The following is a 57671-nucleotide window of genomic DNA, read 5'->3' as shown; positions in this document are numbered from 1 at the left end:
GGGATCCACTTGGGGATTATAATCATCTAAATGATGGTTCAGTAATAAGATATCGGAAGTGGTATATCTGCGGATATCTGCAAAAAGTTGTTCTAACTCTCTATTCTTCTCACCATCATAAACATGAAAAATTGTCAAATCGGGATAAAAGGGATAAACATCATGAACCGAGGTACGAATGATTTGTTCGGCATTAAATCCACCAATCGCCCTGTTTTCCAAGGTAATATCTGCATATGGAAACTGCTCTTTCAGGTAAGCAGCTAATAATTCGGTAAAAACTTGACTACCGGTAATGGATTGTCCATAGATTAAAATTTTAACGGGCCACCTACGTTCGGGGCGACTTGTCGCCAAAAGTGTTACGGAGCGAAGGAGGCGCGCTCCAAACAAAAGTTCATTTTTGGCTGCAGCGGGCTCAGGCATCGATTGCATGGGTGGATACTCTTGTTCGTATATCTTTAGGGCTTTCTCTTCGGCGATGCGCTGAGAAAAGGGATTTTGCTGTGCGCTCATAATTTGAGCACCAAGGACCAGAAAAAGAATAATTAAACTTTTAATCATAATATTAATTTTAGCGCTGCCGTTCATTTTTTTAAGTATGGGAATAACAACTGTCTTTTCAATCATTTTTTTTAAGGGGCGCAATCAAGTTCTCAAAAGGCTGATCTGACTTAGCGTAAAGATCATTGCCCACCACGAGATAATCCATACCTGTAGACATAAAGCACCGATATGCATCGGATGGGGAAAAAACAATGGGTTCCCCTCGAACATTAAAACTAGTATTCAATAACATTGCACAACCCGTAATTTTGCAGAATGCCTCTATTAAACTGTGAAAACGTGGTGTCTTTTTCTTATTTACCACTTGTACCCTGGCAGAATAATCAATATGGGTTACGGCTTGAATCGTAGATCGGTTCAGATAAAGTCGTTTCTTCCAATCCATCGAATGGAAATTATCAGGAAATAAAAGACGATGTTGTGCTTTTACCGGAGCGGTCATTAGCATGTATGAATTATATATGGGCATTTCGAAATACTGATCAACCCTTTCCTTTAACACAGCGGGGGCAAATGGTCTAAAATTTTCCCTATATTTAATCTTGTTATTTATCATGTGTTGCGTTTCAGAATGGCGCGGATCGGCCAAAATAGACCGGTTCCCCAAGGCCCGAGGACCAAATTCCATTTCACCTTGAAACCATCCCACTATAGCACCTTGTGATAATTTTTCGGCTACTGTTGAGAATAGGCGGTCATCATCAAGGGTCTGCTTTATAGCATTTTTTCCAAAACTCACTACTTGTTGTTGTTTTGAAACCCCACCAATCAAACTTCCGTTCATACCATCGTCAAGATTGATCGTACGTTTCCCTCTGTATTTTAAATACCAAACTGCAAGTGCCGCACCCAAAGCGCCTCCAGCATCACCCGATGCAGGTTGGATCCAGATGTTTTCGAAAAGTCCCGAGGCTGCTATCTTTCCATTGGCAACGCAGTTTAGAGCCACACCGCCGGCCATTACCAAGTTATTGCATTGGGTAAGATGGCGAGCTGTTTTAGCTAATTTTAAAACAATTTCTTCAGTAACGAGCTGAACTGCCCGAGCCAAGTTCATGAATTCTTGCCTTAACTCGCTTTCTGGACTGCGCCTAGGTATTTTAAAAAGCGACTCCCATAATACATCATTGGTCATGGTTAGCCCAGTGGCAAAGTTGAAATAGCCCATATTGAGTGTAAAGGATCCATCGTCGGCAATATTTATAAGCGTTGACCTTATCTTATCAACCATCTGTTGCGTCTCTTCGCAATCCAATCCATAGGGAGCCAACCCCATCAACTTATATTCCCCACTATTTACCTTAAAACCGCAATAGTAGGTAAAGGCCGAATACAGTAATCCCAAGGAATGTGGAAAATGAAGCTCACAAAGTGTGGTAATATTTTGTTCTTCTCCTTTGGCAATGGCCGTGGTGCACCACTCACCGACTCCGTCTATTGTTAGAATCGCCGCCTTTAAAAACGGCGATGGATAAAATGCACTTGCCGCATGCGACAAATGATGTTCCGAGAAAAGTATCTCGGCACAAATACCAAGCTCCTCTAATTTCCTTTTAATATTGCGTTTGGTATGCAGTTTTTCTTTTATCCATAAAGGAACTGCCCGAAGGAAACTTCTAAACCCTTTTGGAGCAAAAGCATGGTAGGTCTCTATAAGTCTTTCAAACTTTAAAAATGGCTTTTCATAAAATACCACCGCTGTAACCTCTTCAGGTTCTATTTCTGAAGAAGACAAAAGATGACTTATTGCCGACGTAGGAAAGGAACTATCATGCTTAATGCGTGAAAACCGCTCTTCTTGAGCCGCACCCAAAATAGTGCCATTTGCCACCAGAGCAGCTGCACTATCATGATAAAAAGCCGATATGCCCAAAATAATTTCCATAGATTAGAATAACGAATAAATAAAGGGTGCCAACGCCGATCCTTGGGTGACTACGATTAGCGCACTTAATAATATTAATAAGACGATGGTCGGTATCAACCAGTATTTTTTGCGCTGCCCAAGAAACTGAATGAACTCTATAAAAAAATCGAACATGGTATAGTTTTATTCTAGTTTAGTACTGTTAAATAAAAAATACAATTATCAAAACCGCTCATCGGGTAGCTTGTAAAGCATAAAGGATTTAAAATTGTTTTTTGAAATCCGAACCTTCAAATCGTTTGACCCGCTGTATGAAAAAGGAATTCGCTCCCTTGTCTTTTGGCCGAAGTCTTAAGGAATCTTGTCCAAAAAGTCGCATTAAAAATGCGATTGGGGTAAGAACGAAAAAGAAAAGCACCGATAGCAATACAATGGATCCAACCTTTTCAAGCAGTCTCCCTAATTTTAACCATAGCCAGCTAAATGGGGTTAAAACAAAAGGGACTAAAATGGTTATGAGCAAAGAAAAAATAGCTATTTTTAAAAAATACGGACGGTGGGGCATCCACAGAGCGAACAGCAAAAGTGCTAAAGAGAGCACTAAACCAAAGTCAATATTTTTATTTCGCTGATTCATATCGCTGAGCTATATTAAAGTTGCCAATACTGTTGTACAATCGCGCAATCTGAAGTTTTACCTCGGAATTCTCAGGATCTTTTTCAAGCAGGTCCTTAGCAGTTATAAGCTGATTTACTACGTGGGACATAGGGCGAAAATCGGGTTTGGCCTCTATAGAAATTAGGTATTGCACATACTTCAATGTATCTTTTGGCCTGTCTAGCTTAAGGTAAAGAACAAGGAGTTGTCGCGCTGTTTTTTCATTGGTTGCCATTTGCCATTTCATAATACCATAGGTCACTCCTTTCTCATAAGCTTGTGTTTTTGTGCACAATTGAATTACCTTTTCGTATAATTCTTCATTATGCGGATATTCAAGAAGAAGGCTTTCACATATTTTGAGAGCTTTTTCGTATTCATTTGTCTTCAAATAGACGTTTAGAAGTTGAGTCATTCCTTTCTCCCAAGTCATTGTTTTAACAGAAATAGCACCGGCAATAGCCTCTTCAATTGGTTTTTCTCTTCCATCTTCCTCGGGAAGAGGCTCAAGAAATGGCCACCCCTCACGTAAAAGTAAATTGGAAATCTCTCCTGTCATGTAATCAACCTCGGTCAAGGGCATTTCAGAAATCTGGGGAAATGACTTTTGTCGAAGTGATGGGAATAAGGTGTTCTCTTCCGTAGCAAATTTTTCAAACAGGGTTTTTGCCATCAAATAGTGTCCATTTAAATTAGGGTGGAGATGTTCTAAAATTAGCTCCTTCCCAATACACTGTTGCGGGGATTGAGACCTAAAAACACTATCGTTATCGATAAAACTAACATTGGGAAACTCTTTGCTAATCTCCTCTATAACAATATTAATTTCTTCAGGAGACCTAAAACGGAGCGCATCAAGTTCTTTCGCTTTGCGAAAGTAGTATGCTGCATTATGGTTTTGTTGTTCAAAATAGGTCTTACCTAAAAGAAAAAAGGTCATCGCATAATTTGGGTACTGTTCCGTTAATTTCTCCAACCTTGAGGTATATAGTGTAGTATTACCATTCATATTAAAATCAGAGCTAGCTTTCTTCAGTGCCTTTGTAGCTTCTCCATCTGAATCAACAGAAATAAATGGTTTTTGGTCTTTTTCATTACATACCGAATTGACAAGATACACGCTAATACCTGCTTCAGCATATCTCTTTAGTGTGCTACGCAAATTTGTTTCAAATTGCTTGACTCCTTGTTTATATATAGAAGATTGAAGTGGTATTTCGTGGTTTTTTACCATTCGTTTCATTAGGGTTTCATGATAATCAATTTTAGTTTTATTGGCCGTAAAGGCAGAAATGGTATTTGCCAGCAACTGACCTATTTTTGTTTTACGCAACCATATTCCGGCCCTTCCCATGCTTACCCCTAGACCAAATTGACTCGTAGAACCTACGCCTAGGGCCCCATAGTATTCATTGTGGCCAGCATTAATTATCACGGCATCGGGTTTCTGTTCGATAATTTCGTCGACAAAATCATACAAAGCATATGAGTTAAGAGCCGTCATGGCCAGATTAATCAACTCGACCTGAATGGTTGGGTCCGACTGTCGAATTCCATACTTTAACATTCGAGGAAACGTACCATTGAAAAAATAAGGAAAACCAACGGCTGTAGATTCACCTTGCACAAATATTCGGGCTGTATTCGCGGGTTTCACTTTCGTAAACGACTCGATTTTTCCTTTGGTAGCATTCTTTTCTTGGATAAAGTAGCGCAGGGAAACTTTATCATTCAAATGTTGCAATGAACTATCTTGCTTATCAGTAACAAAGAGAGAGAGATCGTTTCCAAAATTGGCCAAATTAAGTACTAACTCCAATATAACAACTCCTATAATTGGTGTTATTAAAGCCATCACCTTGAAAGCGGTCTCCCTTCTCATTTTGTTTTACTACTCAATTAATAACCCGTACTTTGCTCGCAATTGCTATTAGATTCTATCTCCACCAATGGAATAGGCGCATAATAGGAATTAGGATTAACCGATATCTTTACACCCGGTGTAATAAGTGTATAGGTATACCATTTATTTACCACATCCTCCAGTGATTTCCAGCGGCAATAGTCAAACCAATTTTGCGCCCCCTCTGCACAAAATTCCTTAAACCGCTCTTCTTTAAGATCTTCAAAAAGTTCTTCCCCTGTTGATGTAATATCTTGAGATTGATCAAAAACATTATAAGCGCGACGACGAACTTTGTTTATATACTCGCGTGCAACATCTTCTTGGCCTACTTTCAAAGACGCCTCAGCATACATTAAATAGACGTCAGCCAAACGCATAAAATGTATATTAATACCGGTACTTACTTCCCAGTCGTATAAGTTCTTCTCAAGCGGTACATATTTTCTAATTGACCATCCTTTTATTGAGTTCCCCATATCGTCTTCATATCCCTTTGTGCCTGCATAAGGTAGCAGCAACTCCTTGCCATAAATGAATTGATCGGGTCTTACATTTGTACCAGCTTCAACCACATTGCCATCTACGGTTTTGGTTATGAGTGTAGCAGGTTCCATTGCAACAATTTTTAAACGGGGGTCGGTTCCGAAGCGTTCTATATTGCGGTCATGTAAAAATAAATTACACCATCCTGTTTCTTGGGTACCGGTAACAATATAATCCCCGTCCCCATCAGGTATGGGAATATCATTCTCATCAGTGTCTAAATGTCCAACAAAAGGAGCAATTTTCAGGCTATGCATAGTACCCTCCGAACCTCCCCAGACACCCCAAGAACCTGGGCGGTTCTTCACGCTTAATTCAAGAAGAGATTCGTCACTAAATTCAATTTGGTCTTCATTAAAGAGCTTGCTGTATTCTTCATAAGGCAGCAGAGACTTGGCACTATTGTCTATAACATTTTTTAAAATAGTGGCCGACTCTTGATAATTGCCATTACCTAATTGAAGTTGTCCGATAAAGGCTTGAGCTGTAAATTTGGTTGGCTTTGCCACAGCAGTACCAGATCTAGAAGTGGGCAGAATTTTTTCTGCCTCCTTATAATCTGAAAGTATTTGGGCATATACCTCATTAACAGTCGACCTTGGTAAATATTGCAACTCAGAGTTTGTGGCAACTTCTGTATGAATTATTACCCCTCGTTTTTCTCCATCCCCATTTGCCGGGTAACCTTCTCCAAAAAGCTGTACGAGTTGATGGTGCGCCCAACCTCTCCAAAACAACGCCTCAGCCCTGTATTCATTAATAGCGGCATTATCTTCAGCAGTAAATTCAGAGGCTTCCAAATTATCACATGCCCTAAGCAACACATTTGTTGAGCCAATAATCTTGTAAAATCCTTGCCAGGCTTCTGTTAAATATGCATTTTGAGGAGTCCACCTATGGCTGGCTGCTTCCTGCCAGTTTCGTTCTTGTTTCCATCCAAAATCAACCGAATGATCGGCTGGAAAAATCACTCCTGTCAGATAATCAAACCCATAAAGGTTATAGTCATTAATATTTGAATAGATATTTGCAGCAACCAACTCTAGCGAAGCTGGATCATTAGGAAATTCGACTAGCGTGGCCGAATCGTAATCGGTTGATTCTAAATACTCGTCAGAGCAGCTGCTCATAATTAGAATCGTAACAAAGATGTACAAAGCTACTTTTTTCATAATTGATTTTATTATTTTTTTTACAATTTCAAACTTATTCCCCCCATTACCGACTTGGTCGACGGAGTACGGCCAGGGCCAAAACTATTTCGTTCCAAGTAACCACCACCAAGTTCAGGGTCACCTTCAAACTTTGAAAATATCAACAGGTTTTCGAAGTTTACAAAAAACTTCAATTCACCAAGATTTAGTCGATCCAAGATTGGTTTTGGAAGCCCCCATCCTAAGTACAAGGTTTTTAATTTAAGAAAGGAACCATCTTCAATTAAATAGTCTGACTGAGTTGAAAAGTTTTGATTGGGATCACCAAAAACAACCCGGGGATTTTTTGAATCGGTATTGGAAGGACTCCAATAATCAAAAATCTTTGTAGTAGCATTATCTGACTGAAAAATATTGTGGTCGTTAATCTTTTGAGTATTGTAAATATCAGTATCATAATTACCTAACCACCCCATGTTCAATTCGAAATTTCGCCATGAGAGGCTGATATTCGATCCATAAATAAGCTTTGGCCATGGATTTCCGATAACATCCATATCTTCCTCAGGAGTAATCATATTGTCATTATTCAGATCAACATACTTAAAATCCCCAGGAGCAGTACCTTCAACCTGATAAAAATTACCTTCTCCTGCGGCTAAGTTAAGTGCATCTATTTCCTCTTGTGTCTGAAAAATTCCGGCTACCTGGTAGCCATACATTTGACCCATTGGCTTTCCGTTCTCTGTTCGGTACATTGAGCTGGCCATTGGATAGCCACTGCTGCCGTTTCTCCATATTATAGGGTTCAATTCATCGCTAAGTTTTACGACCACATTCTTGTTGGTTGAAGCGGTCAAGGCAACATCAAAATTCAGTTCTTTTATCTTGCTTTGATACTGAACCATAAAGTCGAATCCTTTGTTATTTATTTCGCCAATATTAGCTATAAATGGTGTTTGGGTCCAGGTGGTTCCCATATGTTGGGAGGCAGAAGGGGGAAGCGTTATAGGGTACAACATGTCAGTTGTATTTTTATCGTAATATTCAGCTGAAAAATTCAACTTATTATTAAAAAGTCCGGCTTCTAGACCAATATCCAACTGGGTCACTTCTTCCCATTTAATACTAGTATTCGGAAGCTTGTCATAACGATAGGGAGTAACGACATTAACACCATCAGGGGAATAAAAACTTTGGGTATTTGTCCAAGAAGACAGATAAAGAAAGTTGGGTACCGAGCTATTGCCTATGGCACCATAACCCGAACGTAATTTTAAATTGGAAATCCATGAGAGGTTGTCGGCAATGAAAGATTCTTTATGAATATTCCAGCCGGCAGATACCGATGGAAATACACCGAACCTATTATCAGGGCCGAACTGAGGATAACCGTCACGTCGTATTGTCCCTTGTACCATATATTTACTGTCATAGGAGTAATTCAGGCGAGCAAACTGCGAAAAGCTCCCATTATCATATCTAGAGCCCGAAGAGGGTTGTTGATCAGCTCCCAATCCAATAGACCACGCAGGATCAATACTAAAGTTAGTCGCTTCGGCCCGTGTGCTATTCCCTACACTTTTGGAGGCATCATATCCGATTAATGCCCCTATATTATGTTTATCGCCTAATGTTTTCTTATAATCTAGCGTATAAAACATCTTACCAAAATAATTTGCCCCATTAGAGCTTACCAATTTGGATTCAATAAATAAATCACCTGCGCTGGCATCTGGATTATAAGATTTAGAGCCATTGCCCCCTCCGGATCCTGTGAAATTAGCCTGAAACATTAACCCTGAAGCCACTTCGTAATCAAGAATCAAATTTAAATTTACCCCTACTGAATGAGACAAATTCTGTGTATTCATTACACTCATCAAGGGATTGAAAGCATTGGTTAAATTACCGACCGGTCTCATACCCCACCCACCATCTGGGTTGTTAGCATCATAGGGTTCCATTATTGGTGTAACACGGTAGGGAAGCCCACCTGTCGAACCGCCTTCACTTCTATTTAGGTTTGCATTTAGAATCTGAGTTATTTTTAGCTTATCATTGAATTGTGTGACACTTGCAATCCTGAACTTGAACTGTTCCTGTACAGGGGAAGCCACACCTATACCCCTATTATTTGAGTAGACCAATGATGATGACAATTTTGTTTTCTCGGTACCCCCTGATAGATTCAAATAATAATTCTGTTGCAGGGCACTTCTAAACAAAATATCATTCCAATCTGTACTGGGTAAACTAGCAGGGTTGTTCCAACCCGAAATTTCCATTTCCGTCTCACTTGGTTGAAAGCCCGAAGCCAATCGTATTTTAATATAATCTGGGGTTGACAAGTAATCAGGTAAGTATGTTGGTGTTGCCATCCCAATATTTTGCCTAAAATGCACCTGTAATTTACCGGCCCGCCCTTTTTTTGTTGTCACCAAGATAACGCCGCCAGCCCCGGCAGCACCATATATTGCAGTGGAAGAAGCATCCTTTAATACTTCAATAGATTCAATATCATCCATGTTAGGCACTACTCCTGCCGCCCCATCTACGATCCAGAGAGGATTCGACCCATTGATCGATGCGGCACCACGAATAATAATACTTCCGTTACTTACGTTCACTCCAGCAACCCTTCCTTGAAGAACTTCAGTAACACCAAGGTTCATGTCTTTAAATTCATCCGGTTTCAATGAGACTATTGATCCGGTAACATCCGATTTTTTCTGAGTACCGTATCCGACGATAACCACCTCATCCAGTCCTGCTGCACTCTCTTCGAGCTCAACGACTATTTGATTCCGCCCCTGTAAGGCCACTTCCTGAGTAGTAAAACCAATATAGGAAACAACCAATACGGCATTCTCATCGGAAACTTCAATGGAAAAATGACCATCAAAGTCGGTTTGAGTTCCATTCGACGTGCCTTTTTCAAGAATGTTAGCACCTGGCAACGGAGTACCGGTCAAGTCATTTACACTTCCCTTTATGACCAAATCTTGATTAGGTAATTTCGATGACTGCGTTGGAACGGCTTTAACCGTAGGTCTTCTTACTTTGCCCTCTCTTAATATAATTTGCCTGCCTCGAACTTTGTAATCGGTTTTTGTATTCTCAAACATTACGTTGAGTACAGTTTCGATTTTTTCGCCTTCCACTTTCAAGGATACTTGTCGCTCTAAGTCAACATGTTTTACCTTATAAATAAACCGAAATTCTGTAGCCGACTCAATATCATCAATAATGGCACTGACGCTGGCATTGTTGACATCCAATGTCACCTTCGTTTTTTGAGAATAGCTGTCATTGGCATGTAACCCCAACATGGTCGTAATCAATAACAACGTAGTAAGTTTCATTTTTAGGTTTAATTTCAACAAAGGTCGATAGTACCCCTGTTGATTAACTGGTTTTTTCATATTTTTGAAATGTTTAATGGTGGTTTGCAAATTGGTTGCGCGATCACTTTTTACCACCGGAAAATGCTCTAACATTTTCCGGTTTTGTTTTTAGCTCAAAACGAAGTGTCGGTGTATGTGTGTCTACCTAGATCCCGAGTTCTATTACATATCTATCTTATTTAACTGATTCAATCCTTTTTATCTATTCGATAATTACTTTATTGTTTTCAATACTGTATTTAATTTTATGGACATCATTAAAAAAGCTTAGTACTTTTTCAATTTCAACATCATTAAAACTGGCGTTAAATATCTCTGAACCCAATTCCTTATTTCGGTTTTCAATCTCAACGCTATAATGTCGTTCCAACTTTGCAAGAATGTTGTCAAAGCTTACATTTCTAAAGACCAAATGTCCCTGTCGCCAAGAAGTATAAAGTGCTGTTTTGACATTAGCTACGCTTATATTGTTAGAGGTATGTTCAAATAATCCCTTTTGACCTGGAACTAGACTGGTTGATTCATTTACCGGGTCATTATCTTGTTTCAGGTTCACTGCCCCCTCCACTAAAACAACTTCAATATCAACATCCTCAGTGTAGGCGGACACATTAAACTCTGTGCCCAGTACATTGACCTCCAGTTCGCCAACTTTCACAACAAAGGGGTTTGATTTATTTTTTTTTACATCAAAATAGGCCTCCCCAGTGAGGAATACTTGTCGCGTTCCCTCTTTTATAAAATTCATAGGGTATCGTAAAGAACTACCCGCGTTTAAATGAACCGAGGTGCCATCAGAAAGTACGAGTTCAAACCTTTTGCCGTTTGGAACGGTCAAAGTATTAAATACCAATTTATCAACACCCGCCACTGGAGTGTAACTTAACTGGTTTTGCTTTTGGGCTCCGATAAGGTTCCCGTTAACATCTTTTACCGCTTTAGTTTGGGAAACATCAATGGTTTGAACAGCGCCATTCTCAAGCTCCAAAGTGATTGATTTATCTTTAGATACAATAACTGTAGCATCTTGATGCGAAGAAAAATCTTTTTGAATCAAATAACCTATACCAAAAAACAATATAACGACCGCCGCATATTTTGTCCAATTGGGTATTAAGTTTTTAATTGGTCTTTCCCTCCTTTCTATTTGCCCAATAACTTTTGAATATGCAGCATCGACATCATTTTTTAACAATGCTAGGTTCAAATCATGATAGTCTTTTAAGTAAGACTCCAATGTTGACCGATTTTGAGGGTCTTCTACCCAATCCCGCAAGACAATGAGTTCATCATCAGAAATGGTCCCCATAAGTAGTTTCGAAATATATTTTTTCATTTATTGCTATTCTTTAAGGGATATTTTTATTTTTGAGAACATCCTCAATACACATTTCACAACCTATACTGTTAATTAATAAGAAACCCTTAAAAATAATTGAGATATTTTTTTGAATTATCATAACAACTAAAAAAAAGCACATAACTACGTAATAAATGAATGATAATGATATGGTCAAGGCATTAAAAAAAGGAGATAAAATTGCCTTTAAATACCTATTCAACACATACTACAACCGTTTAGTAGCTTATATAATAACATATAGTCACGATAAAGCACAATCGGAGGATATTGTTCAGCAGACGTTTATAAAACTTTGGGAAAACCGACAAAAACTAGATGACAGCAAATCACCTAAAGGTTATCTATATGCCATTGCCCATAATATTTATATTGATGCCATCAAGACATCAAAAAAGCATGAAAAAATAATGAACTTGGTTTGGGAAAGTGCATTACGAGATAGGATTGAGGAAGATTTCGAAACCCAAGAGATTCGTATTCAAAAAATGAAAAGGGTAGTGGAAAATCTTCCGCCAAAGTGTAAAAAAATCATTCACATGAATAAGGTACAAGGTATTAAATACCAAGAAATTGCAGACCAAATGGGAATCTCAATTAAAACGGTCGAATCACAAATGCGCATTGCATTCATAAAAATAAGAGAAGCCTTTAAAGAGGATAATGTGATTTTATTTTTTTTGTTCAGAGAGTTACGAAACAGCTGTAAAAAATAGTGAGCCCTTTTTTAAGAATTCTTAGGCCTAGAAGATTACACAATCAAAATATTGACAACCAATATATTAAATTCTGTAACACCCTGTTTTTGGCCCACTACCACTCCATTCCATTGCTCTCAACTCAGTAATGCGCTTTACAGCCAACGGTTTTGTAGCCAACCCTCATTTTTGACTTTCCACTTTACTATCCTAAATCAATAATTTATAACACTATAGGCAAGCACCCAATCAATTTTTTAAATTAAGTCGGTGATTTGAGTACAAATTCTACAGTTCGATCTTGGTTCCCCGATGAATCTATAATCTAGTACCTCTGTTCCCCTTGGCTACCAAAAATTTTATCAATTTTGTTATTCGAATATTAGTAACCAAAATATTGAGACACTTAAAGCCGAATTGAAAACGGTTATCGATCTTCAATTGACTGGAGAAAGTAATACTTGCTTGTCAATCTTTTAGAAGACCTAATGTTCAATATTGAAAACAACAAAATCATCTATAAAAACATTACTGGAAAAACGATGGCAATTGGCAGAAATAAAAATCCAAGCATCTTTTTGCGAACTAACTTGCTGTCTTGATTTTCCGGTGACGCTCAATCTTCTTAAATTTATACCAATCGGCATGATTGGGAATAACACTTTAAAGACTTACCACCACCCCATGCGGTTTCCAATTTTCTACAATAATTAGCTTTCTATTTTATCTATGGCTCCGCTATCCAAAACGAGATTTGAATCGTTGTGAATATTCTCCATTTCAAAATGCTCTACCTCTTGGTCTATATAAAGGTTTTCTGAAAGATTGAACAGATGAGCCTCCGTTTCATAAAAATGCATCATATAACCCGCGGTATTAACGAAAACTATATAGTCTCCCCGAGATGGTAGTCTTGGAAAAGTCAATTTTCTTTTGAGCAATACATCTTGTTCCAAGCAGTAAGCCCCTGTGAAATAGAGTTCCTCCATTTCCGATTCTTCGGATTCAGAACGAAAAATCACAAAGGGATCTAATAAAAAATCTGAACTGGAGCTCTTTAACTGGCTCATATTCATCTCAAGCCCTACCAACCAATTACCTTTTGCATCACGTTTTCTATGCGCTACTTCGCCAAGGGTCAAACCTACTTGACTAAGTAAAGAACGCCCTGGTTCTATGCGAAGTTGAATATTAGCCCTATTTATCAATTCTGCCACAGAGCTGCCTTTTATATTTTTATAGCTCAAAACTTGGCTCAAAAACTCAGCGCCGTTAACTTCATTGTAGTAGGGATAGGTTTTTAAACTGCCTTGAAGTTGCGCCTTTTGATTTAATGAAAACCCCAACCCATTATTATTAAAAGTTATAGGTTCGTTTATTCCAAGCACGGCCTCTTTTAGATTGTTTTGAAAACTTATCCACTCGTTTTTTGATTCTAGATAGTTCATCAAAATTCCTCCGCCGATATCCAAGAATTCAATGTTTTGACCAATCTGACGAAACTCTCCTACGATATCTAAACTTTGAATCGCCGCCTCACCGCGCTCTTCAATGGAATACCCATCCAAATGAAAATGAAACCCACACAGTCTTAAATTCTTGAAAGTGGTTTTATCGGAAAACCAGACTTTTAAATTGTATAAATCCCGTTCTGTATCAAAACCGAACCGACTGTACAATTTTCGTTTTCCAACCTGAAAACCACTTAATCGAAGACCAATAATTCCAGTGCGCTTTAAATCTCCAGCTACTTTGTTTGCCAACTGTAATTCGTCAAGATTATCGATAATAATGGGAATTTGATTTTCTATTGCCAGTTTCATCAACGCCTCATTTTTGATGGCGGCCGTTAATACTACATTTTCTTTTGTACCCCCTAATAAAATTGCCTGCTCCATCTCACGATAGCTGGCCGTATCTACCCCTATTCCATATTCAATGGCCGATTTGACAAGAATTCGGCTTTTATTCGCCTTTCGAGCAAAGTATATTTGACCATCCACCCCATAGTTTTGAAATACTTCTTGATACCTAGAAATGTTCTTATGAAATGAGGGAATATGATGCAGATTAATCGGCGAGCCGTACTTCTCGACCAATTTTTCCACCAATTCTGAATGCTCCATAAATCTGTGCATCCAAGGACTAGTGATGGGTGTTAATTGATTTTTTCCTGTCGATTTAAAATAAGCAGCGTTATCCATTTTGAATTTTGAGTTTTCCTGATTTAAGTATTGCGGCCTTACAATTTTCCATAACGTTCAAGGCCCATTGCGAGGCAAAATTGTTTCTCGTTCGCGAGAGTGTGTCGTTATCATACGTAATTCCTTCTGTCGGCGTACCATAAAGGGAAATATTGAAAATAGACCGTCCATCGTGGCCAATGGCCCTTCCTTGCCTATCGATTTCAGGACAACCGACTTCATAACTTGAATCATCGTAAATTGTGAATGGCCGTAATAATCCCCTTTCCCGCATATTTGTAAACAATAATGACCAGTCATCAATAGCGTTTAGGCTGGGAATCCTAGCATCTATCAGCACATTCAATCTTTGAAAATTCAACTGTTCTGTACAGATACCCCACCCTTCATCTAGCTTTTTAATTTGGGGATTCTGGGCAAAATCCATATTAATCACCCCTGCTTCAATAAGTGCCGTCATCTTTTTCATGTTTTCTAAGGGGGGACCATAAGAGATTCTATTTAAAACGGAGCGATACTGGGTGTCGAACAAGGCATGGGAATCTGCGGTCATTCCCCCAAAATTATAGATTGAATTAAAAATCGGGCTCAGTCTGCCCCAAGTCATCGCGGCCGCCATAAATGCACTTGACTCATCGTCTGCTTTGGCCTCTTTTAAAAGATAACGCCAATAAGCCAAATCGCCAAGCTCGGAAGAAGTCCCGCTCATGGGCCTAGCCCTGAGCAAATCTTGAAAATTAAACCTATAAGCCCAAGGGTATAGCTCGTGAAATATATCTATCTGCTCTTGTAAACTTCTTAAATTCTTATCGGGATAAAAGTTCAAATTATGCTTCTGGAATTTGATCCTATAATAACGATACTTCATTTCGGCGATGATCAATGGAAGTACGTGCCCTTTAAAACTGATTTTTTGATTTAAACCTGCTTGTGACATGATATTCTCATGGGTAAAATAAATCGGCGTATAGGGTTTTAATCCTTCATTTGCACTTCGGGGAATCATAGGAAGACCACTTCTTGAGTAGGGAAATATTTTTTGGGGTTCTTGACCTGAGGGTATATAAATTAAATTTCCATCTTTCAACGTCTCAAACCGTCCGCCCCTACCTTCCGTTAGCGCCAAAACGGTATCTATAAAAGTTAATCCTAACCCCTTAATTCCAACGTTCGATTGCTTTCCAATCGCCGCCAACTTTTTTTCAACTGGATAAACGAAAGGAATTAATTCGCTATCGATTTCATCAGAACTGCTACTCTTCTCATCGCTTGCCAACCTTCCCTTGAAGCTCGAATGCCCCGTAGTCAATAGAACTTCTTGAACTTTCAAACTCGTCAAACGTTTGGTATTAACAGCGATATATTTTAAAATTAGTCCGTTTTCACACGTTTCGATATCCATAACCTCAGCCTTATGCTTGAAAAGCTGAATCGACTCTTTTTTATATTTTTCCAATAAATTAAAGCAATCAATAAAGTACTCACCCACCGTTCTTCGTGATGCGAATCCATTTGCAGAACTATTAATGGAAATATCTCCGTGTTTTTTCAACCACCCTACAAAATCCAAGCAATCGGGAACCAAGGGTTGTGGATTTTCCTTTGACCAGACGGAAATATTTCGATTGGGATAATTCATTAACAAATACGTTGGTTGGTCGGGACGGTATGTTTCTCCCGCTCCGAAAAATCCGGTTTTTTCGAAAAGATGAATTTCTAATTTAAAATCATCATCAACCTGTTGTAAGCTTGCCAACAAACGTTCGAAAGCATACAACCCTTTGGGACCTAAGCCGATAATGGCTACCTTATACCGATTCATGTTGCCAACATTTTCGATCCAACTTCCTTTACTGCGCAGTTTAACCCATCGAATATTTGCTCTAATTCGATATTATCGTTTACCCATTCATCATTATAAACCGTATCTAAATAGCGTTCTCCCCTATCGGGAAGCAAGAGAACTGAAGTCGAATTTTCAGGCAAATGTTTTTCATAGTTCATATAAGCTGATATAATTCCGCCAGATGAACCTCCACAGAGTATAGCTTCTTCAGTCAGCAACCTTCTACATCCTTTTATACATTCATAATCAGATACATGAACCACATCATATACTTTAGATGTGTCTAGAAATTCTGAAGGCACGCCCGCTCCATGACCCGGAATTTTACGTTTACCCGCCTTATCCCCGAACAGCACACTGCCCACTGCATCTACAGCAATCAGTTTAGTTCTACAATTCTTTTTTTCAATATAATCGGCACATCCCATGAGGGTGCCACAGGTACTTGTGGCAATAAACAGATAATCTAAATCATGATTCAGAACGCCCATAATTTCGCTCATCGTCGTATGATGTGCCTTGGGATTGTTTGGATTTCCATATTGGTTAGACCATATGCTATTGGGTACAGTTGTCAATAACTCTTTCACCTTTTCTAACCTAGCCGCCAAAAATCCTCCTTTTGCACGAGGTTCTTTGACCATGACAATTTTAGCGCCATAAGCGGTCAACAACTTATGTGTTTGAGGATTCAAATTAGGGTCGACGACAACCATTAATTTTAGACCATAAAATAGGCAAGCTTGCGCCAAGCCAACAGCCATGTTGCCAGAACTTGACTCGATTATAGTACCGCCTCTTTTGATTATGTCATTCTTTAGAAGTTCTGAAATAATAAAATACGAAGTTCTATCTTTCATACTTCCAGCGGGATTAGAGCCCTCTAGTTTAGCAAGTACCCGTCTTTGACCATGGAATAACCTGTCAAGCCCAACTAAGGGTGTATTACCAATGGTATCCAATATATTTGTTGCAATACTTCTCATTTTTCTTGTTTTTAGCGACCATCTCAGTAAAAACCTAGCATTCTAGGCGATGTAATGGCCCGCTACGATATTAAAAAAAGAGTGCGTTAGACCTTAACTGCATACAGTCAAAGTTTAATGCAAAGCAAAATGTTTCTTGTAATTTTATATGTGGAAGGGATAATTTCCGAGACAATAAGGCTAAGGCAATAACGATAGATTCAGGCAATAATATTTGCCGAGATTTCTGTCTATGTTAAAAAAAGGAATGTGTACGCTTTGCTATTCCCTTAAGTTTTCTGTACTCGGCGAGAAACGTTTTAAGTAATCATAGATTTCGTATTGCGACCGCATCTTTTTTTCCTCAAAGTTCGAGAGAACATAATTATTGGTAGCCTCCTTTCCAACGATGCGTGCTTTCACGTTATCTTCAAATTGAATAGTCAAAAGCTCTTTTAATTCATGAAATATATCTTTATCCAAAATAGGTGTGATAACCTCAATACGTTTGTCAAGATTTCGCGTCATCCAATCGGCACTTCCCATAAAGATTTCTTCTTCCCCACTATTATGAAAAAGAAATACCCTGGCATGTTCTAAAAATCGATCTACGATGCTAAAGACCTCGATATTCTCACTCTGACCCTCAACCCCAGGAACAAGACAGCAAAAACCTCGAACCAATAGTCTAATTTTAACTCCTGCATTGCTTGCCCTATACAACCAATTGATCATCTGTTTATCTTCTAGGCTATTCATTTTTGCCATAATGCTAGCGGGCCTATTTCTTTGGGCATTGAAAATTTCCCTTTGAATCAACTTTTCGAAACTTTTTCTCGTATTAAATGGGGATATTAACAGACGCTTCAGTTTCGGTTTTAACATTTCTCTTTTTAGCACCCTAAATACCTTGGCCAAATCTTCTGTTATTTTTTTATCCGCCGTGAAAAGTCCGTGATCACAATATATTTTTGCTGTTTTCGAATTAAAGTTTCCCGTGCCGATATAGGCATAGCCTCTAGGAGTTTCACCTTCCAATCGTTCTATATGTAAAATCTTGGAATGTACCTTTACGTTCGGAAAACTATAAAAAACCTGAGCACCTTTATCTTCGAATCTCCGACCCCATGTGATATTGTTCGCTTCGTCAAATCTTGCTTTGGCTTCGACAAATATCGTCACCTTCTTTCCATTTTCAAGCGCTTCAAGCAATGCAGAAGTCAATCGTGATTTCTTGGCAATACGATACAAAGAAATATGAATGGACGCAACTTTAACATCTCTGGCAGCCTCGAATAACCAATCTTCGATATACCGGAAACTTTGATATGGAAAATGGAGCAATTGGTCTTTTTGGGCAATCAGATCAAAAATGCTATCGGTCTTTTCAAATTCGACATGCTTCAAAGGAGGGAAAGGTTCGAAATGCAATGACGCATCGTCTATAAGGCCCGCGAGGGAAAAAAAATCACTGAAATTATGACGATCGCCACCTTCGAACATATCGATTTTGCCCAAATCTAAAAGCGCTCTCAACCTGTTTCGCAATTCCTTTGGCATTCCCTGTTCGTAAAGTAGTCTTGTAGGTTGACCTATTTTTCGCTGCGAGAGCGACTGATGAATCAGTTCTACCCAATCACCTTCGTAATCATCGTCGAGATATAATTCTGCATCCTTCGAGATTTTGATATTAAAAAGGGATGAAATCTCCAGTTCCGGAAATATGCGCTGCGCGTTGAGTTTGAGAACATCCTCTAAATAGGTAAAAACATGGGTACCCTCTTCTGAGGGTATCTCAACGAACCTACCGATTTCAGTCGCTGGAACGTGAACGAACATCATTTTATCGGTAGTTTTATCAAAAGCCACAATATAAAGAGCTCCTTCTATAAATGAATCAGAAGTTAATTTTTTACTGTCTAAAATCGTTAGGTGAGTAGCGATCTGTTTTTCAAAAAGCAGGTTTAAATCTGTTTTTTGTTTGGTGGAAAATTCTTGAAGGGTCGGCAGAAAAATGTTGTTTTCATTTAATTCGAAAAGTATTTCATCCCTAAAAATCTGTCCGAACCGCTGCTGTTGTTGGTCGATTTGGACCATCAATGACTTTAAAATTTTATTCGGTTTCAACCCCAAAGGCTTTCGAATATTTTTCTTAACCTTTTTTATTAGCCGGAGTTTTGAAATCCTTACCTTAAAAAATTCATCTAAGTTCGATGAAAAAATAGCCAAAAATTTTAATCGTTCGATTATGGGGTTCCGTTTATCCGCTGCTTCCTGTAAAACCCTTTCGTTAAAACTGAGCCAATCTATTTCTCTATCCCTGTATGTAAAATTCTCTTCTTTAGTATAACCTTCCATGAGGCCAAAAATACCAATACTTATTTATTCAATATGAGGTTTTATTAACTCTATAAATAGTCAAATCCAACCCATATTTTTCAAAAGTATTCAACACTATCACCGCAAAAAACTGGTTTTCAATTGTTTAAAATAGAATTTAATAACATATGCTGCACAGTGGTTTGATTTAAACGGTAATATTATCCATCCTTCAGAAAATTTTATATAAAAGAATAGAATGCCGCATGTAAAATTTTATTGCGTCAATATCCATTGGAATCGGTGCATCTTTTGAAAAGATGATAATGTAATTTCAACAAATAATTAATAAATATCAAATTATGGGTAAGCATCACATATGCGATTAAATAATGAATAAACAGACTAAAAAATGACCTTTGGGAAGCTGCTAATATTACCCAAAAGCATCAATCTTATTAAAACCACAAAAGATGTATTCCGTTTGAATATTCATTCAAGCCCATTGGTACCAGTGGAAATCCAATTCGAGAATTACGCAATAACGATTGAAATAGAACTGATTTCATTTTAAGGTACGCTTTCAAACCCATTTTTTGTATTTGATGTAATAAACACTAAAATGCAAAAACTAAGTGCTTCGGAAATCATCGAGAATATAAAAAAGGAAACAGCATTTGAAGCCGTTTCGGAAGATTACTCCTTTACCATTAAAATAGAAAAATTTGTTCCTTACATCTGTGGGGCGGTACATGACGGCCACCAATTCAGAAAATCGTTATGGGACAATTGTCTACACACCGAATACGAACGCTGGTACGAGGAGGACCCCAGTACAAAAGAAATGATACGAACACATCCGATAGTTATCGCCGGTTGCGATAGCAGGTTCGAATACGATTTGAACCGTGACCCCAGTAATGCAATTTATGAAGATGCCTGGGGCAAAAAACTTTGGAAAGCTCCTTTATCTGAACAAGAACGTGAACAAAGTTTGAAGAAACATCGTACATTTTACAAAGTGGTACACACTTTATTACAGCAAATCGAGAAAATTCATGGAAAAGCGATTGTTTTCGATATGCACAGCTATAATTGGAAACGATGGGACAGAAAAGTCCCCACATGGAATTTAGGCACCAGCAATATCGATAATACGCGTTTTGGAACCTTGATTGAGTCATGGAGAAAAAAACTGGGAAAAATGCATTTGCCCAACGGTATAGCATCCACTTCCAAAATCAATAACACCTTTCAGGGGAACGGATACTTTTTGAAATACATTACTAAAAACTTCAGGAACACTTTGGTATTGGCCACGGAAATTGCAAAAATATATTGTGATGAAGAAAGTGGAACTATTTTTCCTGAAGTTGTGCGCTCGGTGGAGCAACAAATGAAAAGGCTTATACCTATACAAGTACGAGAATTTATGCAACCGAATTCATGATTGAAAAAAAACTTATCCGTAGTGTATGCAAAAAACTTTCCGAAGAAAAATCGGTCACACAAGCTTTGCCCAAAGACGGGATAATGTATATCGAAAAACTTTTGCCCTATGTTTGTGTGTATCGCCATAGCAAAGTAGACCCCTATTTTTCGGGGTTATTGAAAACCCAGGCCTCGTACCTAATTGTTAACGAAACAGTGGATATTTCACAGCTATTGGAAGAAATCTCAAAAACCATCGCCAATAAGTTGAATGCTTTTTTGATATTGGAGCTATGGCCTGTTCATACAAATCACCATTCAAAATTTGAAATATTCTGTCCGGAAAACAAGGCTCCGGCCACCGTTGCCGCACTAAAGGAAGGGTTCGAAACTATTCGTGAAATCTATTCGAAAACGTCGGTATCGGTAGTCAACAGATTCCATAGACATCCCGAACATTTGAAGCCGCTTTTGGAAATCGATGATTCGAAGCAATCTGGTGGATTATTGATTGGAATTGCAGTTCCCGCAATCTACCAAAACACAGAAGAAAATGAGGTTTATTCGCTTTTCTATAGAAAATTCTATACCCGATTTTCAGAAACTATAAAACGTGCGGCCTATGAGTTTATACGTGTGCAGACCTCCAATCCGTACGCCCACTATCTAATGTTGGGCAAGACCCATGTCGATGAAGTCACCTTAAAAACAGATAGGGAACTGGCTAAAATAAGTGGAGGTATGTCATTTCTATTGCGCGTTACCCCGGTAAACAGTACTTCAGAATGGAACAAATTCAAAAAAAACAATTTTACGAAAACACCATCCTTCAATTATAGATTGATTGCCCTCGACCCTGAAAAGAAAAAACGAAGATTATTTGACCTGCCCATAGATCAAATACACGACCCGACAATTTCATTTATACTCCGCGACAAACGATTGGAAATCGAAAAACAGCTAACGATGCTTGAAGAACGTGGCACCGATAATTTTAGGTACATCGGAGAAAGCTTATACGGGAAAATCGAGGAGAATGTCATAGAAGCCGCAGAGTCAATTTTAAGAAAATATCCTGAAGGGGCCGGTTACAACGAAATGAGACGGTTCAATTGCTATGAGTTCGCCGAACGAGCAGAAGATGAAATCAATTACTATCAAAAACAGTTTCCCGAAACAAAACTGTCATTAGAAATCCGTAAAGATGTCGCTGGCATTATGGTCTCAAAAGGTAAATTATTGATTAGCAACCAGTTCTCATTAGATGAGAATCGCTGTGATGCCTTAATCCAGCATGAAATTGCCACTCATATCTTAACCTATTGTAATGGTAAGCGACAACCATTGCAACAAATGTATGCAGGATTTTCAGGCTATGACCAATTGCAGGAAGGCTTAGCCGTATTGGCCGAATATCTCGTCGACGGCCTCACCATAAATCGCATGCGCACGCTCGCCGGGCGTGTAATTGCCACGAATTCTATGGTCAAGGGGGCTGAGTTCATCGAAACTTTCAATTTGCTGCGATCGGGTTATAATTTTCCCGAATATAGTTCCTATTACATTACAATGCGTGTTTATCGTGGAGGTGGCCTTGTAAAAGATGCCGTATATCTGGCCGGACTTTTGAATGTAATGCACTATCTCGAAGACGGTGGCAAGTTGGAAACGCTTTACACTGGAAAGTTCAATACCAACCATGTAGAATTGATTGAAGAATTGCTGCATCGCAAAATCCTTCAAGAACCTATCACTCCCCGATTTTTAGAGCGGCGTTCAGTACAGGAACGATTGCAAAAATTGAGAAACGGGCTAAGGGTCACTGAGCTCTTGGAATAGCCTTGTTTAGCAAAAGGGTTAAAGATTGATCGATACGGATTCATTATAATAAGTAACTTTCAACCAACCCTAAAGGAGTCCTAATAATATTTAACATACTGAGAATGAAAATAGCTTTTATCATCAACGATCACGAGACCGAAAAACCAAATTATACCACTCCAGCCTTAGGTTTCGCGGCATATAAAAGAGAACACGAGGTGTATTTTATTGGAATAGGCGAATTGGCCTATGCTTCAGACGGTCATTTCTCTGCGCGTTGTAAAACCATCAAAGAAGCAAACTTTAAAAGTCAAGAAACCTTTTTCAAGGCGGTACAAAAAGAAAAATTCACCAAAATAACCTCTGAGGAATTGGATGTGCTTTTTCTTCGAAATGATCCTTCCGATGAAATCAACGCTCGAGATTGGGCACAGAACGCAGCATTTATATTTGGGGGCATCGCCATGAATGATAATGTGTTGGTAGTCAATCATCCGAGTAGTTTGGCGGGAGCGGTCAATAAAATGTATTTTCAGCACTTTCCCGAAATTCTACGGCCTAAAACGATTATTTCGAGGGATAAAAAGGAAATAGGGGAATTTTTCAAGGAGCAAAAGCAAAAAATGATTTTAAAGCCCTTGCAAGGTTCGGGAGGTATGAATGTTTTTATGATGGATAAAAAGAACGAACACAATTTATCACAGACCATTGATGCCATTTGTAGAGATGGTTATGTAATCGCTCAAGAGTATCTTCCGGAAGCAAAAAACGGTGATACCCGGCTATTTTTAATGAACGGCGAACCTTTACAGAACAATGGTCAATATGCCATTATGCAACGTGTAAATAAGTCAGGCGACATTCGTAGTAACATCCATGCCGGCGGACGACCTGAAAAAGCGAAAATGACCGATCAAATTCTGGAACTGTCGGAAATTGTTCGTCCAAAGTTGGTTCAAGATGGCATGTTTCTCGTGGGCATCGATATTGTCGGTGACAAACTAATGGAAATCAATGTATTTAGTCCTGGTGGATTAAACGTTATGGGACAAATGTATGAAGTAGATTTTGCAACCGAGGTCATAGAATCAATTGAACGAAAAGTAAACTATAAAAATTTATACGGCAATTATTTGTTCAATAGTCGATTGGCAACCTTGTAAAAGGTACTCGAACATTGCAATCAGGAATTGTTCGCAATCATCGAAAATTACTTTATAGACTCCCTCATTTTCTTTCAAAAGAATTTACCAATTTAATCATCGCTTTTGAAATTTTTGCAGACAACTATGGTTAAACAAGCCTCCCATAATTATATGTACCCACATTACAGTCTATTTACCTGAAGGTTAAGCTTGAAGTTATTAAAGAAGAGGATTAAGAATGCAGCCTGTTCGAAAAATGACTGGGACGCAACTCAAGTATTGCAATTATCATGAAGCCAACGCCGATAAATGAGGCGCCCGCTGATTCAGGAAATTCTGGGTACGGAATTATTCCAAATTGTCTTTCTTCCGCTCTTTCTTTTTTTCGGCACGCCGTTCTTGGCGGGCTTCCTTTCGTATTTGTTTTTTGTCGACCTTATCGGCACCAGCCTCAGCATCCTTAAAATCAATATCATCATCAACTATTCCTTGAAACGCCTTTATCCAGGCATTTTGAAATATGTTTGTAATTGTCGGCCAAATTTTGGTGCCGACATTGTTCAAATCGCCTTCTATCGGAACTTTGGTTGCCAAAGTATTATTTTTTTGATTTTTAAGAACAAACTTGAAAAATCCCACAAAACCTTCCCATAGTGTTTCCAAAAAGCCGTCTTCTTTGCCCAAAAGCTTTCCATTTTTTAAGATGGGTTTGATAGAGCCTTTAAGAAAGCCATCGGCAATGGCAACCTCTCCAAATACTTCGAAAGTGCCACTTTCAAAATCGATTTCGGCGTAATGTTTGGTGAAATCGTTCAATGCCGTAGCATTCGCACCCTCCAATGAAAACGCTATATCCATATCGGGAATCTGTTTCACCAAGTTCATTTTACCATCAAGTTTCATATTGCCCTCCCCTATAGATACCGCCCTTGCATGCACTTCAGAAGGTAAGGTTCTATTCTTTTGGATTACATTGCGTAGGTTGATGGCTTTCAAATGAATATTTTTCAAGTTCAAATCAATATTCGGATTCGCCTGCAACTGTACGAATGCCGCCGTACCATCAATAATTTCTAACCGGTTTATATCGATAGGCACCAAGTCTGTCAATGCCTTGGACCAATCTTCAACTTCAGGTTCAGCACCGGTCGAATCTTGTTGGTCTTCGAAAACATAGATAAACTTTGGCCGGGTCATGATAACTTCGCTCACTATTTTGCCATCAAAAAGCGCTTTCCATTCTACAGATATGTCGGTTTTTTCAAAATCGAGATAGGGTACTTCAGACCCCGCATTCACCTTGTTTAAATATAGACCGTCTATAGTATAGGCACCCCGAACCAAAGCTAAATCTATATCTGCCACTTGGCCGTAATAACCAGGAATATCTGCCAGTACCCCATTGACATATTTCTTTACGACAAAAGGCAAAAGCAATCTAGCCACCAATAAAATTACGATAATGGCTATAGGAACGATATACCGTTTCTTTTTATAACGACGACGTTTCGACTTTTTATCCGTCATACTTTATTTTTTCAACATTGTGGTTTTACAATTTATTTTTCTGCGCTAACCCTCCATACGGTATGGGTTTTATCATCAGTAATCAATAATGACCCATCTTGAGTGACGATAGCCCCGACGGGGCGGCCATAAACTTTGTCATCATCTGGGTCTACAATGAACCCTGTTAAAAAGTCTTCGGTGTCGCCAGATGGGCTACCATTTTCAAAAGGAACGAACACTACTTTATAACCAGATAGCTTTTTCCGGTTCCAAGATCCGTGCTGCACCACAAAGGCTCCACCATGGTATTTTTCAGGGAAACTATTTCCGGTATAAAAGACCAACCCGAGCGAAGCAGTATGCGATTGTAAGGCATAATCTGGGATAATTGTTTCATCGTAAGCTTTCGGTTTTTCGATTTCAACCCTGGGGTCTTCAACCCCGAAATAGGAATAGGGCCAGCCATAGAAACCGTTCTTTTTAACACTGGTAAGATAATCAGGCACTAAATCGTTACCCAAACCATCACGTTCGTTCACTACGGTCCATAATGTTTTTGTTTCGGGTTCCCAATCCATTCCGACCGGATTTCGCAAACCAGAGGCATAAACGTTCATTTCTTTGCTTTCTCTATTGTAGACAAGAATGTTCGCCTTTAACAGCTCTTTCTCAATACCTTTTTCAGCGATATTTGTACCGCTTCCAATGGCAATAAAAATTTTGGAGCCATCTTGGCTTGCAATAATATTACGTGTCCAATGTTGGTTTATTTTTCCCGCAGGCAAAGGAAGTATTTTTTCTTCCTTCGCTTTTATTTTCGTGTCCCCCTCTTCATAAGGATAGCGGATTAAACCGTCTGTATTGGCGACATAAAAGGAATCATCTAATGCAAGCATTCCAAAAGGCTGATTGAGTCCTTGCCGCAAAAACGTTTCCCGAATATCGGGCCTACCATCTTGGTTGGAATCACGTAATAAAGTGATAACATCGGCACTATGACTCAAATTTTTTGATTTTCCCGCTCCGATGATCCAAGCACCGATCTGTTTGAAAAAACCATAGTTCGAATTACTCTGGGCAACTAAGATGTCGCCATTGGGAAGTTCGTACAACCATCGTGGGTTATCAAAACCATCAGCATATTTTGTCACCCTAAAACCTGCGGGTGCAACGGGCTTTCTACCATCCTTCCAACCGATGACCTTTGAAAAATTAGACACCGATTTCGTCGCAAACGGGCGAGGCAAAGTATCGACGGGTAAGTTTTGTGCGACTCCGTCAACAACCAAAAGCGAGAAAAAAATACGTAAAAATAAAATTTTCATAAACTTAATTTAGGTGAAAAAATAACTGATAATACGGAAGAAAGTTATCGCAATAGCTTTAAGGTTTAACTTTAAACATAAGCCCCGTTTGGTACTGTTAAAATTTTATTGCGTCAATATCCAATGGAATCGGCGCACCTTTTGAAAACACTTAAGCGTAATTTCAATGCATAATTTAAAAAACCAGGTTATGAGCGAGCAACACTTATATAACGAAGAGGCCAAGAAAAAATTAAGAGACCTAGCAGAAGGTATTGATATTGCGATGATGGAAACAAATCTTGGCGCAATGCCCTCACATTACTTTCCTATGAGCACAAAAGATGTCGACAAGGATGGCTACATTTGGTTTTTGAGTAACAAAAATAGTGAACATAATATTCATCTAAATTTGGACAAAAACATTCAACTTGTCTATGCAAAACCGAGCGACATGCAATTTATGACCGTGTACGGAAAGGCCACGATTACTACTGAAAGAACGATTTTGGCGCATTATTATGAAAAGACAGATGATACGTGGTTTAATGGAATAGATGATCCCAACCTTTCGGCAATCAAAGTTATCCCTGAAGATGTTCATTATTGGGATACCAAAAATGGCAAATTTGTGAGTCTTATAAAAATGGGCATCGGGGCAATGACAGGAAAAACACAAGACGTAGGGAAGAAAGGTGACTTAAACCTTGAACAAAACGATTATCCCATAAACCATTAAACTTACAATCCAGTGACACTTTCTTCAAACCACACCAAAATGAACCCACTCACTATTTTCTTGGCAGATGATGACAGTGATGACCGAGAACTATTTATGGATGCATTAGCCGAAATTCCATTAGAGACTAAGGTGAAGCAGTTCAATGATGGTATCGAGCTAATGGATAATCTTTTTTCCGACGAGCCGCTACCCGATGTAATTTTTTTGGATTTACGCATGCCTCTGATGGACGGATTTGAATGTTTGAACGATATTCGTAGCTTTAGCCAATTCTCCGATATCAAAGTTATCGTTTATTCTTCTTCGTACCATAAACGGGAAGTCAATCAGCTTAGACGAGATGGGGCCAACAGGTATTTACAAAAGCCTACCTCGTACAATCAGCTCAAAACGCTACTTTACCGAAGTATCAAACCTTTTGTTATGGGTGATAAAAAAGACACTAATTCGCCATTTGTGATTCTAACGTGAAATTAGGAAGAACATGGCTGAGCTCATGTTTTTATGTCCTTTCTGAAAACCTCGATAAGATCAAACACCAGTATACAAAAAATAACCCAAATAAAGCCGGCAATAAAGCCTCCTGCTATATCTGAAGGAAAATGAACTCCGAGATAGATACGGCTAATTCCGATGCTTAGAATTAGTGTTACTAAAAATAGAATTACACAGAGTTTTAAAAATTTGTTCATTTTGAACTTATAAAATAAAAAAATCATAAATCCGTAAAAAGCCATGGCGCTCATCGCATGGCCACTCGGGTAACTCAAGGTTTCTACAGATACGAGATGCTCTATGCCGGGCCGGGCCCTATCAATAAACCTTTTCAACATCATATTTGAAACCGTGGCCAAAATTAAAACAAGTGTCACCTGGGCAACGTATTTCCATCTTTTGAAGACCACCGATGATACGAAAGCAGAAATACCAACAACGATAAGATAACCATAAAAATCGCCCACATGGGTCACAAATAAGAAATATCGGGTCAGTGCGGGTGAACGATGGGATATTATATAATCTGTAATTTGGGCATCGTATACGGCTAATGTCTCTGTCTTTAAAGTGTCCGTAAGTTCTATAAAGAGGTTGATACCGCCAACAACCAGAATTAAGGCGATGGTAACTGTAATAATATAAGGAAGGTACTGACTATATCGCTTCAATACAGGTGCCAGAACCGCTCTTATTTTTTTAATGAATGCTTTAAGTGTTTCTCTCATGTAAGAAATTTATTGGTAAAATAGCCATGTAAAAAATGGATACATTTTGTACAATGATTGTATTAAAATTCAAAAAAACTAGACTGGCGATATTCGGGGTTACCATCGTTCCCTACCATATTCAATTGTTTAACCACGGCTTTACTATGATATATTTTTAATGTCAAATTATGTGGTTTCGATTGTATTGAAAAATATAATAATGCAACAAATCACAAAATATTTTTGCTTCATTTAATACATGCACGGTATCAAATTCTGAGTAGTCGTTCATATTCTTTACGTTGTTTTAGCATCCAAATTCATTATTCGAAAAGGATTCTTTTTGCGATATACGCTTAGTATTTGTCCAATAAAATAATTGTGGTTTCTAGGTTCCATTATTTCTAGTAGTTCTTCGATACCACAAATCTGTTGCGAGCCATCAACATAGCAAAAACCCTGATAGACACCATTCAGTACCAAAACTAAACATCGCTCGCCGTGTTGTCTACCTTTTTCTTGAATGATAAAAGAAGCAGTGCTCGCCTTTAATGAAGCCAAAGCCTCTTCGGCCCGAATATTATAACTGGAAACATCCTCCGTGCCACTACATACCCCTTTGCAAAATGGAAATTTGACTAGGGCACATCTTCCTTTTTTGCGTTGGAGCCCTGAAAATTTAGGGCAAAGATTAAATTCCTCGCACATCATTTCCAACTTCCTTTTGGCCGCACTTTTCGAAAAAAATAATTCTGTCGGTACATGCATCAAAGGCAGCTCTTCTACCGTCATCTGTAGAATTCCTGTTTTCGTATAGGCCGAATGAATATAGAAGGCGTTTCGCGATTTCTTCTGTACCATATTGTGCTTGGGCTGGTGCTTCTGAATCAAATCCGCTTCAAGAAGCAAAGCTATCAATTCGTTTCCCGTTAGTTCAAAATCAATAGAGAAAGTTTCATTACACAAAATCACCTCTTTGACTAATTTACTATGGAAATGACTTAAGACCCTCTTCTTTACGTTTTTGGCTTTCCCTATATAAATAATTTCTCCTTCCTTGTTTTGAAATTTATAAATACCAGGTCTGCTCGGCAACCTATCAAACTCTTGGTGATTCAAATACATACAATGGAATTTATCCCAAAAATAGGAAATATTCCAAAAAATAGTATCCTATCTACCATCATGAAATTTGCTAAGATTCTTCTTGAAACTCGATATTCTCCATTGCCCTCAAAATAGCAAGACCATCCTCGATTTTAGCGCGATGCGCTTTTAAAAGGACATCTGTGCTAGGCGGCATGGTTGTTTCGGCGAAAACGTCATTGTACTCCTCTAGCGCAGCCTTTTCTCCTCGCATAGCCTCCTTCAACATGGCCTTATCACTGTCGACTGAAAAGGCTGCTTTTATTTCCATCCAAGTGCGGTGAATATCTCCGGTAAGGCTTGGCGTCTGAACACAGGGGTGGCCGAAAGAATGTATCTCCTCTTTAAGTTCTTCCCTGAATATTCTTCTTTCAATGGCCCTAGCCACAAACCATTCTGACAAAGTTTTCGACGTTACGATTTGGCCGGCTTTCTCGAAACCCTCCTGAGCATCCCTATTTTTTTGAACAAGGGCATTAAGCTTCTCTGCTATTTTTTCTGTGTTTGTTTCCATTCCCCTAACCTTGGAATTATGTTTAAATTTATTCCATTCTTTGCTGTGGAATGGGCTTCATCCGTATAAATATTACTCTGAAAAATGAAACTATCCGTTATTTTCCTAGGCTCTAGGGGTGCTTAAGATCCTAGTACCGAACAATGTTCCGTTTGGAGTAAATATTTGCCTGTTTGCGTTCTCCTATTTTAGATAAAAATCCGAATTTGGTATACGAGAGGATAAACAATATTTTAGGCCGAAGCGTGGTTGAGGATTAAATCGGAGACCTATTCGAACAACCGTCTGTATTACGTATTGAATATTACCCTGAAATATATTCTCCCGACTTTAGACTTTGCAGCTAATTTTTATACTAAGTTTAAGAGTAACTTTCTAAAAAAGGATTAGTCGCAACTATCGATTGTATAATAAGGTAACAATTTATTCAAAAGAAGAAAAACATCCTTTCTTACAAATTATTTTCCTTGATTTGTAAACAAAAACGGTAAGGAAGTAATAACTTTTATTTTAACAGGTGTCGATTGAATTTAGATAACAACAAAAGCATCCCCAAGTTCCTGCAAGGCGGTGGCGAAATGGGCCAAATCATTAATGATAAGGACTGGTCTTCCCATTCCTTGGGAAAACCTGAAAATTGGCCAGTCGCCTTAAAAGTAACCATAAGCAATATACTGAAAACAGCTTTCCCGAAATTTGTTTTTTGGGGAAGTGATCTTATATGTTTTTATAACGACGCCTATCGTCCCAGTTTAGGAAAAGATGGGAAACATCCCTCCATTCTAGGAGAAGCGGCGGCATTTGCTTGGCCAGAAATATGGGATACCATCGAACCCCTGATCCATCAGGTACTGACCACGGGAAAACCTACATGGAGCGAAAATCAACTGATACCTATCTATCGAAACGGTAAGATTGAAAATGTATACTGGACATTTAGTCATAGTGCTCTTCTTGGAGACGATGAAAACGTTTCGGGCATTCTGGTGACGTGCACCGAAACTACAGAAGCAGTACTCAATCTAAAAAAATTAAAAGAAAGTGAAGATCTCTTAAAATTCGCCATTGATGCTGCCGAACTGGGAACATGGGACTATAACCCACAAACCGATAAATTCAGTGGTAATGAAAGACTTAAAAATTGGTTCGGTATCGAAAAAGATTTTGATATAGATTTAGCTGTTGCCATCGAGGCAATTCACGTCAAAGACCGAACTCGTGTCACCCAAGCCATACAAAATGCTTTGAAAGGTATAAACGGGGGTAAGTATGACATAACCTATTCCATTGTCAACTTAAAGTCAAAAGAGTTAAAAATTGTTCGTGCATTGGGTCGATCCTGGTTCGATGAAAATGGCGAGGTCTACCGTTTTAACGGAACCTTGCATGACGTCACCGAACAGGAAAAATCTGCGGAAGAAATAAAAAAGGTCAATGATCAAATTAAAGTAGAAAGGGAACGATTTAAGAATATCATTCACAATGCACCCGTGGGCATAGCCATATTCAAAGGTGATGAATGTGTAGTCGAAATGGCAAATTTTTCGCTTTTAAAAATCATAGATAAAACCCCAGCTGAATTCATAGGTCAAACTCTGTATAAAGCACTTCCTGAAATCGAAAAAAATGTTCGTCCCTTGTTCGAAGAAGTTCACCTTGAAAAGAAGTCGGTTCGCGGTACGGAATTCAACCTACCCATAAAGCGTAAGGGGGAAATACAGAATGCCTATTTCGACTTTGTATTACACCCTATTATAGGGGAAACTAATGAAGTAGCAGAAGTTATGCTGATTGCGAACGAAGTCACAGACTATGTCGTTGCAAGAATTACCTTGGCAGAAAACGAAAGCCAATTTAAGAACTTGGTGCTGCAATCACCTGTTGCAAAGGCAATCTTTAGGGGGAAGGATTTAAAAATCGAAATGGCCAATTACCAAATGCTGGACCATTTTTGGAGACGAACCTGGGACGAGGTCATTGGAAAAAATCTTATCGAAGTATTTCCCGAACTTAGAAACCAAAATTTTATTAGAGAAATTGAAGAAGTACTTCGAACTGGTCGCACTATACGGAACCAAGACTCTAAAGCCGTAGTTTTTAAAGACGGAAAAAAAATCGAATTCTATGTAAATTATGTTTATTTACCTTTAAAGGAAGTAGATGGATCGGTTTCGGGTGTAATGATTACCGTTACCGACGTAACCAATCAATTTCTCGCAAAAGAGAAGTTGATAAATTTCTCTAAAGAATTAGAAAAAAAGGTCGAGGAACGAACCGAGCTCCTCTATAAAGCGAACGAAAAATTACGGCATTCTGTTAAAAAACTGAAATATGCCAATGAAGAATTGGAGTCGTTCGCCTACGTTTCAAGCCATGATCTTCAAGAACCGTTGCGGAAAATTCAAATTTATACCTCGCGACTTCTAGAACATGAGCGAAACACCCTGACAACAACAGGAAAAAAGTTTTTTGACAAAATTACGGTCTCGGCCAGTCGTATGCGCACTTTAATCGATGACCTTTTGAGTTTTTCACGCATGGATGAAAACCGTGAGGAGTTCAAACCGACCAATCTGAATGACATATTAAATCAAGTTCTAGACAACCTTTCAGGTTTGATCGAGAACACCGATGCAAAGATTAGCAGTTCAGGTTTACCGACAGTCAACGCCGTACCTTTTCAAATGCGGCAAGTTTTTAGTAATCTTTTAGGAAACGCCCTCAAGTTCTCAAGAGAAAATAGCATACCTCAAATAGAAATCAACACAGAAACTGCTCAGCATCAAGATTTGAAAAGTGTAGGCTTGAATACAGACAATGCATATCATAAAATTAGTTTTAAGGACAATGGAATAGGCTTTGCGAACGATATGGCCGACCAAATTTTTGAAGTATTCAAGCGCTTGCATGGAAAAGGTGAATATGAAGGTACCGGAATGGGGCTTTCCATAGTGAAGAAAATTATCGCCAACCATGAAGGAGCCGTTACCGCGACCGGCGTATCTGGCGAAGGTGCGATTTTCACGCTGTACCTTCGAAAATAAAAAAGGCCTTTTTAAGACTTTTAGATTAAATTTCATAGATTTTTTCCAAGAGTGCTTTTTTTTAAAATCACTTGAAAGTTATTACTATTTTTGTACTATAAATCTCTATGCCCAAGGGGGAAATTGAAATGGATAACTATATTCATAAAATAATTTTGGTCGATGACGATGAAGATGATCGCGACCTCTTTGCCGAGGCTTTGGCAAGTCTTAACCTGAGGGTTGATCTTGTACAGTTTAAAAACGGGCACGAATTCTTAAACTATATCAAAAAAGTCGACAGTTCGCTTAACATTCATGTTTTTCTTGATTTGAACATGCCCATAATATCAGGTATAGAAGTATTAAAACAACTACGTAAAACCCTCCCGTTGGAGAATATTTTGGTAACTATCTATTCAACCTCTTCCTCCCCGAACGATGTAGAAAATGCCTATACTTATGGGGCAATGGGCTATCTACGAAAACCTTCCTGTTTTAATGAACTGCAAAAAATGATTGATAAGGCCATCAAATTAAGTCGGCTTCATAATGGAAAACAAGTGGCAAAAGAACAATTCGTTCTTAGTTAGAGGTCGATTTATTCTAACCCTAATTTACCCTCCAATAATTTCCCCTCCATTGATATGTAATACTTGCCCCGTCATATAGCTACTGTCTTGACTGGCCAAAAAAACGTAAGCAGGCCCCAATTCCGAAGGCTGCCCTGGGCGTCCCATAGGTACATCCTTACCAAAATCTTCCAGTTCTTTACCCTCGAAAGTTGCAGGGATCAAGGGTGTCCAAATAGGTCCTGGTGCAATGCCGTTGACACGGATGCCCTGTTTTGCCAGCCGTTTTGAAAGACTTCTTGTAAAAGCTACAATAGCCCCCTTTGTACTCGCATAGTCAATTAGGTGTTCAGACCCGCGATAGGCAGTAATTGAGGTGGTATTAATAATAGCATCATTTTTTTTTAAATGCGTAATTGCTGCTGAAGTAATGTAGAAGAAAGAATAAATATTCGTTTCGAAGGTTTTATGTAGGTTTTTAGTACTGATATCTTCAAGACTTTCTTCAGGGAATTGCATTGCGGCATTATTAACTACAATGTTCAACTTACCAAATTTAGCTATGGTCGACTGAACGGCGTGTTTACAGAATGCCTCTTCCTTAACATCCCCCTTTATCAAAAGACATTCGCGCCCCTCTTCTTCAATAGCCTGTTCAGTAACTTGGGCATCGGTATCTTCAGAGAAGTAAACAATGGCCACATCGGCACCTTCTCTGGCAAAATGTACTGCTGCACTTTTACCGATACCACTATCACCACCAGTTATTAGTGCAACTTTGCCCTTCAACTTCTCACTTCCCTTATAATTCTTTCGAATGGTTTGCGGTGTAATATTCATTTTATGTTGAAGGCCCGGTTGCTTCGCCTGTTGCTTTTTTTCGAGTGCCATTTTTTCGTCTACGCTCTCAAGAATATCATCAATAGAAGTCGCTGCTCGTTTTATATCCTTTGGCCCACTTTCAGGCTTTTGATTCGCTTTCATAACATTTTGAATTTAAAATTTAAATCGCTTTAATTTTAAAATTAGTTTCAAGGGTCCAATCGCTTTATTCCAATACAATTAAAAATTAGCCTAATTGATTTGCTTGAAAGAACAATTTATGATGCTCGTTTAATGGGCATGCATGCCAAGGATTCGTTTCCTATTTTCTATTTATGATTACGAAAAATTGGAAATGCCAATGTGACTAAAAGCAAATCCTTTGGGTCAATCCACGCCCTTATTGAGGTAAGAAAATTCTTCTAAAATCACTACTTTTAAGTTATAATTTTGTATATTTTTATTAATTTAAGTATGTCGTTATGTACAAGACCAAGGAAATAAGATGGTTTTTTAAAACCGAAAATACACAGATACAAAACTGGTTTAAGAATCATGAATTGAATGCCTCAAACATTCGAGAAGATTTATACTTACAATTGAACGATGAAAATATAGGAGTAAAATTAAGGGATGGTGCTATAGAGGTCAAGCACCGAACCAGAGCGCGCTCGAAAGGTTGTCTGATTACCGATGTATGGGGTTGTTTTGAACACTGGACCAAATGGAGTTTTGAAGCCAAAAGTGATGATCCTGTGCTACTGCAAATAACACAGGGCATTTACGAAAGATGGATTTCCGTAGAGAAAGAAAGGCTTGCATTACAGCTGACCGAAATTAATGGAAAAACAAAACTTTTCTCCCTTTCACAATCTTTAGACTATGGGTGTCAAATAGAGTACACAAAATTGAAAATCATGGGAGAAAAATGGTATACTTTTGGACTAGAATGGTTTGGGAATACTCATATGGAATTAGAAACGTCACTAATTTCCCAAATTTTGGGCAATACGAAATTATCTATTAAAGATTCTATTTCCTATCCCGCTTTTTTATCAGCTCAAGAAAACTTGAGTTATAAAACATTACCATAAAATCTTGATGCTCTTGTTTCGTACATCAAATCCCAAACACCATCGATTAACAACGAGCCAAAAGAATACCATATCAGAATATTAGATAAACTCTGCTAAAATGGTAGCTACGGTAGCGCCGAAGATACAATGTGCCATCAGCAATTGTATTAAAAATTCCTTTAAATCGGTTTCCGGAGCGTTCGGATGAAAAGCAAAAAGACTCAGCCAACCGACAGCTCCCACCATTCCTGCTATCAAACCCAATACCGCACCGAGCCATATAGACGGTTGCCATTCGAAAGTAATAAATAAACAGTACATCCAAACGGTAAAAAAAATACCAATACCATAGTGCAAGAACCAACCCCAAAGGGAATTTTCATTAGGTATTTCAGGAAGACACTTCGTGTTGTCTATAAACTTGTTGAGCAGTTGTGCCTCGTTAAACTCACGATTTCGTATTTGAGAAACCAAATAACTAAATAGGGTCATAGTAGTAGTGGCAAGAATCCCTGCAAGCAGTATTGCATATATGGCGGTAGAACCCATCGTTTTAATTTAAAAATTGTAACGCTTGTCGTTTTTTAATTTCTCCAAAACCCTATTCAAAATAAGGATGTTGTCTTCATCCATTAAATTGTTCCCATCAGCTTAGCCTGAGAATCAACATTTTTTAGATTCTTTATTTATCATTTGCTTCAATACATCACTCCCACCATATAAATATCTTATTATAATTCTTTTTATAAGCAAATTCAAAGGTGCCACAAAATTATTGAGACTTACAAGAAAGAATTGTCCAAATCGAAGCGAATATTATCGTGAATGAAGAAATTATACCAACCACACACCTAAGCTAATAAAAGGGAAATTAAATCAAGAGCACAATGTATTACTACCAGTATTCCTATTTGTGTTAAAAATGAAATGAATTCAGTTCATCGTCTATACTTTCAATTACTAATTTTAGCTAGGTTTAATTAAAACATTTAATACAATGGAAACAAAAAATAGAAAATTAGTCAATCAATTAGAGGAAATTCTCGAAAAGAACCGGGATGCCGAAAAAGGGTATAAAAAAGCCGCAGAAAATGCAGATAGTCTTAATCTTAAATCCTTTTTTGAACGAAAATCGGGTCAGCGCAAAACTTTCAACGAAGCGTTAAAGCGGGAACTCGTAGCCAGTTACGATGAAATCGATGACGACGGCAGTTTTACGGGTACTATGCATCGTACATGGATGGACATCAAATCTTTCTTCTCCGGCAATAATGACGAATCAATGCTTGAAGAGGCTATTCGAGGCGACAAAGCGGCCGTTGAAGAATATGAGGAAGTTTTGAAAGAAGAGGCGCTACCTATTAGCGTTGCCACCATCATTCGTGATCAGCTGATGAAGATCAGAACCGATTTGAATAAGATTAGAACTCTTGAAGACTTGAAAGATTAGTTTGTTTGATTGGTAATAAGAGCGGCCCCTAACGATGTGGGCCGCTTTTATATTTTTGACCATAGCGAGAACCTATTTCCTAAAATCATTCTAACGGATTCATGACCATAAAACTAATTTAGTTGTGGGCTTGGTTAAATGAATGACTTACGTTTTAAATTTCCTAGTTTTTATAGATAACCTCAAGGCTTCAAGAATGTAATAAACAATTCATAGAAAGACTCACAAAGGTTAAGCTATAATTTGCCCTCTTTTTCGGTAGGGTATCTGTGATTTACCGCGAACCGTTTATTATGCCCAACTATGACAATAATTTTTTAGAAATAACCAAGCATGAACTTATCATTATATACAAAAAGAGCGATTTGGGGTGGAATTTTTTCGCTGCTCTTTATACTCACAGGATCTATTCTTTTAGGCAACTTAAGTGGATATGAAGCCAAAGTCTTGATAAAAAATTCATTGGCGGGGCTTAATACGTTGTGCAATACGATAGTTCTTGCCTCGGCAACGATATTAGCACTTTTACTGACTTTGTTAGGCTTGAGCACGGAAAGCAAATCAAGATTAAAAAAAGACCATTATACCCATGTTTTGCAAATTGCCAAATTCGACACCGTTGTGTTCGTGGTGTCGTTACTATCGTTTTTACTCTTTAACCTCCCGGTTACAGAATCTGACAATGTGCCTGCAAACTGGTTTTCTATCATCTATTATATAGCGCTTTCAATCAGCGCCCTTATTAGTGCCGCTTTAATCGTGGTAGTTTTAATGTTATACAATACGGTTGTCAATATTATTAAAATTGTCGGTTTGGGCATTAGCGACCATCCTTTGGCCATCAGTAAAGAAGAAAAGCAAGAGCTAGAAAACAATTAGACTTATTCTCGCATTACATCTTTCATTAACCATAAATTCAATGGTTGATCACTATCTTCATGCAGCACAGAGATATCCCCTGTGGCCTCGAAAACCACAGCTTTTATTTGAGATAGCTGGGTAACGTTGGCTTCGCGTAGCTTCGATCGCAAATCTCCTTGCGATACTCTAGCTTTTCTTAAATTATGTTCGAGAATCTTTTCTCCATCCATCAGCAACAATGGGGAATTGTCTACAACTTTTTGTATAAATTTATTTCGTCTTGCCAATGCTGTTGAAATTTGTAAGATATAAACAGCGGCCAACCCAACCACACCATCAATCAATTTCACCGATGAAGATAATACGGTTGTAGCTATAATAGATCCTATAGCTACGGTCATAGCAAAATCAAAACTTGACATTTTAGAAAAACTACGTTTCCCACAAATCCGTGTAAATAGAATAACTGCCAGATATATTCCCAATGCCGTTAGCGAAATGACCATTACCGTAGTCCACGAGGTTTCAAATAATTTTTCCATAATTGTTACTTTAATAAGTTACGTGGTTTATTACCACAAAAGGAACGTATTTTGCAATTAACGCGTCAAAAACATATGACACTCGGCCCCACCACCTAAGAGAAGCAAGATAGACACTAAATAATGCCAACTTTAATTTCGTAAATAAACTCCATGCTCAAGATAGCCGCTTAAAATAAATCGATCATATTATACATTACTATTCCGGCCTAAGGTTATCCATTATCTGGAGCAATTGGCTGTCCAGGTTTCTCCATCCAAAGTATAAGCGATAATCAAAGTACCTTCATCTATTTTGACCGTTCCGTCGCTGTTGATCAGTAAGTTTTGATTTTTATCCATTTTTATGCCTTTCAGACTGGGTATACCGTTCGAAAAGTCAAAATTATAAGAATCGCCAACCTTGACCAAGGTGACACGTCCGTCATCAGTCACAATATCTGTATTGCTTTCTTCTTCGGAATAACTTACCGACCCGTTATAGGTCCCTATAAAAATATTGTCATCGACCGGATCATTGTCTTTACTACAGGACGTCACTACTGTACATACCAACATTAAAACACTTAAAAATTTTATAGTCTTTTTCATAGGTTTCGATTTTAAAATAATTCGTTATTGTCAAAAGTATAAACTACCGAACCCCTTAAAAAACCTATTAAGCAACTTTTAAGACTTCTAAATTCATTGGGTCAAGATTAATTGCGATGTAGCGCAATGACCCTAATTCCACAAATACTAAAACCCTATTTTGGGCTTTAGATTGGTACTACTGAACCCGGTCTTATATCATTAAAAAAACCATTTTCGAGCTTATTTTTCTGTTATGTATTGTCAATATAGCCGGCAATCGTCGTACTGTCATAAAATTTGGCAAAAAGTACCTGTATAAACTTATGCCTTCACATAGGAAAAGAAATGCACATCCGTAATAGCGACGGTTCATATTGGCTAAAATTGAAAACCAAAACCAAATTGTATCAAATTACCTTCTACAGAATTAAAATATCCCGCATTTAAAGTAATAAAGTCGACTCCACTTGCCCAAACCCCTAAACCTTGAGAAGTATGCCAAACTGAAGAACTGTCGTTAGGCACCCAAACCCTGCCGTAATCGAAGCCACCGTAGACTCCTAGAGTAATCGGAGCAATGGCCGTAACGATTCTTTTTAGACGTAAGCGTAAATCAGAGCTCTGATAAAAGGAAGTTTTTCCAGAAAAACGTTCATCTCGAAAGCCTCGCAAGCCGTTATTTCCACCTAACGAAGGAGCATGATAGAAAAAGTAATCGTTTCCGAAATTCGTTTCTACTTCCCCCTGCGTACCGAATACCAGATTTCCCGAAGAAATCAATTTATGCCTGAAACCCGCCCTGAATTTTAGGTAGCCAAACTTATTCTCTTTAATACTGGTATTGGACTTAAAACCAGCTGTTAACCCCAATATCATAGATTTTGAAGGGAAATCTTTGGCATCGGCCAAATCATAAACTGCCGAGGTTTGTAAACCTACATAGTTTTGGAAGTCGAACACCCGTGGGTCGAGATTGTCTGGAACAAAGAAACGATCTTGAAGTTCCTTTACATTAAATGATTCATATAATGCTTTGAACCTTAAGGTATGATAAGAAATTCCGGCGTTGAAACGTATTTTTTGCATTCGGGAGCGGTAAAATTCTCGACCGAGGTCATTCTCTAAATTGGCTGTTTCATTACCAATACCAAAGAAATTATTCGAAAAGCGATCATTGGTAAAATACCCATTAACCTCAATATTCCATTTTGGAAATACGTTCGCATAAACCCCTGAATAGGCAACTTCGGCTGCATTGAATTTAAAATAATAATTCGCGACCAGACTATGTTTTTGCTTGAATTCCCCTCCATTAAAACCATTATAGATAAAGGTATCGGTGACACCGAGATAAAATCCGTCATCGGAACGAAAGCCTACATTCGGTTTTACGATATTGCTATTTTCCTCGAAAAAGCGCCAATGGAAAGTATTGGTTCTATAAACGTCTGTGAGTTGATGCCGGGGTATTTCATTTTCGAAGTTAACTTCTTCATGTTTCCAATCATAAACTTTGACAGCACTTTTGTCTGTTATATCAAAGCTATCAAATCCATACCCTCCTATTAAACGGATCAATATTTTATCGTTTCCATCTCCCGAAACCTCAAAAACATCATCGTCTCCTAATCCATAAATCCAGATTTCGTTGGTTTCATTACTATTGAAAGTACGGTCGTAGAACTTTTCATCAAGACTATCGCTTAACAACCTCCTCAACTCAACCCTAGTCTGGCCATCGGGCAAGCGTGTTACCAATATTTTATCATCTTTTTCGGTACCATGTATTGCCACTAATTTATTTAGGTATTTGCTGTAATCCCTGGCATAATTTGGTAAATTTTTTAAACGCTGTTTCAAGTTGTCCCTAATTTGCGCGGCAGTTTCATCCTGTACTTCAACAGGCAATCGTGAAAAGGCATCATCAATAGCTTTATCAGAAAGATTTTGTTGGATAAATAGGGCTTCTTCTTCCCATACTTCGGTGCCATACCGAGTCAATATTGCTCTATCAATTTTGTTTCCGCCCACATTCAACCATTTAACATTATCAATTTCGGGGCCGTATGATTGCCAGCGTCTCGCATTGGGTACCATCAATTTTATAAACTTCATTGCGGCCCCATCGAATTTCGGAAAGGCATTATCACGATCACGGGGGATGGGCAAGAATGTCTTATCACCGTCTTTCGTTTCATATTCTACCCATCGCCATTGATCTTGGTGCCTGTCCCAATCACCAATAAGCATATCAAAAATACGTGCTCGAATAAAATCACGCTCATCCACGGTATACGATTCATCACTTTTTATTTTTTCGAACATATCGGTCGTACTCTCGAAATCATTGATTTTTCCTGATTCGTCGATAGTTCTTTTATATCCCTTAAAGTTCAATTGTTCATCAGAGGGGCGTTCTTCTATAAAGTAGAGTTCATCACCAAAACGCTCGTTCAAATTCCCTAAACGCTCTTGTTTGGGTATGTAAAACAAAGAGGGACTTGAATGGTTTACATTGACCGAAAGCGCCAAGGGATTAATTACCAACTGCATATATGGGTGCGCTGTCGTAAAGAAGTCAGAAATGACCTCTTCGGTAAAGGTGTCATCGTAATCATCATGGGTATACGCCACACCTGGAATCTTGAATTTCAAGAATTTTAAAGCATTTTTTCGTAACGAGCGCATGGCGTACTCCTTTCCGTTTTTATCTTCCAATCGAATAGAATACGATTGATGCCCCCCACCTTCTTTTGTCACCTCCAAGCCACCATAAAGTGTGTCTAGCAATGCAATGGGTGCCGTTACCGATTCACCGAAATACCGTCGATAGCGATCACCCCAAAGAAATTTATAGAATCCTGTTTTATTGAGTGCTTTTTTATCATCTACCACGGCATCCTTCCTAGTTTTCTGGGATATTTCCGGGAAATCAAAATCACTATTTTCAGTTTTGAGCTTCTTTAAAATTGAAAAGCTATTCTCTTCTCCGTTTTCATCAATAAAAGTTACTTGGGAGGAACCATCTTCAAAATACTCCAATTTGGCGAATCCTTTGGCCCCATGGGTAAAGCTACCCTCATATTTCAAAGATCCACCTATGGTGTTGATCCTGTCTTGGGTTCTTCGAGTAGCAGTTTTGTTACTTAACGAGCCGCTAATAATCTGGTGTATATCGCCTCCTTTTAAATATTGTAGGCTTTCTTCATGACCCGAAACTATAGTTATACGGTCGGAATCTTTGGCCAATGAACTGACTAGAATTCTCAGGTAATTATACCTTCTGGAATTAAGCAGTTCAGGGGAGAAGGCCCCAAGGTTCATCACGCCATTTCGAATGGAGCCAAAAATTGGGAGTGGCGATAGATTACTTTTAAAGGTTTGCTTTCCCGCATATTCACCGTTGCTGAAAATCGGATGATGCATGGCAATAACGATGTTTTTACCTTGACCATCATTTATATAGCCTTCTAATTCTTCTGCAAACCTTCTTCGGGTAACGATGTCGGTACATTTTTTATTGATGTTCTCGATTCTTGACCAGTTTGAAATAAACCATTTAGAGTCAATCAAGATAAGGTCAAGATCATCATTAATGACCTTATGTTCGATTGGACATACGTTCTTCGGAAAAAATTTGAGTCGCTCGTCATCAATATCGTCAAGATACTTTTCTACTTTCTCGATTTTTTCGGTGTTGTAACTTTTCCATTCGTTATTCCCGGGAATGAAAATAGTGTTCCCTTTAAAGTTCTTTGTAAGGTCTATTTGCCGGTCGATAAAAGACTTATCTTTCTGCCAATCATTATCTTCAGAAATGTTATCGCCTGTAAAAATCAGGGTACTCTCCGCATTCGCCTTTTCTAAATGTGATTTTAAAAGTGTTACTGCTGCCGAATTCGACCCCGTTCTAATTTGACCAAATCCCCCAGCGATAAAAAAAGTATGAAGGGGTGATTCTTTACTTGCCGCTTCTTTCTTGAGGTCTGGCGCATATTGCGGAGCATATGTAGCACAAGCCGTAAAAAATAACAAAATAAATAAAATTATATATTTAAAAGGGTTGGATACCATCATTACTAAGGGTCGTTTACTATTTTGATAGGTTGGAAGAAAATATATCTTGGATTCGGGTTGATATAGAATCACTAGTTATAAACCAATATGTTATAATGTTTAAGAGCTGGATTTCCTGTAGCACCTCAGACGTCAAAGAGCATTAGCCTTTACCTTCTTCCAAAGGATCTAACCGCACGTAATGGTAATCTATTCGTCCGACATGTTCCACTTCAATACTACCTTTTTCCAGTTCATTCAAATCAAAATGATCTTTTTTAACCGAGGTTTCATACATAGATATCAGACTTTCGGAAATTAAAATATATTCGTCGAAAGGAATATCGTTTTTCAGTAATCGATGAGCGACAATAACATCTTCACCCATTAATTTGATACGCTTCCCTACTGGCACTACCGCAATTTCTTGACCATAGTGCAGAATGATTTTGAGACCAAGAATTTTAGGAATTTTTGCAGCATCACGCTTATGCCCGTTTTTGTTTCTTAAGACGGCCAATTGTTTATAAAATTCAGTATAGAAAAATTTGCATTGTGCTATCAATTCTTCGAAAGGGGGCAATTCTCCCGTACGATAAAATAAAACGGCATCTCCCTCGATTTCAGACACTTTTAGTCCAATTTCGTTCGAATAGATAATTTTGTTCAATAATGAGGGAATAACCTTTGAACTCAATTCAAAATCGGTATCGCTCATAAATTTGGTAAACCCACTAATATCTGGAATACATAATAGGGTTGGGATGGCTTTCATAATTTTTAGTTTTGTTTTAATATTTTCATTACACTAATTTTTGCATTAATCTTGGTTAAGGGCCCGATAAGTTGCAAATAGACCTAGCTACTCAAGTATAGTACAAATTCAAAGTGCATCTACGTTGCTCGACGATAACCTCTAAAAGCATATAAAGAGAATCACTGTTATCTTCTAAATCTATAATATGCTGATAATGGGTGACTGTGACCCCTTAACAATTGCGAAATGAGTTCCATTCCGATTACAGAGAAAGTGATTCCATTTCCACCAAAACCCAAGACAAAATAAGTATTGTCGAATTCGGGATGCTTACCGATATAAGGGAGTCCGTCTTTTGTTTCCCCAAAAGTCCCTGCCCAGGCAAAGTCGGGTACAAATTCATAATCTGGAAGTATTTTTTTTAGATATTTTTCCAGTTTTTTTACCTTTTCAGAAATTAGTCCGTCCCGTTTTTCGGCATCCACGAATTCTTCGTCTTCCCCTCCTATCAATAATCGATTGTCATCAGTAGTGCGCATATACATATAAGGATCTGTGGTATTCCAAAAAAGTGTGCTATTCAATCGCTTCTGATTATCTCCCGACCGTTCACCCACCATTGCATAGGTTGACAACAAATCAACAAATTTGTCTTTTATTAAAGTTACACTTTCGAAACCCGTACAATAGATTACAGTTTTGGCTTTAGCAGTATAGCCCGTATCGGTTGTAAGAGTAACACCTTTTTTGGTGTGATTTGTTTTTTTAATATTGGTCTTGTCGTAGACTTTCAATCCTTTTTTTGAATTATAGGCCAAAAGATCGTGCGCTAGCCGAAATGCATCAATACTCCCGCCCTGCTCAGAAAGTATTCCTCCCCAACTATTCGTTACCCCGAATTTCTTTTCAATTGCAGAAGCCGAGAGCCACTTCACGGGAAAACCGTTCTCTTTTCTTGCCTCAAACTCCTTTTGTAAATTGGAAACATCCTTTTTAAAAGCCGCAAAATATAGGGACTCTTTCTTTTCAAATCCGCAAGCGGAATTTATTTCTTTAGAAATTTCGCCCAAACGATCGATTGAATCAAAGCAAGCTTGGTAATTGGCAATAGCACCTTCTTTACCGATCATTTCAATAAGCCTGTAAAGAGGAGTATCAATTTCATACTGTAACATTGAGGTTGTCGCCGATGTACTTCCGTTGCCGATTTCCCTGCGGTCGATTAAAACAGTTTTGTAACCATCGGTAAGGCATTGATGGGCCATTAAGCTTCCGGTAATACCTGCTCCGACAATAACAATATCAGCTTCGATATCATCCTGTAAAGAGGGGTATGAGTCGATAATGCCGTTCTTGACCAGCCAAAAGGGCTCATTGGTTCGCAATTTCATAGTTATAGGCTATGCACCAAAAGTATTTTAAAATGAAAATGCAATAATGGACTTATGAGTTAATTTTTAACTCAATAAATTCTTTTCCGCAAATAGGAATAAGTTACATTGACCTTCCTATAACCCTATATTTTAAAAGAATGGACACCCTATTTGACAAAACACAGACTTATGTGACACAATTGCTGTCTGAACAATTAAACAATAACTACCTTTTTCATAATTTAAAATTTACCAAGAATACAGTTGAGCATGCAAAAAAATTGCTTGATGATTATTCGGATGACGCTATCGACAAATCAACCGTTTTAATTGCAGCTTGGTTCCTTAATTCCGGTTTTTACGAAAATCACCAAAATCCCTCCCGAAAAGCCTGTGAACTAGTAAAGGACTTTTTGTTAAAAAACGGGAAAGAACAAAAATCAACAACTAAGATTTGCGCACTCATCGAGGCCGCGTGGAGCAACCAGTCACCGCAAAACGAAGAAGAAAAGATAATTAAGGATATTCGTACCCACTATTATGCCTCAGAAGATTTTGAAGAGCTCTTAGGTCTATTGCTAATGGAACAAGAGAGTCTAAACCTCAACCCCCAACCGATTGAGGAATTACGAAAAAAATATATTGAAATACTCCGTACAGATCATCGCTTTTACACCGACTTTGCCAAGGAAAATTGGCAAGAACAGAAAGAAGAGAATGTGATGGACCTGATTGGGTCGGCCGCTAAAACTATAAAAACCCAAAAAAAAGAAGAATTAAAGGTCAAGCTGAAGAATGAAAGTCCAGAAAGGGCCATTCAATCCCTTTATCGAACACAACTGAGAAACCATCTAAAATTAAGCGACATCGCCGATACAAAGGCCAACATTCTACTTTCGGTGAACGCTATTATCATATCATTGCTTTTGGCAAACCTCATTCCTAAACTAGGTGCACCAACGAACTCCTACCTCATTTATCCGACAGTCATTTTTGTAATTTTCAGTATTGCATCGATGATTATGTCAGTATTGGCTACACGTCCAAAAATCGAAAATAAAAGCGTTGTCGACGTTGATATTAAAAAAAAGGATACCAATTATTTATTTTTCGGAAACTTCCACGCTCTTGACCCCCAAGATTTCAAAGAAAAGATGCGGGAGATTATACAGAGTAAGCGAACCATCTACGATTCACTAAGTATGGATCTCTATTATTTGGGAAAAGTACTGAAGACAAAGTACCAACTGCTTCGATGGACTTATACCGTTTTTATGGTGGGGATTATTCTTTCGGTGGTAGCCTTTGCCATTGCCCTGAAATATTATGGTATGGAACAGGAGATTTTAGAGGCTGTGACTCCAAAAGGGAAATAAGCATTTACATAGTTTACAACCATGTTGGCAAGTCGGAAAAACAGAGCATTTTCATTATTTCTTTTTTCTAAACATTCCTGATTAAAATCTCTTTCTTATTGATTTATATGAGGTAATTTTAATGATAAAGCCTACATCAACACATGTTTGTCACATTCAAGCTAATTTATACTTGAATCCTCGGTTTCGTCCTTCAAGAATATATCATCACTTTTTTTGCCCTTCCCATCAAAAGTACTGTTTACGATACAGTTAAACCCTGAGTCTTTTGAGTTACAGTTATCGACTTTTCATGACTAGCTTCACACCAGTTATTAACTCAACAAGAAAATGGCAGAAAAAAATCAACATACGAAGAAATCGGAACAGTTAGATAATTACACTGACGATGCTCAAAACAAACCTTTGACTACGCGTCAGGGCGTCAAGGTCAATGACACCAACAATTCATTGAAGGCCGGACCACGTGGGTCTACCCTCTTGGAAGATTTTTTACTACGCGAAAAAATTACAAGCTTCGACCATGAACGCATACCCGAGCGAATCGTACATGCCCGTGGTAGTGGGGCGCATGGGTATTTTGAATTGTATGAAAATCAAAAAAAATATAGCAAGGCCGGCATTTTCAACGACACCAAACGCAAGACTCCGGTATTCGTTAGGTTTTCAACAGTCGCCGGTTCCAAAGGCTCCCCTGACCTCGCACGGGATGTTCGGGGGTTTGCGGTAAAATTTTATACCGAAGAAGGAACTTGGGACCTTGTGGGTAATAATATGCCGATTTTCTTCATTCAAGATGCGATGAAGTTTCCTGATCTCATACACTCGGTTAAACCTGAACCCAATAACGAAATACCTCAAGCGGCATCTGCGCACGACACCTTTTATGATTTTATTTCCTTAACTCCAGAAACCCTACACAATCATATATGGGCAATGAGTGACCGAGCGATTCCTAGAAGTCTACGCATGATGGAAGGTTTTGGCATTCACACCTATAGATTGATTAACGACAAAGGAGAATCTCATTTTGTGAAATTTCATTGGAAACCTATTCTTGGGGTTCACTCTGTTACATGGGATGAGGCCGTTAAGATAAATGGGGCAGATGCAGATTTCCATAGACGTGACCTTTGGGAAGCTATCGATGCAGGCCAATATCCCGAATGGGAATTGGGATTTCAAATCGTTCCGGAAGCCGATGAACACAAATATGAATTCGATTTATTGGATCCCACAAAATTAATTCCAGAAGAAATGGTACCTGTTACCATCGTCGGAAAGATGACATTGAATCGGAATCCGGAAAATTTCTTTGCAGAAACCGAACAGGTGGCTTTTCTTCCTGGAAATATCATACCCGGAATCGATTTTAGCAACGACCCCCTACTTCAAGGCCGTATATTTTCGTATCGCGATACGCAGCTCTCAAGATTGGGAAGCCCCAATTTTCACCAGATTCCCATAAATCAACCCATAGGCGAAACCCATAACAATCAGCGTGACGGACATATGCAGACGCGCATCCCAAAAGGTCAAACGGCGTATTTCCCAAATACTTTGGGGGGTGGTTGCCCACATTTGTCCAAAATAGCCGAGGGGGCGTTTTCTTCCTATGAAGAACGTATAGATGCCAAAAAAATCCGAACACGCAGTGAGAGTTTCATCGACTTTTTTTCCCAACCCGCTCTCTTTTATAGAAGTTTGGCCGACTGGGAGAAAGACCATGTGGCCAATGCCTATTCTTTCGAACTAGGTAAATGCAAGCAAGAGCACATCAAAGCGCGAATGCTTTGGATGATTAAACAAATCAATGTCGATCTTGCAGAACAGGTTGCCGAAAACTTAGGGATGGATATTCCAAAAAACATAGAGAAGCCCATTAATCAGGCAATTGGCGCCGATAGCAATGTGGATGACTTTCAGCCGGGCAAAGCAAAGAATTATCTTGAAAAATCTCCTGCTTTAAGTCAATCGAACACAAAATTCGACAGCATTGCCACGCGACAAATCGCCGTACTCGTGGCCGACGGGTTTGCCATGAAAGATTTCGAAACGATGCAGGAGGTCTTGGAAAATGAAAAGGCCATAATAAAACTTATCGGACCACATGGAGGTACCCTTACATGTAATACCGATATGAAACATAAAGTAGATGCCGCGATCAGTACCACAGAAAGCGTTCTTTATGATGCCGTATATATTCCCGGTGGAAAAAAATCAATAGATACCTTGATGAAAAACGGTAAATATATCAAGTTTATAAACGAAGCTTTAAAACACTGTAAGGCTATCGCTGCGGATAACGAAGCGGAAAGCCTTTTAGACAAAACCTATGTCAATGGATTTAAAGATGACAAAGCTGTCTGCATCAATTGTGACCCGAAAGATTTTGTCAGTGCCATTGCTAAGCACAGAAACTGGGAACGTATGAAGAAGACCGATACTATTCCCGTATAAATATAAATAACCGATTTTTTTAATTAATTAATAACTAAAACTTACTAATATGAGAGACATTGTTTGGATTATCGTGGTACTCTTAGTCATAGGATGGCTAATTGGTTTTGTAGCATTCCCTGATGTGGGCGGCATTTTGCATGCCTTGCTGGTAATTGCAGTGATTTTGATCGTTTATAAACTGGTAACCGGTAGAAGTGTATAATCTTTCACCACAGTTTAAATAAAGATAAATCCCCGCCTTTCGGGGATTTTTTTATTTAAACCTTGAATTGGTATTTAATTCTTAGTAGTTCAATTAATTTGCTGTTAGAAATTCTCAGAAAAAAAGAATATAAGTTTGTCAAAATCTGAATGAAGAAGCCGTAGCACTTGGATCATATAATAATCCACTCGAGCTCATGATTTAAATTACGCTAGAGATTATCGTATGCAATCGGAAGTAGCAATCTCTTTAGTCTAATTGAAGCATTCAAAATTTTATAAGATGCACTACGCCCTAAAGAGATTCGATTAAGGCACCTATTGCATGATAACCAATCAGCACCTCTTTTTTTAGTCTCCATATAAAATATCATAGTCTTGAAAAAAATTTAAGAAATACAAATAAAATTTACTTATTTTGTAGGATATTACTTATCCCATCTGCTTTAAGCAGATGGGATTTAACAATCCCCCACATGTTTGAATTATTTTGTATTGCTGTCGGAATAGGTGTACCAGGCTTGGTTGTGGCCATAGTTCTACCAAGGTCAAGACTATTTAAAAAATTAGAAAATAACAAAAAAAATAGTCGCTCTTAAATTATGAGGGCATCGTCACTGACAGATATAATTAGCTATTCCAGATTCTGAAAAAACAATTTAGCCTAACTCTTGAATACCTTTAAGTCGGTTCAAACTTTGTAAAGAATAGGAAATCACTTTGGGGTATATAATTCGCTATCATTAAAAATTAATGAATAGCTTTTAAATGTTATGTACCATTTCAGGCTTTAAAATCATCGCTTACTTGATCAAAGACCACTTCATAATTTCCCTTTGTATTTCCTTTGGCGAGCGTTGTCTCCTTTTGGCCAAACGATCAATCATTTCATATAGCCCCCCTTCTTCATATTCGGTGTCGGCCTCTTCCAATTCAGGATAATGGGCACGATATTCATCACGCACAGCCAACCACTGCTTTTCTAATTGTGGTTCATATTCTACAGTTTTCACCCCTCCATTGTTAACTGGCTTACCTATAGCTTCTTCGGAGTCTTTTTGTGATCCGTTCTGATTTTGTTCTTGATTGCTATTCTGGGGAACTTTATTTTCCAAACCATGGGAAGTTCCCTCGTTGTCCTGATTTTTGTTATTTGTAATAATCATACGAAGTCTTTTTTTGATTTATTTAATTTGATTAAAGTTAGAAAATCGACAAAATTAAAGTTGCTCAAACGGTCTTATTGGTCGCTTTATCAATGGTTGAAACTTTGAATATACCATTTGCATGTACTTGACCCTAACGATAGTTATTATTTCAAGTGCGAATAGTATGGAAATACAATTCGTCAATTTCGATTAATTTGCAGAGTTTTTTATTGTACTCAATGACTGAACCGAATAAAAGGTCAAGGCTTAAAGACCACGTATATAAGACACACCATTTCGTTAAAAAAATAATCCCACTTTTAAGTCAGTGGTCAATCAATTTCATGAACCAAGGTGTGATAAATAAAACCCTGGGTGCCCTCTGACCGTCTGATATGGTACCAATTGACAGTTTTCCCGAAAATAGTTATGGTATCGTTCTTTTCCAGCGTATGTAACTTTGTTGAATGCACATCTGCGCCCAGACGCATATTGGCTTTTTCCGCGACAATGAATCCACTTGTAGCAGGTCGCTCAAGTGCTATTTTTTCTCGCTTTTTTTGCCGAATAAAGGGCAATGGATCGATTGCTCCACTTTTGGTGTAGATTCCGAAATGAAGATGTGGTGCAGTTGTTCTCGCATTTCCGGTATTTCCCACAAAACCTAAGGTGTCGCCAGCCCATACTTTTTTCGAAGAAGTGACGGCAATGCTATCCAAATGCGCATAGTAAAAAGATTTTCCTAAAACCCCTTCTCGTAACCACACTTGCCTCCCTCCAAGGCCACGTTCTCCCGTATATCCTATTCGACCATCAGTGGCGGCCAGTACGGCAGTCAATCTAGGGGCAAAAATATCTACGCCCTCATGGGTACGCTCTCCATTTGATCGCGAGGCGCCCCAAAAACTTTGAATGGCTTTATCGGAAACGCCGGCTACAGGAAAAGTAAGCGTAGGTCGCGTATACAATTCAATTTGAAAGTTCGTAGCTTTATAAAGTTCCGGTTGTAAGAGAATCTTATATGTTCCATTTTTTTGAACGGGGAACTCAATTGGCAATCTACCATGTTGTCTTTTGCTGAGTTCAGACTTTGAGTCAAGGCTATCAACATTTTTATACCGATATAGGTCGATGAAGAATGGGATTGAATCATGCATTGTCACAGATACCACCAACTTTTCACCCTGGCTCAATTCCATATTAAAGCCATAGACCGGAAATTTTTGAGCAGGAAATTCACCTACTTCATAAAAAGGGAGGGTAATCTGCAAACTATCCTCGAGTGCCAATTCAAATGCCCTATTCCACTGAAAATAGTTCAAGTCGCCATCTTCAAAATTACGAGCATAGATTTCACGAGGTGTTGGCCGAACAAAGACATCTGATATTTTTTGAACTTGTTTGCACGAGCCGAGGATACATAGAAAAACGAAAGGAAATATTCTACTAATCATTACATAGTATATATTGGGGAATCGTATGCCCAATTCTAAAGCATTTTTTTTGACAAGGGTTCATGTTGATTGACGCGTGGTATTTTTCAGTATTCATCTTTGAGAGACACCAGTTTTTTTAATCGAATGGCCAGATTCAAAATCTTAAATGTTCTGAAAAGCATTTCCATCATGTTTTGCAACGACCGTCAGTCAAGAACGCGTGATGCCCCTTACAATAACATTGCCCGTTTTAATTCATGTTTCGAGTAAATCACCTCTGTTTTTGCTACTGGAAAAGTCATGGTAAAAAATTCACTTCTTCGATCAACTACAAGTATGACAACCGTAAAGAGCAATTTTCATATGAGAACAATTTAACCTAAGTAAACACAATTTGGGCCGATATTGTAACCCAAAAAGAAAAAGAGTTGATGCATACCGCTATGCTATTGCACAACATAAAAATCTACCCGTTGCTTTAGAACAGTTACCTCTAGACCCATAGAGCTAAAATTATACCCGTTACAGCAATTTCTAACACATAGGTTATACTAATTTTAAAAGACATCAAATCAATGCAAAATGCAAGACCAGATACTCAGGGAATGTCTTCTTCAATTGATCAAAGTATATGCGTTCGCCGAGCAGCAATGTATTTACACGTCTATTCAAGCTCAAATACCTATTCTTAAAATATTTTTTGAGCAACGTGCATTTGAAAGAATGTCGCTCATGGAAGAAATCGAACAACTTCTTTTTACAAAAAAGGAAGTAGGGCCAGTACCCAAAACATTAGAGCAACTATATCATTTCCACAGCCAAATTTATGGTAAAAATGCCTTAACAAATATTCACATAGCCAATATTGATTCAATCATTATTGACGAAAAAGCATTAGAAATATGCAATTGTCTTTTAGCGGGTGACCTCAATGAAAATGTTAGCGCAATTTTAAAATCGCATTCTATCACCCTTGAATCAAGTATTCTTTCGATCGTATATCTAAAAGCGCTTTACGAAGATTAACATATAAAGCAACCAAAATGGTTTTAAAAAGAATACTGCTCTTTATCGTTGCATTTATCACGATACTTATTGCACTGGTTTATGTCTCGGTATCAAACAGCAAAAAGACATTTGCGACCTGCAAAATCTTAGATATTGATGATATCGAAGGCATTGATTTTAGCAAACACGATTCTGTACTTGTAGCGGCCAATGTTCTTTACAAGGGCAATACCATTAAAAATATGGTGCAAGGTGAGCAGTATCGTAAAGTTTGGTCTACACCGATAAAGGTTCCGATCGCTTTTTTAGATACCCTAAGAGGAGGTGTTAAGGTGGTTGAGGAAGGTGGTGGTCAACAAACGCATTCCCTTGAAGTAAAAGCAGAAAATGGAATCGTCTACACCTTGCGAAGCGTAAGTAAAAATCCTGAGCCATTAATTCCCGAATTCGCTAAAACCCTAGGGCTTGAAAACATCATCGTAGATGGAATTTCAGCGCAGCATCCATACGCCGCGTTAGTGGTGGCCGAACTGGCAGAGAATATAGGATTATTGAGCACAAAACCAAAATTGTTGTTTCTACCCAAACAACCAGATTTGGGGAAATACAATCAAAAATTTGGCAATCGATTATATCTTTTGGAGTATGAAACTGACGGAAAAGCAGATTGGACAGCCCTAAGTAATGCAACACAAGTGGTAGATACCGAAAAGCTACAAGAACTCAAAATGCAACATCGTAAAAATCTATCGATTGACGAAAACTTAGTGGTAAGGGCTCGATTGTTCGACTTATTGATTGGCGATTGGGACAGACACGCTAAACAATGGGGCTGGGTAATTCAAAAGAAAGGACCTAATTTAAAAGCAATCCCGCTACCTTGTGACCGGGACAATGCTTTCTTCAAAATTGGAGGAATCGTCCCTACTATCATCTCTAATAAAAATATTCTTCCCGATCTTCAAAATTTCGAAAAGGACATTGACTATCTCCCCGGACTTGTAATGGATTTTGATGTCTATTTTTTGCATAAAACCGATAGGAGTGTTTTTTTACATGAGGCAAAGTATCTTCAAAACACCTTAACCGATAAAGCGATTGCCGATGCGTTTAAAATTTGGCCAGAACAAATATTTGAATTGAACGGAGAAGAAATAATCGAAAAGATCAAAGAGCGCAGAAAAGATCTTGAAAAATATGCTTCCAAGTTTAAAGATGTGCTAGATGAAAAAAGTTTATTGACCGAGCCATTGAAAGGCTCAAAAGATGTCAAGTTATCAAATGGCTTACTTGGTTGTTTTGAATGCCTTCAATAAACAACCAGAACCTGCAACAAAATAAGTGGACAATTAAATATGCGTGATATCGCTATTTTTTGATGAGCTATTTCGGTGTCAAATCCTTCTATTGTTTTATTCCCCAAAGTAGCTTGAATCTTTCTTCTGTTGCACCAGGTATAAATCCCTTGAAAAATGAAAAGTACGGCTTCCAACCGCTGACCTGGCAGGGCGTATCTGAAATTTCCGAGCAATCTCGGCAAGGCTCACCGCTTTTTTGAAAGATCCCAATACTGCCTTGGGCTCGAATTTTCAAGTGAATTTTCTTTGTATCATTTTAATGATCAAACGCACTGTCCTAACCTTAGGGGAATCGACAGCTTGTTTCCCAAAAATTTAATCAAAGACCGGTAACAAACTTTTTTAATTAAGGTTTATTTGAAACTTTTAGAGTTACCAACTATTGTTCTCTAATTATTTTTCGTATTTCTCAGATAGGAATGAAATTTTCGAATTGGAATTCGATTCAATTCGATTCAAAGATTGGTTTTTGCTAAAAGCTCAAACTCATCATAACCTCATGAGTTCCATTATCGCTGTTGCGGATTGGGTTCTCTAACGCTACTTCGTAAGCATATCCAATATCAAGCCATCCAGTTTTAAAAATAAGCAAGCCACTTACACTTTCGTCCAAGCGATAAGCCGCACCGATATCGAAGCGATTACCAATTTCAACCAACGATGTTATATCTAGGGAAATAGGCGAAGCATCAACATGCCTTAAAAGAACCGATGGTTTTAATTTAACGTTTTCGCTTAAAATGAAATCATACCCTCCAGCTAAATAGTAATGAACCTTATCGATGCTCAATCTAGCTTGGTCATTATTTTGCTCCAAACGGTCGGGAGTTAGAATTTTTGGCACCGAAAAGGAAATGAAATAGTTGTCGTTTTTCAAATAAAGACCAGCACCAAAATTAGGGTTAAAACGACCATCTATATTCATCAATGACATATCTTGTTGTATTCCGTATGTCAAAAGACCCTCGGTGTTTACATCATATGAAGTAAAACCACCTTTGATTCCAAAAAAAAGATCGTTATTTTCATTAAGTTTTAATTTATAGGAGAAATCCAACGCCAGCGAAGTTTGGTTTTCAATAAAGGTTTTATCGTTTACCACAGAAAGACCTACCCCTACTTTCTTACCGACCGATGTTCCAAAAATCAAACTCTGAGTTTCGGGCGCGCCGGGAACCCCTGCCCATTGACTTCTAATATTAAGACCAACATCGGTGGTTTCGGATGCTCCCGCATACGCCGGATTTATTATGTTCATATTGAACCTATAAAAGGTATAGTTTGGATCTTGTTGCGCAGAAAGACTTCCTACGGTCACGATAAATAAGATTATAAGAACTATATATTTAAAATTGATATTCATTTCTAAATTTTTAATTGGATATTAATAGTTAAGGAACAACCAGCCTCGTATCGGTGCTTTGCCATTCCCGAGATCTATGATATAGAGATAGGAGCCAGCCGGTAATATATTGGAGTTCGAATTGTGATTTCCGTTCCAATTGTTTTGATAACCTAAAGCTGAAAAAACTTGATGTCCCCAACGATTATACACCGTAACCGTAGCATTAGGGTAGTTATCTATTCCAGGAATTATCCAATTATCATTAACGCCATCTCCATTTGGTGTGAAAGCTTCTGCAGGTCTAAGAAGTGGTTCCTTTTCTGTAGGAAAATCGTCGTTGGCATCCGCCACACCATCATTGTCATCATCATCATCCCAAGAATCCGGTATACCATCCTTATCTGTATCCGTCGGCAAACTATTGGAGTCAGTGGAATTGGTTCCTTGTTCGATTTCCATGTTATCGGTATAGCCGTCATTGTCATCATCTTCATCCATATTATCGCCTAGTCCGTCTCCATCCGTATCCACAGTTTCTGTGGAATCTGTTGGGAAATCATCTTCAAAATCGGCCACACCGTCATTGTCATCATCTGTATCTGAGTTATCGCCAGTGCCGTCACCATCGGTATCAATATCTTCTACACCATCATTGTCGTCGTCCAAATCAGCATTATCTCCTGTACCGTCTCCATCACTATCTCGATATTCATTAGGGTCTTGAGGGAAGGCATCTTCGCTATCGGGTACGCCGTCATTATCGGCATCATTATCCGCATTATCACCCTCTCCATCTCCATCGGTGTCGGTATCCTCATTTTTATTTAAAGGAAAAGCGTCCTCACTATCAGGGGTGCCATCACCATCATCATCATTATCCGCATTATCACCTTCACCATCACCATCGGTGTCGGTATCTTCGTTTTCATCTAATGGAAAATCATCTTCTGTATCAGGAGTGCCATCACCATCATCGTCAATATCTGCATTATCACCAGTACCATCACCATCGGTGTCGGTATCTTCGTTTTCATCTAATGGAAAATCATCTTCCGTATCAGGAGTGCCATCGCCATCATCGTCAATATCTGCATTATCACCAGTACCATCACCATCGGTGTCCGTATCCTCGTTCTCGTTTAAAGGGAAAGCATCTTCCGTATCAGGAGTGCCATCGCCATCATCGTCGGTGTCACAAGGATCAGCTATCAAATCCCCATCATAATCATCGCCGGTTATTGTAAGTACTGCTGTCTCTATAGTCGTATTGCCATTAGCGTCTATTGCCGTTATGGTAATAGTGTAATTACCTAAGTTGGCACAATCAAAATCTGTACGATCAATGCTTATATTAGCAATACTGCAGTTGTCACTACTGTTAACAATAAACTCTTCGGCAGTGACGCCCACAAAACCGTTTTCATCTGATTGCACAGTGATGTCTCGAGTTATTATTGTCGGATTCACTTCGTCTTTTACCGTTACCTCAGCTGTAGCGGTCGATATATTTCCATTGTTATCAGTGACCGTTAAGGTTACGGTGTTTGGGTTGGTAGCAATATCGGAACAACTAAAAGCGGTTTTACTTAATGCCAAAGATGCAATACCGCAAGCATCGCTTGAACCATTGTCTACCAATGCTGCCGTAGTTGAACCATTTCCTGTCGCATCCAACTGAACAATTACGTTTTGTGCTATTGCCGTGGGGTTCACTTCGTCTTTTACCGTTACCTCGGCTGTAGCGGTCGATACATTTCCATTGTTATCAGTGACCGTTAAGGTTACGGTATTCGGGTTGGTAGCAATATCGGAACAACTAAAAGCTGTTTTATTTAGTGATAATGAAGCAATTCCCGAAGCATCATTTGAACCATTGTCTACCAATGCTGCCGTAGTTGAACCATTTCCTGTCGCATCCAA

Annotated in this window: 43 protein-coding genes (1 of these 43 running past the window's edge); 16 read left to right on the top strand and 27 right to left on the bottom strand. The window is 38.5% G+C overall.

The window, feature by feature from the left end; all coding sequences use genetic code 11:
• From AACZ88_RS22875 to AACZ88_RS22845, 7 genes are all read right to left on the bottom strand, one after another.
• Positions 1-564, bottom strand: partial view of an SGNH/GDSL hydrolase family protein gene (locus AACZ88_RS22875; protein WP_339715793.1) — the 5' portion only. The gene continues 948 nt to the left of window position 1, outside the view; only the first 564 of its 1512 coding nucleotides appear in the window; its start codon is at positions 562-564; its stop codon lies beyond the left edge, outside the window.
• Between the two features lie 58 nt (positions 565-622).
• A complete protein-coding gene (locus AACZ88_RS22870) occupies positions 623-2452 on the bottom strand; it encodes a carbamoyltransferase N-terminal domain-containing protein (RefSeq protein WP_339715790.1) in 1830 nt (609 codons plus the stop codon).
• Between the two features lie 3 nt (positions 2453-2455).
• Positions 2456-2608, bottom strand: a complete 153-nt coding sequence (locus AACZ88_RS22865) for a DUF5989 family protein (RefSeq protein ID WP_339715787.1) — start codon at positions 2606-2608, stop codon at positions 2456-2458.
• Positions 2609-3054: 446 nt separating this feature from the next.
• A complete protein-coding gene (locus tag AACZ88_RS22860) occupies positions 3055-4974 on the bottom strand; it encodes a hypothetical protein (RefSeq protein WP_339715784.1) in 1920 nt (639 codons plus the stop codon).
• A gap of 17 nt (positions 4975-4991) precedes the next feature.
• Complete coding sequence (locus AACZ88_RS22855; protein ID WP_339715781.1) at positions 4992-6713, bottom strand: RagB/SusD family nutrient uptake outer membrane protein; 1722 nt, start codon at positions 6711-6713, stop codon at positions 4992-4994.
• A gap of 20 nt (positions 6714-6733) precedes the next feature.
• Positions 6734-10120: a TonB-dependent receptor gene (locus tag AACZ88_RS22850; RefSeq protein ID WP_339715779.1), complete on the bottom strand. Its 3387-nt coding sequence runs from the start codon at positions 10118-10120 to the stop codon at positions 6734-6736.
• Between the two features lie 184 nt (positions 10121-10304).
• Positions 10305-11438 carry a FecR domain-containing protein gene (locus AACZ88_RS22845; protein ID WP_339715776.1) on the bottom strand — a complete coding sequence of 378 codons (1134 nt, stop codon included), beginning with the start codon at positions 11436-11438 and terminating at the stop codon, positions 10305-10307.
• A gap of 158 nt (positions 11439-11596) precedes the next feature.
• Between AACZ88_RS22845 and AACZ88_RS22840 the strand changes: the two genes are divergently transcribed.
• Complete coding sequence (locus AACZ88_RS22840; protein WP_339715773.1) at positions 11597-12178, top strand: RNA polymerase sigma-70 factor; 582 nt, start codon at positions 11597-11599, stop codon at positions 12176-12178.
• 692 nt (positions 12179-12870) lie between these two features.
• Here the strand turns inward: AACZ88_RS22840 and AACZ88_RS22835 are convergent.
• The 4 genes from AACZ88_RS22835 to ppk1 form a co-directional block, all read right to left on the bottom strand.
• Positions 12871-14364, bottom strand: a complete 1494-nt coding sequence (locus AACZ88_RS22835) for a Y4yA family PLP-dependent enzyme (protein WP_339715770.1) — start codon at positions 14362-14364, stop codon at positions 12871-12873.
• A complete protein-coding gene (locus AACZ88_RS22830; protein ID WP_339715768.1) occupies positions 14357-16186 on the bottom strand; it encodes an FAD/NAD(P)-binding protein in 1830 nt (609 codons plus the stop codon). The genes AACZ88_RS22835 and AACZ88_RS22830 overlap by 8 nt, the downstream gene beginning before the upstream one ends.
• The gene (gene sbnA, locus AACZ88_RS22825) at positions 16183-17196 is read right to left on the bottom strand and encodes a 2,3-diaminopropionate biosynthesis protein SbnA (RefSeq protein ID WP_339715766.1); all 1014 of its coding nucleotides are present in this window, start codon (positions 17194-17196) and stop codon (positions 16183-16185) included. Before sbnA ends, AACZ88_RS22830 begins: the two co-directional genes overlap by 4 nt.
• Positions 17197-17457: 261 nt before the next feature.
• Entirely contained in the window at positions 17458-19533 is a 2076-nt protein-coding gene (ppk1, locus tag AACZ88_RS22820; protein ID WP_339715763.1) for a polyphosphate kinase 1, read from the bottom strand.
• Between the two features lie 583 nt (positions 19534-20116).
• On the opposite strand from ppk1, the gene AACZ88_RS22815 reads away from it, so the two are divergent.
• From AACZ88_RS22815 to AACZ88_RS22805, 3 genes are all read left to right on the top strand, one after another.
• Positions 20117-20944: an N-formylglutamate amidohydrolase gene (locus AACZ88_RS22815; RefSeq protein WP_339715760.1), complete on the top strand. Its 828-nt coding sequence runs from the start codon at positions 20117-20119 to the stop codon at positions 20942-20944.
• Positions 20941-22764: a tyrosine/phenylalanine carboxypeptidase domain-containing protein gene (locus AACZ88_RS22810; RefSeq protein ID WP_339715757.1), complete on the top strand. Its 1824-nt coding sequence runs from the start codon at positions 20941-20943 to the stop codon at positions 22762-22764. The genes AACZ88_RS22815 and AACZ88_RS22810 overlap by 4 nt, the downstream gene beginning before the upstream one ends.
• Positions 22765-22868: 104 nt before the next feature.
• Positions 22869-23909, top strand: a complete 1041-nt coding sequence (locus tag AACZ88_RS22805) for a glutathione synthetase (protein WP_339715755.1) — start codon at positions 22869-22871, stop codon at positions 23907-23909.
• Positions 23910-24239: 330 nt separating this feature from the next.
• Here the strand turns inward: AACZ88_RS22805 and AACZ88_RS22800 are convergent, their stop codons facing one another.
• Together AACZ88_RS22800 and AACZ88_RS22795 are read right to left on the bottom strand one after the other, a co-directional pair.
• A complete protein-coding gene (locus AACZ88_RS22800; RefSeq protein WP_339715752.1) occupies positions 24240-25418 on the bottom strand; it encodes a DUF748 domain-containing protein in 1179 nt (392 codons plus the stop codon).
• A gap of 32 nt (positions 25419-25450) precedes the next feature.
• On the bottom strand, positions 25451-26725 hold the full coding sequence (locus AACZ88_RS22795; RefSeq protein ID WP_339715749.1) for a sorbosone dehydrogenase family protein: 1275 nt from the start codon (positions 26723-26725) through the stop codon (positions 25451-25453).
• A 190-nt stretch (positions 26726-26915) separates the two neighbouring features.
• Here AACZ88_RS22795 and AACZ88_RS22790 point away from each other — a divergent pair, with 190 nt between their 5' ends.
• Together AACZ88_RS22790 and AACZ88_RS22785 are read left to right on the top strand one after the other, a co-directional pair.
• Positions 26916-27443 carry a pyridoxamine 5'-phosphate oxidase family protein gene (locus tag AACZ88_RS22790; RefSeq protein WP_339715747.1) on the top strand — a complete coding sequence of 176 codons (528 nt, stop codon included), beginning with the start codon at positions 26916-26918 and terminating at the stop codon, positions 27441-27443.
• A 39-nt stretch (positions 27444-27482) separates the two neighbouring features.
• The gene (locus AACZ88_RS22785; RefSeq protein ID WP_339715745.1) at positions 27483-27917 is read left to right on the top strand and encodes a response regulator; all 435 of its coding nucleotides are present in this window, start codon (positions 27483-27485) and stop codon (positions 27915-27917) included.
• Positions 27918-27940: 23 nt separating this feature from the next.
• Here the strand turns inward: AACZ88_RS22785 and AACZ88_RS22780 are convergent, their stop codons facing one another.
• From AACZ88_RS22780 to AACZ88_RS22770, 3 genes are all read right to left on the bottom strand, one after another.
• Positions 27941-28669 (bottom strand): phosphatase PAP2 family protein, encoded by a 729-nt coding sequence (locus tag AACZ88_RS22780; protein WP_339715743.1) that lies wholly within the window; start codon positions 28667-28669, stop codon positions 27941-27943.
• A 279-nt stretch (positions 28670-28948) separates the two neighbouring features.
• Positions 28949-29776 carry a GIY-YIG nuclease family protein gene (locus AACZ88_RS22775; protein ID WP_339715741.1) on the bottom strand — a complete coding sequence of 276 codons (828 nt, stop codon included), beginning with the start codon at positions 29774-29776 and terminating at the stop codon, positions 28949-28951.
• 70 nt (positions 29777-29846) lie between these two features.
• Positions 29847-30311, bottom strand: a complete 465-nt coding sequence (locus tag AACZ88_RS22770; protein ID WP_339715738.1) for a PA2169 family four-helix-bundle protein — start codon at positions 30309-30311, stop codon at positions 29847-29849.
• Between the two features lie 524 nt (positions 30312-30835).
• Here AACZ88_RS22770 and AACZ88_RS22765 point away from each other — a divergent pair.
• Entirely contained in the window at positions 30836-33355 is a 2520-nt protein-coding gene (locus AACZ88_RS22765) for a PAS domain-containing protein (RefSeq protein WP_339715736.1), read from the top strand.
• A gap of 107 nt (positions 33356-33462) precedes the next feature.
• Complete coding sequence (locus AACZ88_RS22760; RefSeq protein ID WP_339715733.1) at positions 33463-33927, top strand: response regulator; 465 nt, start codon at positions 33463-33465, stop codon at positions 33925-33927.
• 24 nt (positions 33928-33951) lie between these two features.
• Here the strand turns inward: AACZ88_RS22760 and AACZ88_RS22755 are convergent, their stop codons facing one another.
• On the bottom strand, positions 33952-34797 hold the full coding sequence (locus tag AACZ88_RS22755; RefSeq protein WP_339715822.1) for an SDR family oxidoreductase: 846 nt from the start codon (positions 34795-34797) through the stop codon (positions 33952-33954).
• 413 nt (positions 34798-35210) lie between these two features.
• On the opposite strand from AACZ88_RS22755, the gene AACZ88_RS22750 reads away from it, so the two are divergent.
• Positions 35211-35822 carry a hypothetical protein gene (locus AACZ88_RS22750; RefSeq protein ID WP_339715730.1) on the top strand — a complete coding sequence of 204 codons (612 nt, stop codon included), beginning with the start codon at positions 35211-35213 and terminating at the stop codon, positions 35820-35822.
• Between the two features lie 81 nt (positions 35823-35903).
• Here AACZ88_RS22750 and AACZ88_RS22745 read toward each other — a convergent pair whose 3' ends face one another.
• Entirely contained in the window at positions 35904-36353 is a 450-nt protein-coding gene (locus AACZ88_RS22745; protein WP_339715728.1) for a DUF6789 family protein, read from the bottom strand.
• A gap of 448 nt (positions 36354-36801) precedes the next feature.
• Here AACZ88_RS22745 and AACZ88_RS22740 point away from each other — a divergent pair, with 448 nt between their 5' ends.
• Positions 36802-37254: a PA2169 family four-helix-bundle protein gene (locus tag AACZ88_RS22740; RefSeq protein ID WP_339715725.1), complete on the top strand. Its 453-nt coding sequence runs from the start codon at positions 36802-36804 to the stop codon at positions 37252-37254.
• Positions 37255-37587: 333 nt separating this feature from the next.
• Complete coding sequence (locus AACZ88_RS22735; RefSeq protein WP_339715722.1) at positions 37588-38133, top strand: hypothetical protein; 546 nt, start codon at positions 37588-37590, stop codon at positions 38131-38133.
• A 2-nt stretch (positions 38134-38135) separates the two neighbouring features.
• Here the strand turns inward: AACZ88_RS22735 and AACZ88_RS22730 are convergent, their stop codons facing one another.
• The 5 genes from AACZ88_RS22730 to AACZ88_RS22710 all read right to left on the bottom strand — a co-directional run bounded on the left by AACZ88_RS22730 (position 38136) and on the right by AACZ88_RS22710 (position 45434).
• Positions 38136-38657 (bottom strand): YetF domain-containing protein, encoded by a 522-nt coding sequence (locus AACZ88_RS22730; RefSeq protein ID WP_339715719.1) that lies wholly within the window; start codon positions 38655-38657, stop codon positions 38136-38138.
• 222 nt (positions 38658-38879) lie between these two features.
• On the bottom strand, positions 38880-39248 hold the full coding sequence (locus tag AACZ88_RS22725; RefSeq protein WP_339715716.1) for a hypothetical protein: 369 nt from the start codon (positions 39246-39248) through the stop codon (positions 38880-38882).
• 360 nt (positions 39249-39608) lie between these two features.
• Positions 39609-43307: a ShlB/FhaC/HecB family hemolysin secretion/activation protein gene (locus AACZ88_RS22720; RefSeq protein ID WP_339715713.1), complete on the bottom strand. Its 3699-nt coding sequence runs from the start codon at positions 43305-43307 to the stop codon at positions 39609-39611.
• A 142-nt stretch (positions 43308-43449) separates the two neighbouring features.
• Entirely contained in the window at positions 43450-44061 is a 612-nt protein-coding gene (locus tag AACZ88_RS22715) for a DUF2652 domain-containing protein (protein ID WP_339715710.1), read from the bottom strand.
• 167 nt (positions 44062-44228) lie between these two features.
• Complete coding sequence (locus AACZ88_RS22710; RefSeq protein ID WP_339715708.1) at positions 44229-45434, bottom strand: FAD-dependent oxidoreductase; 1206 nt, start codon at positions 45432-45434, stop codon at positions 44229-44231.
• 140 nt (positions 45435-45574) lie between these two features.
• Here AACZ88_RS22710 and AACZ88_RS22705 point away from each other — a divergent pair, with 140 nt between their 5' ends.
• The 3 genes from AACZ88_RS22705 to AACZ88_RS22695 all read left to right on the top strand — a co-directional run bounded on the left by AACZ88_RS22705 (position 45575) and on the right by AACZ88_RS22695 (position 49457).
• Positions 45575-46792, top strand: a complete 1218-nt coding sequence (locus tag AACZ88_RS22705; RefSeq protein WP_339715705.1) for a Pycsar system effector family protein — start codon at positions 45575-45577, stop codon at positions 46790-46792.
• A gap of 330 nt (positions 46793-47122) precedes the next feature.
• Entirely contained in the window at positions 47123-49252 is a 2130-nt protein-coding gene (locus AACZ88_RS22700) for a catalase (RefSeq protein ID WP_339715702.1), read from the top strand.
• Positions 49253-49301: 49 nt separating this feature from the next.
• Positions 49302-49457: a lmo0937 family membrane protein gene (locus tag AACZ88_RS22695; RefSeq protein ID WP_339715699.1), complete on the top strand. Its 156-nt coding sequence runs from the start codon at positions 49302-49304 to the stop codon at positions 49455-49457.
• 802 nt (positions 49458-50259) lie between these two features.
• On the opposite strand, the gene AACZ88_RS22690 is transcribed toward AACZ88_RS22695, so the two are convergent.
• Together AACZ88_RS22690 and AACZ88_RS22685 are read right to left on the bottom strand one after the other, a co-directional pair.
• Entirely contained in the window at positions 50260-50622 is a 363-nt protein-coding gene (locus AACZ88_RS22690) for a hypothetical protein (protein WP_339715696.1), read from the bottom strand.
• Positions 50623-50936: 314 nt separating this feature from the next.
• Complete coding sequence (locus AACZ88_RS22685) at positions 50937-52058, bottom strand: peptidoglycan DD-metalloendopeptidase family protein (protein ID WP_339715693.1); 1122 nt, start codon at positions 52056-52058, stop codon at positions 50937-50939.
• A 564-nt stretch (positions 52059-52622) separates the two neighbouring features.
• Here AACZ88_RS22685 and AACZ88_RS22680 point away from each other — a divergent pair.
• Positions 52623-53066: a hypothetical protein gene (locus tag AACZ88_RS22680; RefSeq protein WP_339715690.1), complete on the top strand. Its 444-nt coding sequence runs from the start codon at positions 52623-52625 to the stop codon at positions 53064-53066.
• A gap of 17 nt (positions 53067-53083) precedes the next feature.
• Entirely contained in the window at positions 53084-54364 is a 1281-nt protein-coding gene (locus AACZ88_RS22675) for a hypothetical protein (RefSeq protein ID WP_339715687.1), read from the top strand.
• Positions 54365-54878: 514 nt separating this feature from the next.
• On the opposite strand, the gene AACZ88_RS22670 is transcribed toward AACZ88_RS22675, so the two are convergent.
• Positions 54879-55769: a type IX secretion system membrane protein PorP/SprF gene (locus AACZ88_RS22670; RefSeq protein WP_339715684.1), complete on the bottom strand. Its 891-nt coding sequence runs from the start codon at positions 55767-55769 to the stop codon at positions 54879-54881.
• Between the two features lie 21 nt (positions 55770-55790).
• The coding region (locus AACZ88_RS22665) for a gliding motility-associated C-terminal domain-containing protein (protein WP_339715681.1) at positions 55791-57671 on the bottom strand (1881 nt) is incomplete at its 5' end.

The organism is uncultured Kriegella sp., from assembly GCF_963975415.1.
Taxonomy (GTDB): domain Bacteria; phylum Bacteroidota; class Bacteroidia; order Flavobacteriales; family Flavobacteriaceae; genus Kriegella.
This window is presented reverse-complemented; position numbering and strand designations above follow the sequence as displayed.

Bases quoted from the DNA above. Each gene is read 5' to 3' on its own strand.
- AACZ88_RS22870 (WP_339715790.1), bottom strand. From the start codon at position 2,452: ATGGAAATTATTTTGGGCATATCGGCTTTTTATCATGATAGTGCAGCT.
- AACZ88_RS22865 (WP_339715787.1), bottom strand. From the start codon at position 2,608: ATGTTCGATTTTTTTATAGAGTTCATTCAGTTTCTTGGGCAGCGCAAA.
- AACZ88_RS22860 (WP_339715784.1), bottom strand. From the start codon at position 4,974: ATGAGAAGGGAGACCGCTTTCAAGGTGATGGCTTTAATAACACCAATT.
- AACZ88_RS22855 (WP_339715781.1), bottom strand. From the start codon at position 6,713: ATGAAAAAAGTAGCTTTGTACATCTTTGTTACGATTCTAATTATGAGC.
- AACZ88_RS22850 (WP_339715779.1), bottom strand. From the start codon at position 10,120: ATGAAAAAACCAGTTAATCAACAGGGGTACTATCGACCTTTGTTGAAA.
- AACZ88_RS22845 (WP_339715776.1), bottom strand. From the start codon at position 11,438: ATGAAAAAATATATTTCGAAACTACTTATGGGGACCATTTCTGATGAT.
- AACZ88_RS22840 (WP_339715773.1), top strand. From the start codon at position 11,597: ATGAATGATAATGATATGGTCAAGGCATTAAAAAAAGGAGATAAAATT.
- AACZ88_RS22835 (WP_339715770.1), bottom strand. From the start codon at position 14,364: ATGGATAACGCTGCTTATTTTAAATCGACAGGAAAAAATCAATTAACA.
- AACZ88_RS22830 (WP_339715768.1), bottom strand. From the start codon at position 16,186: ATGAATCGGTATAAGGTAGCCATTATCGGCTTAGGTCCCAAAGGGTTG.
- sbnA (WP_339715766.1), bottom strand. From the start codon at position 17,196: ATGAGAAGTATTGCAACAAATATATTGGATACCATTGGTAATACACCC.
- ppk1 (WP_339715763.1), bottom strand. From the start codon at position 19,533: ATGGAAGGTTATACTAAAGAAGAGAATTTTACATACAGGGATAGAGAA.
- AACZ88_RS22815 (WP_339715760.1), top strand. From the start codon at position 20,117: ATGCAAAAACTAAGTGCTTCGGAAATCATCGAGAATATAAAAAAGGAA.
- AACZ88_RS22810 (WP_339715757.1), top strand. From the start codon at position 20,941: ATGATTGAAAAAAAACTTATCCGTAGTGTATGCAAAAAACTTTCCGAA.
- AACZ88_RS22805 (WP_339715755.1), top strand. From the start codon at position 22,869: ATGAAAATAGCTTTTATCATCAACGATCACGAGACCGAAAAACCAAAT.
- AACZ88_RS22800 (WP_339715752.1), bottom strand. From the start codon at position 25,418: ATGACGGATAAAAAGTCGAAACGTCGTCGTTATAAAAAGAAACGGTAT.
- AACZ88_RS22795 (WP_339715749.1), bottom strand. From the start codon at position 26,725: ATGAAAATTTTATTTTTACGTATTTTTTTCTCGCTTTTGGTTGTTGAC.
- AACZ88_RS22790 (WP_339715747.1), top strand. From the start codon at position 26,916: ATGAGCGAGCAACACTTATATAACGAAGAGGCCAAGAAAAAATTAAGA.
- AACZ88_RS22785 (WP_339715745.1), top strand. From the start codon at position 27,483: ATGAACCCACTCACTATTTTCTTGGCAGATGATGACAGTGATGACCGA.
- AACZ88_RS22780 (WP_339715743.1), bottom strand. From the start codon at position 28,669: ATGAGAGAAACACTTAAAGCATTCATTAAAAAAATAAGAGCGGTTCTG.
- AACZ88_RS22775 (WP_339715741.1), bottom strand. From the start codon at position 29,776: ATGTATTTGAATCACCAAGAGTTTGATAGGTTGCCGAGCAGACCTGGT.
- AACZ88_RS22770 (WP_339715738.1), bottom strand. From the start codon at position 30,311: ATGGAAACAAACACAGAAAAAATAGCAGAGAAGCTTAATGCCCTTGTT.
- AACZ88_RS22760 (WP_339715733.1), top strand. From the start codon at position 33,463: ATGCCCAAGGGGGAAATTGAAATGGATAACTATATTCATAAAATAATT.
- AACZ88_RS22755 (WP_339715822.1), bottom strand. From the start codon at position 34,797: ATGGCACTCGAAAAAAAGCAACAGGCGAAGCAACCGGGCCTTCAACAT.
- AACZ88_RS22750 (WP_339715730.1), top strand. From the start codon at position 35,211: ATGTACAAGACCAAGGAAATAAGATGGTTTTTTAAAACCGAAAATACA.
- AACZ88_RS22745 (WP_339715728.1), bottom strand. From the start codon at position 36,353: ATGGGTTCTACCGCCATATATGCAATACTGCTTGCAGGGATTCTTGCC.
- AACZ88_RS22740 (WP_339715725.1), top strand. From the start codon at position 36,802: ATGGAAACAAAAAATAGAAAATTAGTCAATCAATTAGAGGAAATTCTC.
- AACZ88_RS22735 (WP_339715722.1), top strand. From the start codon at position 37,588: ATGAACTTATCATTATATACAAAAAGAGCGATTTGGGGTGGAATTTTT.
- AACZ88_RS22730 (WP_339715719.1), bottom strand. From the start codon at position 38,657: ATGGAAAAATTATTTGAAACCTCGTGGACTACGGTAATGGTCATTTCG.
- AACZ88_RS22725 (WP_339715716.1), bottom strand. From the start codon at position 39,248: ATGAAAAAGACTATAAAATTTTTAAGTGTTTTAATGTTGGTATGTACA.
- AACZ88_RS22720 (WP_339715713.1), bottom strand. From the start codon at position 43,307: ATGATGGTATCCAACCCTTTTAAATATATAATTTTATTTATTTTGTTA.
- AACZ88_RS22715 (WP_339715710.1), bottom strand. From the start codon at position 44,061: ATGAAAGCCATCCCAACCCTATTATGTATTCCAGATATTAGTGGGTTT.
- AACZ88_RS22710 (WP_339715708.1), bottom strand. From the start codon at position 45,434: ATGAAATTGCGAACCAATGAGCCCTTTTGGCTGGTCAAGAACGGCATT.
- AACZ88_RS22705 (WP_339715705.1), top strand. From the start codon at position 45,575: ATGGACACCCTATTTGACAAAACACAGACTTATGTGACACAATTGCTG.
- AACZ88_RS22700 (WP_339715702.1), top strand. From the start codon at position 47,123: ATGGCAGAAAAAAATCAACATACGAAGAAATCGGAACAGTTAGATAAT.
- AACZ88_RS22695 (WP_339715699.1), top strand. From the start codon at position 49,302: ATGAGAGACATTGTTTGGATTATCGTGGTACTCTTAGTCATAGGATGG.
- AACZ88_RS22690 (WP_339715696.1), bottom strand. From the start codon at position 50,622: ATGATTATTACAAATAACAAAAATCAGGACAACGAGGGAACTTCCCAT.
- AACZ88_RS22685 (WP_339715693.1), bottom strand. From the start codon at position 52,058: ATGATTAGTAGAATATTTCCTTTCGTTTTTCTATGTATCCTCGGCTCG.
- AACZ88_RS22680 (WP_339715690.1), top strand. From the start codon at position 52,623: ATGCAAGACCAGATACTCAGGGAATGTCTTCTTCAATTGATCAAAGTA.
- AACZ88_RS22675 (WP_339715687.1), top strand. From the start codon at position 53,084: ATGGTTTTAAAAAGAATACTGCTCTTTATCGTTGCATTTATCACGATA.
- AACZ88_RS22670 (WP_339715684.1), bottom strand. From the start codon at position 55,769: ATGAATATCAATTTTAAATATATAGTTCTTATAATCTTATTTATCGTG.